Origin of the sequence: Micromonospora sp. CPCC 205546 (genome assembly GCF_036902715.1) — a bacterium.
Taxonomy (GTDB): Bacteria; Actinomycetota; Actinomycetes; order Mycobacteriales; family Micromonosporaceae; genus Micromonospora.
The window spans coordinates 1-50,335 of the sequence record NZ_JBAKHL010000018.1; the positions used below are offsets into that span (position 1 = coordinate 1).

Annotated in this window: 31 protein-coding genes; 15 read left to right on the forward strand and 16 right to left on the reverse strand. The window is 72.5% G+C overall.

Annotated features, from left to right (window positions below; genetic code table 11):
• Window positions 1-87: 87 nt before the first annotated feature.
• Together V6U77_RS11825 and V6U77_RS11830 are read right to left on the reverse strand one after the other, a co-directional pair.
• Window positions 88-2,826 (reverse strand): beta-L-arabinofuranosidase domain-containing protein, encoded by a 2,739-nt coding sequence (locus V6U77_RS11825; protein ID WP_334606316.1) that lies wholly within the window; start codon window positions 2,824-2,826, stop codon window positions 88-90.
• 699 nt (window positions 2,827-3,525) lie between these two features.
• Window positions 3,526-6,177, reverse strand: coding sequence for a LuxR C-terminal-related transcriptional regulator (locus V6U77_RS11830; protein WP_334606317.1), 2,652 nt, complete (start codon window positions 6,175-6,177; stop codon window positions 3,526-3,528).
• Window positions 6,178-6,801: 624 nt separating this feature from the next.
• Between V6U77_RS11830 and V6U77_RS11835 the strand changes: the two genes are divergently transcribed.
• The 3 genes from V6U77_RS11835 (at window position 6,802) to V6U77_RS11845 (ending at window position 12,463) form a co-directional block, all read left to right on the forward strand.
• Window positions 6,802-9,432 carry a lantibiotic dehydratase gene (locus V6U77_RS11835; protein WP_334606318.1) on the forward strand — a complete coding sequence of 877 codons (2,631 nt, stop codon included), beginning with the start codon at window positions 6,802-6,804 and terminating at the stop codon, window positions 9,430-9,432.
• Window positions 9,425-10,579: a hypothetical protein gene (locus V6U77_RS11840; RefSeq protein WP_334606319.1), complete on the forward strand. Its 1,155-nt coding sequence runs from the start codon at window positions 9,425-9,427 to the stop codon at window positions 10,577-10,579. The genes V6U77_RS11835 and V6U77_RS11840 overlap by 8 nt, the downstream gene beginning before the upstream one ends.
• 183 nt (window positions 10,580-10,762) lie before the next feature.
• Window positions 10,763-12,463: a thiopeptide-type bacteriocin biosynthesis protein gene (locus V6U77_RS11845; protein WP_334606320.1), complete on the forward strand. Its 1,701-nt coding sequence runs from the start codon at window positions 10,763-10,765 to the stop codon at window positions 12,461-12,463.
• A gap of 48 nt (window positions 12,464-12,511) precedes the next feature.
• On the opposite strand, the gene V6U77_RS11850 is transcribed toward V6U77_RS11845, so the two are convergent.
• The 6 genes from V6U77_RS11850 to V6U77_RS11875 all read right to left on the reverse strand — a co-directional run bounded on the left by V6U77_RS11850 (window position 12,512) and on the right by V6U77_RS11875 (window position 19,715).
• On the reverse strand, window positions 12,512-14,458 hold the full coding sequence (locus tag V6U77_RS11850; protein ID WP_334606321.1) for a TOMM precursor leader peptide-binding protein: 1,947 nt from the start codon (window positions 14,456-14,458) through the stop codon (window positions 12,512-12,514).
• Window positions 14,448-16,130, reverse strand: coding sequence for a hypothetical protein (locus tag V6U77_RS11855; protein WP_334606322.1), 1,683 nt, complete (start codon window positions 16,128-16,130; stop codon window positions 14,448-14,450). Before V6U77_RS11855 ends, V6U77_RS11850 begins: the two co-directional genes overlap by 11 nt.
• A 129-nt stretch (window positions 16,131-16,259) precedes the next feature.
• Window positions 16,260-16,433 carry a thiazolylpeptide-type bacteriocin gene (locus V6U77_RS11860; RefSeq protein ID WP_334606323.1) on the reverse strand — a complete coding sequence of 58 codons (174 nt, stop codon included), beginning with the start codon at window positions 16,431-16,433 and terminating at the stop codon, window positions 16,260-16,262.
• Window positions 16,434-17,002: 569 nt separating this feature from the next.
• Entirely contained in the window at window positions 17,003-17,317 is a 315-nt protein-coding gene (locus tag V6U77_RS11865; RefSeq protein ID WP_334606324.1) for a hypothetical protein, read from the reverse strand.
• Window positions 17,318-17,668: 351 nt separating this feature from the next.
• Complete coding sequence (locus tag V6U77_RS11870) at window positions 17,669-18,931, reverse strand: DUF6357 family protein (protein ID WP_334606325.1); 1,263 nt, start codon at window positions 18,929-18,931, stop codon at window positions 17,669-17,671.
• A gap of 97 nt (window positions 18,932-19,028) precedes the next feature.
• Window positions 19,029-19,715, reverse strand: a complete 687-nt coding sequence (locus tag V6U77_RS11875; protein WP_334606326.1) for a hypothetical protein — start codon at window positions 19,713-19,715, stop codon at window positions 19,029-19,031.
• 418 nt (window positions 19,716-20,133) lie between these two features.
• Here V6U77_RS11875 and V6U77_RS11880 point away from each other — a divergent pair, with 418 nt between their 5' ends.
• The gene (locus tag V6U77_RS11880) at window positions 20,134-23,334 is read left to right on the forward strand and encodes a penicillin acylase family protein (protein WP_334606327.1); all 3,201 of its coding nucleotides are present in this window, start codon (window positions 20,134-20,136) and stop codon (window positions 23,332-23,334) included.
• A gap of 96 nt (window positions 23,335-23,430) precedes the next feature.
• On the opposite strand, the gene V6U77_RS11885 is transcribed toward V6U77_RS11880, so the two are convergent.
• The 4 genes from V6U77_RS11885 to V6U77_RS11900 form a co-directional block, all read right to left on the reverse strand.
• Window positions 23,431-24,759 carry an SMI1/KNR4 family protein gene (locus tag V6U77_RS11885; RefSeq protein WP_334606328.1) on the reverse strand — a complete coding sequence of 443 codons (1,329 nt, stop codon included), beginning with the start codon at window positions 24,757-24,759 and terminating at the stop codon, window positions 23,431-23,433.
• Between the two features lie 175 nt (window positions 24,760-24,934).
• Complete coding sequence (locus tag V6U77_RS11890; RefSeq protein WP_334606348.1) at window positions 24,935-26,341, reverse strand: cellulase family glycosylhydrolase; 1,407 nt, start codon at window positions 26,339-26,341, stop codon at window positions 24,935-24,937.
• Window positions 26,342-26,610: 269 nt separating this feature from the next.
• A complete protein-coding gene (locus V6U77_RS11895) occupies window positions 26,611-27,753 on the reverse strand; it encodes an RCC1 domain-containing protein (RefSeq protein ID WP_442934419.1) in 1,143 nt (380 codons plus the stop codon).
• 324 nt (window positions 27,754-28,077) lie between these two features.
• Entirely contained in the window at window positions 28,078-28,587 is a 510-nt protein-coding gene (locus V6U77_RS11900) for a DinB family protein (RefSeq protein WP_334606331.1), read from the reverse strand.
• Between the two features lie 212 nt (window positions 28,588-28,799).
• On the opposite strand from V6U77_RS11900, the gene V6U77_RS11905 reads away from it, so the two are divergent.
• Window positions 28,800-29,345 (forward strand): hypothetical protein, encoded by a 546-nt coding sequence (locus tag V6U77_RS11905; protein WP_334606332.1) that lies wholly within the window; start codon window positions 28,800-28,802, stop codon window positions 29,343-29,345.
• Between the two features lie 232 nt (window positions 29,346-29,577).
• On the opposite strand, the gene V6U77_RS11910 is transcribed toward V6U77_RS11905, so the two are convergent.
• Window positions 29,578-30,600: an AraC family transcriptional regulator gene (locus V6U77_RS11910; RefSeq protein WP_334606333.1), complete on the reverse strand. Its 1,023-nt coding sequence runs from the start codon at window positions 30,598-30,600 to the stop codon at window positions 29,578-29,580.
• Window positions 30,601-30,746: 146 nt separating this feature from the next.
• Between V6U77_RS11910 and V6U77_RS11915 the strand changes: the two genes are divergently transcribed.
• From V6U77_RS11915 to V6U77_RS11935, 5 genes are all read left to right on the forward strand, one after another.
• On the forward strand, window positions 30,747-31,619 hold the full coding sequence (locus V6U77_RS11915; protein WP_334606334.1) for an NAD(P)H-binding protein: 873 nt from the start codon (window positions 30,747-30,749) through the stop codon (window positions 31,617-31,619).
• A 195-nt stretch (window positions 31,620-31,814) separates the two neighbouring features.
• Window positions 31,815-32,606, forward strand: a complete 792-nt coding sequence (locus tag V6U77_RS11920; RefSeq protein WP_334606335.1) for a class I SAM-dependent methyltransferase — start codon at window positions 31,815-31,817, stop codon at window positions 32,604-32,606.
• Window positions 32,607-32,660: 54 nt separating this feature from the next.
• The gene (locus V6U77_RS11925) at window positions 32,661-33,662 is read left to right on the forward strand and encodes a hypothetical protein (protein ID WP_334606336.1); all 1,002 of its coding nucleotides are present in this window, start codon (window positions 32,661-32,663) and stop codon (window positions 33,660-33,662) included.
• Complete coding sequence (locus tag V6U77_RS11930) at window positions 33,659-34,312, forward strand: hypothetical protein (protein WP_334606337.1); 654 nt, start codon at window positions 33,659-33,661, stop codon at window positions 34,310-34,312. Before V6U77_RS11925 ends, V6U77_RS11930 begins: the two co-directional genes overlap by 4 nt.
• Window positions 34,313-34,326: 14 nt before the next feature.
• Window positions 34,327-35,229 carry an inositol monophosphatase family protein gene (locus V6U77_RS11935; RefSeq protein ID WP_334606338.1) on the forward strand — a complete coding sequence of 301 codons (903 nt, stop codon included), beginning with the start codon at window positions 34,327-34,329 and terminating at the stop codon, window positions 35,227-35,229.
• A gap of 6 nt (window positions 35,230-35,235) precedes the next feature.
• Here V6U77_RS11935 and V6U77_RS11940 read toward each other — a convergent pair whose 3' ends face one another.
• Window positions 35,236-36,468: an SLC13 family permease gene (locus V6U77_RS11940; protein ID WP_334606340.1), complete on the reverse strand. Its 1,233-nt coding sequence runs from the start codon at window positions 36,466-36,468 to the stop codon at window positions 35,236-35,238.
• Between the two features lie 96 nt (window positions 36,469-36,564).
• Here V6U77_RS11940 and V6U77_RS11945 point away from each other — a divergent pair, with 96 nt between their 5' ends.
• A complete protein-coding gene (locus V6U77_RS11945; RefSeq protein ID WP_334606341.1) occupies window positions 36,565-42,354 on the forward strand; it encodes a TIR domain-containing protein in 5,790 nt (1,929 codons plus the stop codon).
• A gap of 26 nt (window positions 42,355-42,380) precedes the next feature.
• Here V6U77_RS11945 and V6U77_RS11950 read toward each other — a convergent pair whose 3' ends face one another.
• Both V6U77_RS11950 and V6U77_RS11955 read right to left on the reverse strand, forming a co-directional pair.
• Complete coding sequence (locus V6U77_RS11950; RefSeq protein WP_334606342.1) at window positions 42,381-42,512, reverse strand: hypothetical protein; 132 nt, start codon at window positions 42,510-42,512, stop codon at window positions 42,381-42,383.
• 34 nt (window positions 42,513-42,546) lie between these two features.
• Window positions 42,547-44,094 (reverse strand): hypothetical protein, encoded by a 1,548-nt coding sequence (locus V6U77_RS11955; protein ID WP_334606343.1) that lies wholly within the window; start codon window positions 44,092-44,094, stop codon window positions 42,547-42,549.
• A gap of 230 nt (window positions 44,095-44,324) precedes the next feature.
• Between V6U77_RS11955 and V6U77_RS11960 the strand changes: the two genes are divergently transcribed.
• From V6U77_RS11960 to V6U77_RS11975, 4 genes are all read left to right on the forward strand, one after another.
• Window positions 44,325-44,996: a hypothetical protein gene (locus V6U77_RS11960; RefSeq protein WP_334606344.1), complete on the forward strand. Its 672-nt coding sequence runs from the start codon at window positions 44,325-44,327 to the stop codon at window positions 44,994-44,996.
• A 251-nt stretch (window positions 44,997-45,247) separates the two neighbouring features.
• Window positions 45,248-46,819, forward strand: a complete 1,572-nt coding sequence (locus tag V6U77_RS11965; RefSeq protein ID WP_334606345.1) for a class I SAM-dependent methyltransferase — start codon at window positions 45,248-45,250, stop codon at window positions 46,817-46,819.
• Window positions 46,820-46,918: 99 nt separating this feature from the next.
• Window positions 46,919-48,955, forward strand: coding sequence for a hypothetical protein (locus V6U77_RS11970; RefSeq protein ID WP_334606346.1), 2,037 nt, complete (start codon window positions 46,919-46,921; stop codon window positions 48,953-48,955).
• 164 nt (window positions 48,956-49,119) lie between these two features.
• Complete coding sequence (locus V6U77_RS11975) at window positions 49,120-50,157, forward strand: trypsin-like serine peptidase (RefSeq protein WP_334606347.1); 1,038 nt, start codon at window positions 49,120-49,122, stop codon at window positions 50,155-50,157.
• Window positions 50,158-50,335 lie beyond the last annotated feature (178 nt).

Sequence of the window (50,335 nt, forward strand, 5' to 3'; positions counted from 1 at the left end):
CGGTTCGACAAACTCGCTGTGCGCTACGAAGCCACCATCCACCTCGCGTCCATCAACGAGTGGCTGTGACCGACTTCGACACAGGCCCTAGATGAACCGCCAGCGCTGGTCGGCCGACCCGCTGTCGTTGCCGAGCACGACCTGCGCGCCCTGGCTGCCGGAGCCGCCGCTGACACCGAGGACCCGGCCGCCGTTGGCGCACTGGACACGGAAGTAGGCGTTACCGCCGTAGCGCAGCCGCCACCGGTGGTCGGTTGCGCCGTTGTCGGCCCACTGCACGATCCGGGCGCCGGCCGCGGCGGAACCACCCTCCACGGCGAGCACCTTGCCGCTGTGCGAGTTTCGTAGGCGCAGGTACCCGGCGGTGTCGACGATCGCGGTCCACAGGTGGTCGGCGGTGCCGCTGTCGCCCCATTGGATGACGAGGCCGCCGTCGGCGGTGGACATGTTCTGCACGCCGAGGACGAGGCCACTGGCGAGGTTCTGGATCCGGCGGGCGCCGTTGGGCAGGAACCGCCACTGGTTGTCCAGCGTGCCGTTGTCCTGGTCCTGCACCGCCTGGGCACCCTGGCTGACGGAGCCGTCGATGATGGCGAGGAGCTTGCCGGTGTGCGTGTTACGCAGCTTGTGCGTACCGTCGCCCACGTCGACGACCGACCAGGTGTGGTCGGCCGTGCCGTTGTCGGCCCACTGGAGGATGCGCGCGTTGTCGGCGGTGGACATGTTCTCCACCCCGAGAACCTTGCCGCTGTTGACGTTGCGGAGTCGGATCGCCGAGCCGTCGACCAGCAGCTGCCAGTCGTGGTCCGCCGTGCCGCTGTCACCCCACTGGATGGCGAGCCCGCCGTCGGCCGTGGACATGTCGCGGATGCCGAGCACGAGACCGCTGGCCGTGTTGGCCAGCCGGAAGCTCGCGACGGTGCCGTCGACCGCCCCGCCAGCTCGCCAGTACACCGTGTAGTTGTGCCCGTGGGCGTCGTAGAACGGCCCGAGGTTGACGGTGACGCCGTTGGCGACCGCGGTGAAGGCCAGCGCGCTGCTGCTGGTGCGGGCGATCGAGCCGCTGGTCAGCGAGGGCAGGTCGCTCAGGGCGGTGTTGCCGTAGTTTCCGGAGAGCACCACCGGGCCGTAGGTGACCGCCTGGACCGCCGCGTTGTCGTTGGCGCCAACCATCACGACGCGCATCGGCAGTCGAACCGTGACCGTGTCGCCGGAGGCCCAGGATCGGGTGAGGTTGGCGTAGCTGCCCGGCGTCGCGGTGACGTTCTGCGGCGTGCCGTTGACACTGACGGTGGCTCCGCTCGTCCAGCCCGGGATCCGGATCCGCATCGTCCACGAACCGCCGACCGACCCGGTGACGGTCAGGGTGGTGGTGTCGCCGACCGGGTACGACGTGGTCTGGGTGACCGTGATCGCCCGCTGTGTCCAGGTGAGGACCGATGGCATGAACAGGTTCACGGTCAGCGTGGTGTCGTTGTGGAAGTAGATCGAGTCCATCAGCGTCGTGTTGGTCTCCACGCCGGTGCCCTGACAGCACCAGAACGAGTTGTAGTCGGTGCTCCAGGTGCCGCCGCCCCACGCCGGGCCGACGCCGCGACGGCCGCCCGGGTTGAGCGGGGTGAAGTAGGTGACGTGCCCGTGGCTGTCGGCCGGGTTCTGTTGGCCGATCATGTGGTTGAGCAGCGCACGCTCGTAGAAGTCGAAGTAGGCCGCCCGGTCCGGATCGAGCAGCCACAGCTCCCGGGTCAGCTTGAGCATGTTGTACGTGTTGCAGGCCTCGCAGGTGTCCGCGCGCAGGTATCCGGCGATGGCGTTCGGTGCCCGGAAGTGTTCGGCCTGGCTGTTCCCGCCTATCACGTAGGTGTGCGCGTTGACGGTGATGTTCCATGCGTTGCTGGCGATGTCCCGGTACCGGGTGGTGCCGGTGGCCTTGTACTCGCGGGCGGCGCCGATCCACTTGGGTACCTGCGTGTTCGCGTGCAGCCCGTTGAGCTGGTCGGAATTGGCGGCGAGCGGATTGAACACGGCGTTGTGGTCGAAGCGCTGGGCGGCCGTCAGCCAACGGGCGGTGCCGGTCTGCTGGTACAGGTCGGTCAGGACGGCGTTCATGCCGCCGAACTCGGTGCCCAGCATGGCTTGCATCTGGCTGGCGGTGAGCCGGCCGGTGCGCCAGTCGACCCATCCGGCGAGCGCCAGCAACACGTCGCGGGCCTGGGTGTTGCCGATGAGGCGCCAGACGTCGAGCAGCCCGGCGAGCGTCTTGTGGATGCAGTAGTACGGCACGTTGCCGTTGCTCAGCGTCCGTGCCTCGAGCGCGGTGAAGTCCGACTCGGGAAAGCCGGACAGGTAGCCGGTATTGAAGCCGGCGGCGGCGTTGTTGGCCTGGCACTTCGCCAGCTCGGCCACCATCTGGTTGGCCTTGTCCCGGCAGGTGGTGTCCCCGAGGACCGCCCAGGCCTGGGCCCAGGCGGTGAGTAGGTGCCCCTGCATGTGGGTGCGGAAGGGGAACGTCGGCGCGTCCCACCCCCCGTTGGGCGTGGCACCGGCGGTGGAGAGCCGGTGGTTGGCGCGGAAGTTGTAGAGCAACCGGTTGACATCCACGAAGCGCAGATAGTTCAGGGTGCGGTTCTGGTTGTCCTGCCAACGGCTCCCGGTCAGCCTGACCTGGCCCGGCTCGAACGCGTGGGCGGAGACACCTATGTCGGCGCGGGCCGGGGGCAGGGCGGCACTGGCGGCACCGGCGAGGGCGGGGCCGGTGGCGCTCGCGACAGCGGCCCCGCCGGTTGCCTTCAGCAGGGTACGACGGTTGACGAAGGGGGCGGGCATGTCGGCCTCCGTTGGTGGTGGTGGCGGGGTGGTGGGCTCGCGCGGCAGCGGGATCCTCACGAACTGGTCCGGAAGGTGGCGTCCTGCCGCCTGCCCCCCGGCTCCTCGCGGCGGCGTCCGGCAACCCGCTCCTGCCGGTCGGCGACACTGGAGGGTGTGCTCAACGAGTTGGGTGCGCCAGCAGGCATCCGGCGGAGTGGATGGCAGCTGTGGCCGCCCCTGGTACGACGACGAGGCCGGTGGCGGTGGCCGCGCCGGCTGCCCTGGGCGAAGCGCGCGCCAGGCGTCTCGTCTGCCGTGGAAGCGCATCGTGTGCGGTCCCCACGAGCACGGTCGGGCCGGCGGCGCTTCACCGACCCGTCAGCGGCAAAGCAATGCGTAAACTTCGATGTTATCGATAACATAGCGTCCGCCTCGGGCTCGCGCAAGACTTGGTAGTGCGCTGAGGCGCGGCACCGGGCACCGTGGCGACGGTGAAGCGCCTGAGCGCATCGCTGCCGGTGGTCCCTGCGGCGGTGGCGCGGGGGGCGTGTCGGATCGCTCGCTTTCGCTGCCACGCCCGGGTGGCTGAGGCGGTGCCGATGGCGATGTGTTTCCGGATGCTCCAACGACCCGTGACGTTAGCGATAACAGTGGCCTACGCACGACGGGTCGCGGGTCCTCGATCGTCGATGCGGCGGCGACGACGTTCCGCTCACCTCACCGAGGTTCCCCGGACGGCGTCGTCGTGGGCGACCGGAGCACCGCCCGGGCCAGGCTCGCCCGGTTCGACACGCCGAGCTTGCGATAGATCCGGCCCAGGTGGGTGTCGACCGTACGGACGCTCAGGAAGAGCCCGTGTGCGACCTCCACGCTGGTCATACCGCGGCTCACCAGATCGGCGATCTGTCGTTCACGTTCGGTCAGCACGGCCAGCGGGTCGTCACCCCTGGTTGACGCGTCCGGGACCAGACGGCTCTGCTGCCGGCGAACCCGTTCGACCAGCCGGGCCGAACCGCACTGTTCGGCGAGCGCGGCGGCCCGTCCGAGCCAGGCGCGGGCGTCGTCGGTGCGGCCGGCGTCGACCAGTACGGTTCCCGCCGCCGCCATCGTCCGGCACAGGTCCAGGTCCAGTCCCCGACCGGCGAAGCACTCGACTGCCTGCTCTGCGGCGGCCAGCGCCGGGTCGGTTTCCCCGCGTGCGGCGTACAGCCGCATGCGGGCGCGCATCAGGAAGCCCTGACGGCTGACGGAGAGGTTGCGCACCGAGGCCTCGGCCAGGTCGACCCACCGGCTCGCGTCACGCTTGTCACCCATCCGGAGCGCGGCCATGGACAGCGCCTCGTACCACCGCGACCGGTTCGGCGGGGCGATCCGTGGCATCTCCGGGCCGCCGAGAGCGTCGAGCATCAGCCGACGCCCGCGTTCCGGCTCCGCCACCTTGATCAGCAGGTCCGCCAGGAGGCAGCGCACGATCACACCCTCGGCCGGCCCCCGGTCCCGGATCAGGGCGAGGGCCTGATCACCCAGGGCGGTCACCGCGGCGGCCTCTCGGTCGAAGTCCTGCCAGTACCGTACGAGCGCGAGAAGCGCGGCGACCGCGGCCCAGGCTGTGGACGTGCCTTCCGGTTCGAGCAGTTCCGCAGCTTCCTCCAGGGTGCGGCCGGCCCGGTCGAGTAGTCCACGTTGCAACTCCACCGCCCCCAGCGAGGTCAGGATGGCGGGAAGGATGAACCATTGTCCGGTCCGGCGGGCCTCCTCGGCACCCCGGGACAGGTGCCGATGCGCCTCGGTGAACCGGTGCAGGGCGTCCTCGGTCGAGCCCACCAGGTAGAGGGCCGGCAGGTTGGTGACGACGCTGCTGTCCGGCGTGGTGTCCACCAGATCGGCCGCGACGTCGGCGGCCCGGTCCGCGGCGTCGCTGTCCGCGGCGAGCAGGTGCGCCATCGCCGTCTGGGCGACGGCGGCCGCCTCCCCGAGCCGGTCTCCGTGCTGCCGGGCGATGGTGGCGGCCTCGCGGGCGTTCAGGCGGGCGGCTTCCTGATCGAGCCGGTCGAGGGCGAGTGCCGCCAGTTCCGTGTGCATGGCCACGGCCGTGGAGGGGGTGGAGGGATGGGTGCCGTGCAGCGCGGCCAGCCCTTCCCGGATCAGGGCCGACGCCTCGGCGTGCCGGCCCTGGATCCGGCGTACCCGCACGGCGACTGCCATGGTCGAGGAGAGGTCCCGGGCAGGCGTGCGGATCACCCGGGGTAGGAGGGTGTGCACCAGTTGCTGCACGTCGCATCGACCGCCGCGCAGCAACTGGGCCCGCAGTGCCAGCACCTGCGCCTCGTACCAGCGGTCGTCGCCCTCGGGCAGCAGTTGCAGCGCGGCCTCCAACCACTCCAGCGCATCGGCCGGTGCGTCGTGCATGGCGCTCCGCGCCGCGTCGATCAGCACGGGCAACTGCTCAGGACGGCCCGTGTCGAGGGCCCGGGCGACGTGGTGGGCGCGCTGGGTGACCGGAGCGCCGCGAGCCAGCAGTTCGGCCTCCACGCGCCGGTGGGTGGCGAGGCGTTGGCTGGGGCCGATCTGCGCGTAGACGAACCGACGGACGACGTCGTGTCGGAACGCGAAGCGCGGCAGCAGCTGCACCGGGCGCATCAGGTCCAGCTCGGTGAGGGTGTCCAGGGCGGACAGTGTGTCCGTGACGTCCAGTCCGGCCACCGCGGCGAGCAGGTCCGCCGAACCGGGGGTACGCAGCACGGCGGCCGCCTGGGCGACCCGCAGTTCGCGGTCGGCGAGTTCGGCCAGCTCGCCGAGCAGGATCAGGTGGGCGTCGGTCATGGCTTCCGCGTCTGCGGCAGCCAGCAGTTGCAGGTAGAGCGGGTTGCCGTCACCCTCGGCGTGCAGCCGGGTCAGGTCCGGCCGGTCACCGAGCAGCTCGCGGGTCTGGCCGAGGTCCAGTGGACCCAGTCGGTGCTGGGTGAGCTGACCGCGTGCGGCCGCCCGGGACAGCACCGCCGCCGCCCCACGGGACAGTTGCCGGTCCCGGTAGGCGAGGACCAGCAGCACCGGCGCGGTGGTGGTCAGTTCGATCAGCTGCTGCATCTGGTCCCGGTGGGCCGTGTCGAGCAGGTGCACGTCGTCGAGCAGGACGAGGGTGGGTTCCGCTCCCACCACGACGGGCGGACCGGTGCCCGTCCGGCCGGTGGCGGCGACCACCGTGAGGGTGTGCGCCCTGCCCTGCGCCGCGAGGGTGGAGATCAACGTGGTCTTGCCGATTCCCGGTTCTCCGGCGAGGGCTACGGCCGCGCCGGTTCCCGCGTGCAGGTCGTCGAGCTGACGACGGAGTGCGGCGAGTTCCGTCCGGGGCAGCGGGTGACCGGTCATCCGACCGGACCTCGGTCGAGCTGGTACGAGCCGGTTGGCCGGGGCGGGCGTCATCGGACGGTGTCGCGGGACGGCCGCTGGCTATGGGTGCGCAACCGCAACCCCAGGGTGATCAAAGGGGGCCGTTTACCTGGCATTACGGATCCTTAGGGGGAAGATCCTCTTTGGGGATGTCGAGTACACAAGGCGGACGTTGCGTAGTCAACGGCTCACCGCGCTCTTCGATCCGGCCAGATCTCGAGTTGATCGATCCAGGTGTAGTTTCCCCGGCGGAGGAAGGATTGCCGTCGATCTGGCGCTGGGGTAGAAAGACGGCGGGCCGTTGATTCTCAGCCGGGCGACGAGCGTGCCCACCGCCGTCCGGAGTTGGCCGGGCCCGGTGAAGCCGCGGTCCCAGGCCGCAGTGTGAGGCACTTCGCGCTCACCGCCCCGTACACCTTCCTCCCGCCGCCCGGCACCATCCGGAGAAGTACGCAACCGGCTACGCAGCCGGCGCCCGCCACCGAGTACGTAACCGGACCGGTAGTTGTGCGGACGCCTCCCACGGACACGGCTGCGAGTGTCGGCAGTCACGCCGTCACCGTCCTGCACCGGGAAGCGGTCACGGGGGAGAGGAGAGAGAGGATGATCGGGACCACGGTCGGCGGGACGCCGGCGCTGGGCGTACGCCGGGTCGGGCCCGTCACCCGAGCGCCCGAGGTCACCGTGGCGCCGTACGCGATGGTGCGGGTTGCCGGTGTCACCCTCCCGGAACCGTCGGCCGTGACCGAGGAGTTCCGGGGCGTCGCCGCCCGCCTGCTCGAGCTGACCGCACGCGCCGAGCGGATCGCCGGGGCGCTCGCCGACGTGCTGCACGAGCAGGTCGTCCGGGCCGATCCCGACCAGCGTCGGGCGCTGCTGGCCCTGCGCCGCGACGTGCACAACGGGCGCAGCCCGTCGGTGGCGTCGCGCACCCGGCTGGCCGGCTGGACCGACCACCTGCCCGGCCTGGCGTCCTGGCTCGGCCTCCGCGACGACATCGACCGGCACACCGCGGAACTCGACGCCCTTCTCGCGCCGGCGCTCGCCGCCGACCGGGTTGTCCTGGCCGAGTTGTGCCGCGCCGAGGAGCTGTCCCGGGCCGTCGCGCTGACCAGCGTGGACCTGCTGCGGGCGCTGCGCCGGGCGGCCGAGCAGGGCCCGGCACCCGACGACCGGGCCCGCAAGTCGGAGGCCACCGTGCTCCGGTACGCGCTGCGGGCGGCCACCAGGACCGTGCCGCTGTCCTGGTTCACCCGGGTGGGCTGGGGCCGCTGGGACCAGCCGATGCCGGACCCGACCGGCTCCCCGGAGGTGGTGGCGGTCGCCACCGCCGACCGGGCCACTCTGTCCGCCCTCGTCCACGCTGTGCTCCGGCACCCCGACCGTCGCGGCGACCTGCCCCACACGCTGGCGCCCGGCCTGCGGGTGGACGGGGCGGTGATCCGGCTGCGTCGGCAGACACAGGCCCCCGACGCGCCACCCGGGGTGCAACGGGAGGAGGCGCTGACGCTGCCGCTGACCCGGGCGCTGCGGCACCTGCTGAATCTGCTGGAGCCCGGCGGGGTGGCGACGCCGCACCAGCTCGCGACGGAACTGGCCACCCGGCTGCCCCGTCCGGCGTCGCAGGCGTCCGCGGCGGCCCGGGCGTACCTGCACGCGCTCGTCGAACAGGGCGTGCTCCGCCCCGCGTACCCGGTGGACCCGCAGGCCGTCGACGGCCTCGCCGCGGTCGCCGACTGGATGGCCGGGATCGGCCTGGCCGACGTGGCCGTGTTGCTGCGGGAGATCGACGCCAGGACCACTGCGTTCGCCGTTCTCGACGCGACCGAACGGCCGGCGGCCCTGGCCGGGCTACGCTCCCGCTGGGACGCGGCCTTCGCCCTGCTCGGCGCGGACCGCACGGGTCGTCCGCAACCCGTCACCGAGGACGTGACCCTGGTCCGCCCGGTGGGCCTGGGCCGGGCCCACGGCCGGGACCACCGGGGCACCCTCGCCGCGCTGACCCCGCTCTTCGAACTCTTCGACCCGCACGCAGTGGTCCGCCGCCTGGCCCGGGACCGCTTCGTCGCCCGCTACGGCGTGGGCGGCCGCTGCGAGTCGCCGACGGAGTTCGCCGAGGAGTACGGTGCGATCTGGCAGGCGGCGCACCTGGTCGGCGCCGACGGCGCCCTGGACCCGACGCTCGACCTCGCCCCCGGTGACGAACTGCGCGAACTGGCCCGGCTCCGGGTCGAGCTGGTGGCCGCCGTCACGACCGACGACGACGGGAACCTGACCGTCCCCGACGGGCTGCCCGACGCCGTCGCCCCCAGGCTGCCCCGTTGGCTCACCAGCCGATCCGGCTCGTACGCGGTCTTCGGGCAGTCCTGCCGCGACGGCGCGTCGTTCTGTGTCAATCACGTGTACGGCGGCTGGGGCCGGTTCACCAGCCGCTTCCTGCGGCAGCTCCCCCCGGAGGCCGGGACGGCCGTCGCCGCCCAGCTCCGGCGCCACCTCGGCGCCCGGGTGGCCCAGCTCCGCCCAGTCAACGGGTTCAACGGCAACCTGCATCCGCTGCTCGTCGGCGACGAGATCGCCGACGACCGCCGCCACGGAACCCTGGTCCCGGACGACCTGCACCTGGTCCACGACGTCGCCACCGATCAGGTCCGCCTGGTGGTCACCGCCACCGGTGAACCGTTGGACGTGCTCTATCTCGGGTTCCTGGTGCCGCTGATGCTGCCGGAGCGCCTGACCAGCATGCTCACCGACCTGGGCACGGGATCGGTCGGACTGGGCGGGGCCATGGCGGCCCGACAGATCCGCCGCACCCCGGTCGGCCCGGTCTGGTGCCGGCCCCGGCTGCGGTACCGGGAGGTGGTCCTCTCCCGGGCGGACTGGCGGCTCTCCGCGGACATCGTCGCCGCCTGGCGGGCCGAGCTGGACGCCCGGCCCGCGGAGGTGGGACGTACCGCCGTGCGCTGGCGACACCTGCTCGGCCTGCCCGAGCACGTCTTCGTCGGCGCCGCCGCCGTCGAGGGCGCGAAGGGGTTGACGACGTTCATGTCCTACCTGGAGCAGCCCCGTTCCCAGTACGTCGACCTCGCAAGCCCGCTGCACCTGCGTTGCCTGTCCCGGACCCTGGCCCGCTACCCGGACGGTGTCGTCCTGGAGGAGGCACTGCCCGCCCCCCGTCCCGGGCAGCCGGCGACGGAGGTCGTGATCGAGCTGTACCGCGCAGGCACCGATGGGTGACCACCGGTCGACGGCCACCGTCGACGTCGTCTGCTACCACCGCGAGCCGGAGAAGGTCCCGCTGCTGCACCACGCGGTGCTTCCCGCCGTCGCCAGGCTGAGCGATCCGCGGCTGCGGCTGCACGTCGAACGGCACTGGCTGCACGGGCCGCACCTGCGGATCCGGGTGGCCGGACCGGAGCCCGCCGTACGCGTGGCCGCCGACGATGTCGCCGCCGCGCTGCGCGCGTACCTGGCCACCCACCCCTCCCGGGGCGACGTCGACGACGCCGAGCTGCTGCGGCGCTGTGTCGCGGCGGGCCGGGCCGAACTGGTGCCCGGCCCCTACGAGCCCATCATGGCCGACAACACCGTCCTGGTCGGCCCGCCGGCCGACGGGCATGTCCGTGAGCTGCTCGGATCCGACGCCGCCGTGGCCTGCCGCGCGGAACTGCTGCGCGCCGGCCTCGACCCGGTCGCCACCACCGCCGCCGACCTGGTGGCGCACGGCAACACCTCCGCCCGGCGGGTCCGGCTCGCCCTCACCGCCATGGCCGTGCACGCGGCCGCGTACCCGGCCGGCTACGGCGCCGGCTACAACTCCTTCCTGTCCCACCTGGAGGACTTTCTTCGCCTGCGGGATACCGACGGGCGGATCCGGGCCGGCTTCCACGCGACCTGGCAGCGGCAGAGCGACCGGATCGTCGAGGAGGTCGGGCGACTGGTGGCGCCGGACCGGACCGGCCACACCCCGGTTGCCGAAGCCTGGCGAGGCTGGGAGGAGGTCGCGTGGCGGATCACCCGGGCGGCCCATGACCGGGGTGACATACCAGTGGTACCCGGCGACCAGTACGCCCGCCGCGCCCGCGCCCTGGGCGACCCGGCCACCGAGCGGCAGTGGGATGTCACCGCGCGGACCGAGTTCAGCCCCTACCACCGTGGGCTCAACCGGATGGACTTCCTGTCCAGGGCGGCGGTCCGCGACGACTTCGGTCCGTACCGGTTCGGCACCAACGTGCTGTACCTGCTCCTGGCGGTCTGCGACATCACCCCCTCCGAGCGCTACCTCGCCGCCTACCTGTTCAGCGAGGCCGTTCAGCGGCTCACCGGAGTGACCTGGCAGGACGCGATGCGCGGGCACCTGCGCGCGTCGGAGGTGACCCGGTGACGGCCGCGGCGCCGGTGCCCGCCGCCGGTGGCACCTCCTGGCGGCCGGGGACGCGCAGCAGCGGGCTGAGCCCGCGAGGAACGGCTGCGGACCCGCGCTCGCTGCCCGGCGATCCGGTCGACGCGACGGCCGTCCCCGTGTCCTCGACTTCTGCTACGGCGTGACCTGTCCGGAGGAGTTCCCATGCCCGTGACCGCCGCCCCCGTCCACCCCGGGCGGGGCTCCTTCCACAGCCTGCACTGCTATCTGCACTGGAGTGCGGAACACGTCGATGACTTCATCACCGGCACACTCACACCGCTCATGGAGGGACTGCGTCGGGACGGGACGATCGCCGACTGGTTTTTCATCCGCTACTTCGACGACGGTCCACACCTGAGGGTGCGGGCCCGCGGCGCCGAGGCCCACGAGCACCGCCGGTGGCAGGAGCAGTTGATGGCCGCGGCCCGGGCCGCCGACCATCCGCTGCTCGACCTCAGCACCGCCAGCCGTCCGGGGTGGCCGGGGCACGCACAGGCCCGGCAGGTCGACTACGAGCCGGAGATCGAGCGGTATGGCGGCGCGGCCGCGCTGCCGGTGGCGGAGACGGTGTTCGGCACCTCCAGCCGGATCGCCGCCGAGGTGGTCGCGCGTACCCCGGGACCCGGCCAGCGGATGGTGGCGGCCACCGACCTGGTCCTCGCCACCCTGATCGCCCTCGACCTGGACATGCTCGCCGCGGCCCGGTGGCTGCGCCGCAGCGCGACCGCCTGGCGGTGGCACCCGGAGAGCACCACGCTGACGCCGGGCAACGTGCAGGGGCCGGCGCTCGCCGCAGCCACCACGCAGGCCCGCTCGGTGGTACGGCGCTGGCACGAGATCACCGCCTCCGCGGCGGACGGCTCACGGATCCGGGACCGGTGGGCCGCCCAGGTGCGCGCCGCCCGCGTCCAGCTGGAGAGCTCTGCCGGCGGCGGTGACCAGTGGGCCGGGGTGTGGGCGTCCCAACTGCACATGCTGCTCAACCGGTTGGGCATCCTGCCCGACGAGGAGCGCTCCCTTTACCACTTCCTGGCCGCCGCCCTGCTGACGCCGGACGGCCCCACCGACTTCTTCGCCGACGGCGCCGCCAGCCCCGACCGGCGTTACCTGGCGGCCAGCAGCTACGCCCCGGGCCGCATCGAGTGGCAGCGGCCGCGGACGTCGGACCGGACGCGGCACGGCGACCGGCGACGGTCCGGTCCGCCCCTGGCCCTTCCCCCCGCCGCGCCCGTGACGGCCGCGCTCGGCGACGCGCTCACCGCGCGGGCCAGCGGACGCGGTACGCTCGGCGGCCCGGTGGACGCCGCGCACCTGGCCACTCTGCTGTGGACCGCCAGCGGGGCGAGTGATCGGGCCGGCAGGCCCGGCGTTCGACGGCCCTATCCGAGCGCCGGCGCCAAGTACGCGGTCCGGCTACGCGTGCTGGCCCGGGACGTGGCCGGCGTCCCGGCCCACCAGTACGACGTGGACGCCGAGTCCCGGCTCCTGCTGCCCACCGGCCCGATGCCCACCGACGCCGAACTGGCCACCGCGTCGATGTGGTTCAGGGCCGGCCCGGCCACGCCGCCGGCGGACACTCCGGCCAGCCAGGAACGGATCGATCTGTCGGCGCTGCCGGCGCTGCTCGGGGTCTACGTCGACCTGCCCGTGCTGCGGGCCACATACGGCCTCCGGGCGCTGCGCTTCGGCCTGCTCGAGGCCGGTCACCTCGCCCAGAACCTGGCCCTCACGGCGGCGGCGACGGGACTCGGGCTGGGCATGGTCGGTGGGTTCTACGACGACATCGCCCACGAACTGCTCCTCCTCGACGGGGTCGACGAGGTTCTCGCCTACCTGCTTCCGGTCGGCCGGCCCGTCGGGTGACCCCTGGCGGTCGGGCCCGACCCCCTGGCCGGGCCCGGGAGGGGACGGTCACGGGAACGGATGCGGATGCAGCGCCAGGTCCTCGTAGCGGGGCCGCCCGGGCAGGCGGCCCAGCGCCGCCGGCACAGTCAGCAGCCGGGACAGCCCCCGCGTCCGCCGGTTCAGGTGACCGAACGTCATCGGCAGGGTGCCGGGGACGACGACCTTGGCAGCGTGCAACCCGAGGGCCCGCCGCAGCTCGGGGATGCTCTGGTCGACGACGATCGGTTCCACCCCCACCCGGTGATGCAGGTCCGCGCAGAGCGCGCCGAACAGGGCCGCGAGGTCCTCGACGGGACGGGGCAGTCCTGGCCACACCTCCCGCCAGGCCCGGGTCCGCCCGGCCCCGAGCAGGAACTCGTAGCGCGGCCGTGCCTCGGGCAGGCAGTGCAGCATCATGTGGTCGTCCATCCGGCGGACCAACGCGGCATCGTCGAGCATCGGCAGTAGCCGGTCGCGGTCCGTCCGCGCCGAATCCCCCTGCCACGCGTCGCGCACCTGATGGAGGTTGACGACCAGCTCCACCACGGCGGAGTGGATCGCCGAGAGGGGATCCAGGTGGGCGCCCGCCGCGAAGAACGCCGTCGGCGCGCCCACGGCGGGCATCCGGTGCTTCGCCAGCGCGACGACCGCCGGCACGGCCAGGTCGGTGGTCGCGTCGAACAACCGTAGGTCGTAGTCGAGCAGGTCCAGATCGTCGGCGAGGTGCCCGACCAGGTCGAGTTCGTCGGGGAGCGCGACCTCCACCAGCGGGGTACGGGCGTACCAGGCCATCAGGAAGGCGTCCCGTTCGATCACCTCGAACAGGCCGTGCAGGGCCGCCTCCTCCAGACTGTTGCCGAGACCGCAGCCGTTGGAGGACTCCGACAGGAAGGTCGCCGACGGGCGTTGCCCGAGGTCACCCCAGTACGCCACGTGCTCCGGCACCGCCACGGACGTCGCCCGACTGGGCGACCATCCCGGCACCCACCACGTCGGCACGTCGGGGGCGTACGGGATGTGGTGGGCGCTGGGCAGGTCGGGCAGACCGAGGGCCGCGGGATCGACGGCGCGCTCCGGCCCCAGCTCCGCGAAGGACGCCCGGTGCCGGGCGGCGGGCCCGTGGGGGGCGTACCCGGCCAGCCGTTCCACCGCTTCGAAGAGCGCCAACCGGTCAGCCTCCGCGGCGGTCGCCGCCCGGCCGAAGCCCGCCACGCTGACCGCCGGACCGGCGACCACCGCCGTGGTGACCGGCAGCCCGTACCCCTCGTGCCGGTGCAGCTCAACGACGTGGCCCAGGCGTGGCTCCAGCAGCGCCCGGCGAAGTCCCGCCAGGTCGGTCGCCGGGTTGGGCCGGCGCAGCCGCACCGGGTCGGCCGGCGGCTGACCGCTGCCGGCAAGTGGCGTCCCAGGTGGAGCCGGGGGCTGCCGGCTGAGGCATCCTTCGCAGCGAACCCCCACCGGCGCCACCGGATGGGCGGACACGCTCCCGTCGTGCCGGACGACCCAGAGCCGCGCGACGGCGGACTGCGGCCCGGCCAACGCCGACCGGACCACCGCGGCGAGCACGGGCAGCAGGGCCGGCGCCGGCAGACCGCCGAGCCGCAGCTCGGAATCACCGTGCGGTGTCCGGCCGCCCAGTGCCGCCAGCCTGGCGGCCTCCAGGCAGCGCAGGCAGGTGGCACTGTCGGGGCCGACCAGCGGACCCACCAGCGCCGTACCGCCGTCGAACCGGACGGGCAGGACGGTGCCGCCGGCCCCGGTGCCCCGGTCGACCACCCGGCTCAGCAGCGCCGGACTCCACCGGGTCGACACCACCACCGCCGGGCCGGAGCCGACCCACCCGTCGTCCTCGGCCAGCACCGGGTACGGCGACCCCGCTGCCCTCAGCGCCTCGGCGAGCTGGCCGGCCAGGTCGGGGTCCGGCTGCCGGGCGCCGTTCCGATCGTCCCCGGGCGACCGAGGGTCACCGGTCATCGCCGGCCCGCAGGACGACGAGCCCGACCGTACGCAGGGCGGCGGCCAGCGGAGCCGGCGGCGTCACCACGATCGGCTCCGCGGGGGCGCCGACGAGGGACCGCAGTGACCGCCGGAGGGCGGCCTCCCGTTCGGACCCGTCGGGCATGGGCGCGGCCGAGCGGCTCACCCGTGGCGACGCTCCGCAGGGGCCGTGCGAGTACGGCGGACCGGGCCGGTGGGCACGCCAGCGGACCGTGGCGACGGCGGCGAGGGCGGCGAAGGCGACCGCGTCGTGGGCCGTGGCCTCGATCGCCCAGCCGAGTTCCCTCCACCCATCGTGGTCCGTCGTGCCCGGGCCGTGCACGACGGCCAGCTGCGCCCCGGGGGCGAGCCGGCGGACGTGAACGGTCGCCGGGACGCCGAGGCGGCGGGTCAGCGTACGCCACCAGCGGCGGGCCGCCGGCGCGTCGAACGCCGACGGGGGGACAGCCCCGCCTGACGTGCCGCCGGCCGAGGCCACCGACCGGCGGGCGAGGCGGCGCAGCAGCACTCCCTCGGCATGGCTGCGGTCCACCCCGCAGGCCAGCACGGCGGCCCCTGCGGTGGAGACGCTGAGCAGCTCCACCGCCGCCAGCGTGGCGTGCAACCTCGCCGTGGAGGTGTCCGGACCGTGCCCGGTGACGAGCGTCCCACCGGCCGGGCCGGGAACACCGCCGACCCGGCACCGGGCCAGCCCCACCGGCAGTTGTGGCAGGTCGTCGAGCTCCACCGGCGGCAACACACCGAGTTCCGGGTCCGTGAGGGAGGTGGGCAGGCCCGCGTGGACGGCGTCGTCCCGCCGGTCGGACGCGTCGACCGCCGGTGACCGTACGCCGGGTGGCCACGGGTGGGCGGTGGCGCGCAGCGGATCGCTCCGCACGACGAGCGCCGTCGGCGCGGCCGGGTCGGTCAGTTCGGCGAGCGCGCCGAGGAGCCGGTGTGCGGCGCAGGCGCCGGCCACCACGGCAACCGGGTCGCCAGGGGCCGTCGCCGCGCTGCCGAGTCCGAGCCGCTCGGCGATCAGGCCGGACTGGGCCCGCAGATTCGTGCCCGGGCCGACGGGGGTGACGTAGCCGACCGTGGCGCTGGCCCCGGTCACCACGGCACGCCCGTCGCCGACGGCGAGGGTGACGCGTGCGGGGTCGCGCGGTGGGTCGGCGCGGGTCGCGGCCCGCCGGACCCGGGCTCCGGCGGCGGTCAACGCCTCGATCGCGGCGGTGGCAGCGGGGCCCGCTCCGGTGACGGTCACCGATTCCCGGCCGATGCCGGTCCAGGACACGGCGGGGTCGGTGGCGACCGAGGCCAGCCAGGTGGCGACGGCGGGTGGAGGCACCGGGGCCGGCCCGCAGGCGTCGGCGGGGGCATGGCCGGTGCCGGCCCAGTGCTTCGGCACCCGGACCAGCAGGTCGTGTTCCCGGAGCAGGTCGGCCAGCCGGTACAGGGCGAGGGCGACGGGCGGGCGTGGCGACAGGTCGCGCAGGTCGTCTGTGGTCCGGCCGGACGCGAGGCGGCGGGTGAGCAGTTGCCAGAGCCGCCACAGCTGTGGCGCGTCGTCCAGGGTGAGGCTGGTGTCCCAGGACCGTAGGTGCAGCCCGCCGTCGATCCGGGTCGCCTGCACGGTGGGGCGGAGTTGCCAGGAACGGGTCGACATCTGCTCGCCTCACCGGTCGGGGAACGGCTGGGGCCGTCGGAAGGAGTCGGGGGTTGGAGGGCGACTGCCGCCGGGCCCCGGCGACAGTCGCCTCGTCACTCAGGCAGCGCGGTTCGCGCTCCGCGGCGGCTACAGCATCGGCTCTTCTGGAACGATGGAGCAGGAGCAGGACGCCAGGCACGCGCTGATCCGGGACGCCCCGGTCTCGGGGATCGCGACGGTGTCGCGCATGACCGTCACGGTCAGGCCGCTGAGGTCGAGATCGTCGAGCTCGAACTCGTCGTCTTCTCGTTCGATCGGCATGTGGTCACCTCCCTTCGAGGTGGGATGAGGCCCGGGCCACGCCGGGATGGCAGAGATTCTTCCGGCGGCCGGTGCGGGGCGTCGTCAGTAGTTTTGCCGACATCACTACTTACCCACGCTCGGGGGCCACCGCTGCCTGCCCGGCCGGGGTCCCGCCCCTGGGCGGCCCCTCGGTGGGTGACGTGTCATCCGGCGCACGACGCCCCGGACCTCCATCGTGGGGCCTGTCCCGCCAGTCATGCTGGGCCGAAGCAGGCCCACCGCCGTAGGACAGCAGGCGAGCGGTGACCACCGGGGCAGCGGTGGCGGCAGGTCCACGACCTGCTCGACAGAGGCGTCGGTCTGCTCTGCCGACTCCTCGGCGTTGGCCGTAGCGCCTTCTACCAGTGGTTACGACAGGGCCGGCGGCATGCCGGAGATGGCGGTCTTCTGACGTCGAAGGCCTCTACAACTCACGCCGCCGGCACAGCCGTCTGGGTAACGTCCGCCCCGACGCCTGCGAGAGGATCCACCCCTGGCAGACATCGAGGCATCTGCGTGCCTGTGCTGACCGGCCCGCCGGTTCCGCTTCAGGCGCAGCCGCGGTACTGCAACGCGTTGTCCTTCATGTAGGCCCAGAGTGCCAGGCCGTTCCAGTAGTCGTAGGTGAGTGTCCAGCCGTTGGCGGTGTTGCCGGTGGGGCCGGTGACGACCTGTCCGTAGCGACGGGTGCCGTACAGGGTCGACTCGTTGGGGGCGGTGTACATACCCGCGTAGTCCCAGACGACGGTGAAGCTGCTCGTCGTGCAGGCCGCCTGCGCTGTCCCGGCCGGCACGAGGGCCGTCAGTGCGGTCGCCGCGAGGCAGGCTGCCGTCGTGTGTAGTAGCAGTCGTCGAACGATCATTGCGCCATCCTATCGATGATTGTGAACGAATGTACGTCGGCTGTGCCTTCAGCGGAACGCTCTTCCGACGGACAGCTCCGGCGGTCGTATGAACCGGCACCGTCACGGGCATCGGCATCGGTGTATTTCGTCGCTGGTCGGACGGAATCTCCCGCGTGGGTCGGAGCCCGGGGTCGTTCCCGGTGGGGAGGCCGATACGGGTCCGCAGACTGACGTTTCCGGTTGTCGGCCCGGGACACGGTGGGCAGCAGTTACGTCACAGGGGAGGAACATGCACCTGTCACGCCGGGGTCCTGTCCCGAGGATCTCCGGATTTCCGGCAGTTCGGCGCGGTCTTGGTTCCCTCCGGGACTACCGGGCGTCGCGCCGACGACGCGCGCGCTCGAACTCGGCGACATCCGACATCCAGGGACCGTGCCGTTCGAGCGCGGCGCAGCCGCCGCGGACGAAGGCGCTCACCAGGTTCCGGTACCCGCCGACCCCGTCGACCAGGCTGTACTCGACCTGGTACTGCGGATCCGACCCGGGTTCCCCGTGTCGCACCGTCGTGATCCGGGCGATCGAGTCCGCGTAGAAGTGCAGCTGGATCCCCTCGCCCATCTCCTCGTCCTCGATGGTGAACACTTCGTTGTCCGCAGCAGAGCGATCGGCGACGAACTCCCAGAACTCGGCGGAGGCAGTGCGAGGACCGTCCCGTAGCCACTTCTTCTCGCCGCCCTTGTCATCGGTGAACGACAGGGCCGTCTTTCTCGTACTCTCACCGAGGCCGGCGTGGTCGTCGGCAGCCTCCTCGCCGTCGTCCACCGGGGTGCTCCTGGCGCGGTCCGCAGCCTCCGAGCACATCAGAAAGCTCACCGTACGCACCGCGTCGTCGACGAGCCCGGGGTACGCGCGGCGCACGGCCGCGTCGACCGTCGCCGCCATCCGGTTCCAGTCGCGCTTGTCCGTGGTCCGGTTTCCCCGCCGCGGATCGAGGCCGATCCGCATCCCGGCGCATGCCTGCTCCGCGGTGGCGATCACACGCATGACCTGGGGGAGCCGTGCGGGGTCGACGGCATCGGGTATCCGCCTTGGAATCGTCGCGCCATGCAGATACTGGCCCGTGTACCGCAGGATCGCGGCGTCGAGTGGCCCGAGGACTGCTCCGCGCTCGGCGCGACGGCGGTCGGCGTGGTACTCCTGGGCACGTTTCTCGTTCGACCCCTCCGTCGCCGCGCGCATCGCCCCGTAGACCTGACCGCGCTCAAGTAGAGCGATGTCGGCATCATGGGCGACGAGCCGGCTCCTGTCCCACCGGATGCGCCGGAAGAGCGCGTCGACGTCCGCGGGCGAGGAGAGCAGGACCGGGTCCAGGAGCGCGATGGCGGCGTCCTCGTCGAGCCGGCCCCGGGTTCCGGCGGCGTCGCACAGCGGAAGGACCGCACTCCACAGCAGCAGGTGTCTGGCCAGGTCCTCCCGGATCACCGCAAGATGGGCCTCCCCGATCGGGAACGTGAACGTGCGAGGCTCATGGTTGGCGTCGGCCCCGGCGGCGAGCATCAGCATCAGCTCGCCATCCTCGCGGATCACGTTCGGGATCCAGCCGCTGCTACGCGTGAAGACGACGTCTCTCACAGCTCAGGCCTTCCCGCAACGGCACCGGCCGGACATGGTCGCTTCGGGCCCGCGGCGAGTGTCACGGCGACGTCGCGGCCAACCCCGCACCGCCTGTTCACGACCACCGTGCAGCTTCGACCTCGAGGCGTGGGTCGGTGCGTACCCAGACCTCGCCCCCGGAGGCCTCGGCCGGGGCGTCGACTCGTTCGAGACCGAGGAAATCGATCAACTGGAGCAGTTCGGCTCGTTCGGCTCGGTCATCGTCGACACCATGCGAGTCGAAGAAGACGTAGTACTGGTCGCTCGGGTCGACGATGCCCGAATCTGCCCAGATCCGGGCGACTTCTTCGATCGCCGCTGCTTCCGTCGTGATCGTGGCGGCGCGGGCGGCACCCCGGGCCTCCGGTGACGCGTCGAGGTCGGAGAGGTCGGAGAACCACTGACCGAAGCGGTCGAGGCCGGCATATCCGTTCTCGAAGAACAGCATCGCGCCCGGAAGGTAGCGGTTGGCCCTGTCGACCTGGAGGTGTTCGGACCGAGGGTGGTCCGCGTCCCGGGTCCGGGAGATCACCCCCAGCCGGGGCATGAGTGCCAGACTCTGCCCCGCCGGTTCATCCTTGATGGTGTAGGTGTCAGCCTCTCGACCCCGGAAGAACGCAGAGAACGCGACGTAGGCCTCCTGCGGGTCGCCCACCGAGACTTGTTGGTCGTTGCCATCACCGACAGCGAAGACGAACTGCTTCGGTCCGGGTCGGTAGGGGCGGGCCATGTGCGTCCTCCGGGTCACGTGCGGCAGCTCCATCACCGTAGTGGATCAGGGCGGACCTGCCCGCGGTCCAGGTCACAGGCGTGCGGTGCGCGCTGGCCCTGCGCGAGCGACCGGCCGCCCACCGGCAAGGTCGGCGCCACCACCCGGTGCGACCTGGGGGCCAGTCGTTCCATAGGCGCTGACGGCGCGGCGGCGAGGAGGCGCGGCGGGGGTGGCGACGGCGCCGCCCCCGCTGTCACGTCCGGGCAGCGACGCCGGCGGGGCGAAAGGTCGGCATTGGCGGTGGGTGAACGACTGCTATCCCGAGCGGCGGTCGACCGCCGATCATTGCCCGGAGATTGATATGAGTCATTCTCACCTCCGGGTGGAGCGCCCGGGCGCGGAGGGCGAGACGTCGGCACGGTAGCCGGGCGTACCGAAGGCCCGACTCCGCGTCCCCGGAGGAATTCCCATGCCCCGTCCCCCGCTCCGCGCCCGGCTCGCGGCGCTCACCGCCGCCGCCCTGACCGCGAGCGTTTTGACCGTCACCCCGCCGTCACCGGCACTGGCCGCCAGCACGTCCGCTGCCAGCACGTTCGCCGCCAACGACTACTGCCTCGGCCAGTGCGCCGACATCCTGCCGCCCGGGCAGAACGGCAACGCGACGCTGGCCGCCATCCTGGCCCACCAGGCGCTCGGCACCCGCCCCGCGCACTCCAGCGACCAGCTCGACGAGTACGCGAACCTGGTCTACAACTACGCCGGGCTGACCGACGAGCAGATCGCCCACTTCTACAACGACGCCTCCTTCGGCGTCCCCGCCGCCCAGGTCGAGAGCAGCATCTCGCCGCGTGCCGACGTCACCATCGTGCGGGACAAGGCCACCGGCGTCCCGCACGTCACCGGCACGACCCGCGCCGGCACCATGTTCGGCGCCGGCTACGCCGGGGCCCAGGACCGGCTCTGGGTGATGGACCTGCTGCGGCACGTCGGCCGTGGCAAGGTCACCTCGTTCGCCGGCGGCGCCCCCGGCAACCGGGAGCTGGAACAGAGCGTCTGGGCCAACTCGCCGTACACCGAGGCGGACCTCCAGGCCCAGGTGGACGCGCTGCGCACGAAGGGCGCCCGGGGCCAGCAGCTCTACACCGACGTGGTCGACTACATCGCCGGCATCAACGCCTACATCGACAAGTCGATCGCCGACGACAACTACCCCGGCGAGTACGTGCTCGCCGGCGCCGGCAAACCGAAGCACTTCACCATGACCGACCTGATCGCCACCGCCGGCGTGATCGGCGGCCTCTTCGGCGGGGGCGGCGGCAGCGAGATCCAGTCCGCGCTGGTCCGGGTGGCCGCCCGGGCCAAGTACGGCGCCACCGAGGGCGACCGGGTGTGGGCGGCGTTCCGGTCGCAGAACGACCCCGAGACCGTGCTCACCCTGCACGACGGGCAGAGCTTCCCGTACGGCGCGACGCCGCCCGGCGCGACCAGCGCGGTGCTCCCCGACGCCGGCACGGTGGTCGCCGAGCCGCTCGCCTACGACCAGACCGGCGGGGCCGCCGCGCGCACCGGCGCCAGCACCGCCACCCAGGGGCTGATCGGCGGCCTGGCCAACCTGCGCGCACACGGCATGTCCAACGCGGTCGTGGTCTCCGGACGGCACACCACCACCGGCAACCCGGTCGCCGTGTTCGGTCCGCAGACCGGCTACTTCGCCCCGCAACTGCTGATGCTCCAGGAGTTGCAGGGGCCGGGCATCAGCGCGCGCGGCGCCGCGTTCGCCGGGCTGAACCTCTACGTGCTGCTCGGCCGCGGCCAGGACTACGCGTGGAGCGCCACCTCCGCCTCGCAGGACCTCACCGACACCTACGCGGTGCCGCTGTGCACCACCGACGGCAGCGCGCCGACGCTGCGCACCAACCGCTACCTCTACCACGGGCAGTGCCTCGCCATGGAGACGCTGGAGCAGCGCAACTCCTGGTCGCCGACGCTGGCCGACTCCACCCCGGCCGGGTCCTACACGCTGCGCGCGCTGCGCACCAGGTACGGGCTGGTCGCCTACCGGGGGCTGGTGAACGGGCAGCCGACCGCGTTCACCAAGCTGCGCTCCACCTACCGGCACGAGGCCGACTCGGCGATCGGCTTCCAGGCCTTCAACGACCCGTCGGCGATGGGCGGCGCGGCGGCGTTCCAGGCGTCCGCCGCGAGCGTCGGGTACGCGTTCAACTGGTTCTACGTCAACTCCACCGAGGCGGCGTACTTCAACTCCGGCTCGAACCCCGTCCGCCCGGCCACCGCCGACCCGAACCTGCCGACGAAGGCCGAACCGGCGTACGAGTGGGTCGGCTGGAACCCGGACACCAACGACGCCACCTACGCCCCGCTCTCGGCCCACCCGAAGTCGGTCAACCAGGACTACTACGTGAGCTGGAACAACAAGCAGGCGCGGGACTTCGGGGCGGCGGACGGCAACTTCAGCTTCGGCTCCGTACACCGGGCTCAGCTGCTCGACGGCCCGGTGCGCGCCGCGATCGCCCAGCGCAAGCTCGGCCGCGCCGACGTCGTCAAGATCATGGCGGACGCCGCGGTGACCGACCTGCGCGGCCAGCAGGTCCTCGGCGACCTGCTACGGGTGCTCGACAGCGCGCCGGTCACCGACCCGGCGCTGGCCGACGCGATCGGCAAGCTGCGGGCCTGGCAGCAGGCCGGCGCACGGCGGGTGGAGACCACGCCCGGCGCCAAGGTCTACCAGCACGCCGACGCCATCCGGATCTTCGACGCCTGGTGGCCACTGCTCGCCTCGGCGCAGTTCCGCCCCGGCCTCGGGCCGGACCTCTACGCCGCGCTGGTCGACGCCATCGAGGTCAACGAGGCGCCCTCGGGCGGCCAGAACGGCGGGCGCGACGGCGCCGCGAGCTGGGCGTTGCAGGGCCAGGCGCACAAGGGCTCGTCGTTCCAGTACGGCTGGTGGGGCTATGTCGACAAGGACGTGCGGACCGTGCTCGGCGACCCGGTGGCCGGCGGCCCCGGGCGCGCGTACTGCGGCGGCGGCGACCTGGCCGCGTGCCGGACGGCGCTGCTCGGCGCGCTCGGGCAGGCGGCGGCCGTGCCGGCCACCACCGTCTACCCGGGCGACAAGTCCTGCTCCGCCGGCGACCAGTGGTGCGCCGACTCGATTGCCCACTCCGGGCTCGGCGGCATCACCCACCCGCTGATCGCCTGGCAGAACCGTCCCACCTACCAGCAGGTCGTCTCGTTCCCGGCCCGCCGGGGCGACGACGTCACCAACCTGGCCCAGGGCCGCCCGGCCACCGCGTCGAGCACCCAGTTCCTCACCAGCCACACCCCGGACAAGGCGGTCGACGGCAGCCTGGGCAGCCGCTGGGCCAGCAGCTACAACGACAACCAGTGGCTCCGGGTCGACCTCGGGGCGGCCCGCACCGTCAGCCGGGCGGTGCTGCGCTGGGAGTCCGCGTACGGCACGTCGTACCGGATCGAGGTCTCGGGCGACGGCAGCTCCTGGACGCCGGTGTTCGCCACCACCACCGGCAACGGCGGCGTCGACAACGCCACCTTCGCCCCGGTCACCGCCCGCTACGTGCGGGTGTACGGGGTCAAGCGGGCCACCTCGTACGGGTTCTCGCTCCACGAAATCGAGGTCTACGGTCGGTGACGCCGACGGCCGGCCGGCGGGGAGCCCCGCCGGCCGGCCACGTCAGGGCAGGTCAACAGCCACTCGTCGTCACCCTCGCCCGACCCGCACCGGCGATCAGAGCCGCACCGGAACGTCGATCACCTGGAGCGGCTCCTGTTTCCAGGCCGTCAGCAGACCGTTGACCACTTCGACCGTGTCCGTCCAGCCGGCATGGCCACTCAGGCCGGCGGCCAGCAGGGTCGACGGGACCTGCCCGGCGCGCAGCAGCTGCTGCCAGCCCGCGACGTCGAGCCGCAGGTATTCCAGCGCGGGCAGTTCGGTGAGGGCGGAGAGATTGGCGACGACGGCGGATTCCGTGACCAGGGTGCGCAGCCGGTGGCCGGCCAGCGCGGACAGGTCGGAGGGCACGGCTGCGGCTCTGATGTACAGCACCTCGGTCGTCGGCTGGACATCGGCGAGCGTCTTGCCGCTGTGCGATCCGACCCGCACCAGCAGCCCGCCTTCCGGACCCAGCTTGGCCAGGGTGGTGGGCCGCTCGGTGAGCAGCTCGGTCAGCGAGGGCGCCAGCCAACGGGCGCCAGCCGACATCTCGTGGTCCACGAACAGCACCTGGCCGAACGTCCCCTGCGGCCCGGGGGCGAGGTCGACGACGTACAGGTTGCCGCCACCGTCCTCTCCGACCACGAACCACGCCGGCGAGGCCGCCAGCCGCTGCATCCGGCCGTACGGATCGGGCGCGACGACCTCGGTCGCGCCGTACTTCCAGGACAGGTACCGGGCCTGCGGTTCCAGACAGGCGCGGGTGGCGGCGTCGGCCAACGGCACGATGCGCAAGCCGTAGAGACGCTCCCGGTCGGCGGGCTGCAGGAGCAGGGTGCCCTCGGCCGCGGCGAGGAACAGCGCCCGGACGTCGTCGGGCAGCGCGACGCCGAGGTCCGCCTCCGCTGGGGCCAGCTCCGACGGGTCGGCCGGCCGTGCGTCCGGCAGCAGCTGCCGGACCAGCGCGGTGACCGTGGCCGCGTCGGCGCCGGCGGAGGAGGCCACGCCGTAGCGGACCGGCTCGCGACGGTAGGGCTCCGGATGCGCTCCGGCGACCAGGTGCACGTCCTCCAGAAGGTCGCTGCCCATCCCGAACGAAACCCGTGGCGCGCTGGGGACGATGCTCACCGCCGCCGCTCCGGAGCGCGTCGTGACGCCGCGCACCGCGACGGCCTGCCCGCCGGTCAGCTCGGCCAGCGACCTGAGCATGTCCGTCGGCCGCTCACCCCGCTCCAGGCCCAGCCCGACGTGGTGGTCGCCGTCGTAGGTGATCGAGCCGCCGAACGCGCCCGGCGCCATCGTGCCGCGGAACTCGGCCTCCCCTGCCCCGGGGGGCATGCTGTTGCGCAGCGCGGTCACGAACGGACGCCACACATCGGCCTGAAACGACGCAGCGTCGATCATCGCCCGATCGTAGGCGGCGGGTCGGACAACCAGGCAGGTCCAGCTGGTGGGTACGAGGGCCTCCTGTTGCCGGAGCGGTTTCTGGACGGCTCCACTCCACAACCGGAGGCCCTCACCTACCGACGACATCAGACATCGTCGTCAGACGATCTCGACCAACCTCCCGAACGGCGCACTAGAAGCTGTCGGGGGTGCGGACACGGTCGCGGATCCAGGCACCGGCCGGCTTGAGGCGGCTGGTGCCGCCGAACTGGCCGCTGCCGCAGGTGCCGGTGGTGAAGACCGCGCCGGAACGGAAGTCGTCGGAGAAGTTCCAGTTGGTCCAGCTGATCTTCTTGCTGGCCATCAGGTCGAGGTAGCGCTGGGCCATGGCGAAGTCGTTCGGGCCGTCACCGGAGTAGTCCTGGGTGCCGAACTCGGTGACGAACAGCGGCAGCCGGTCGGCGGCCCGGGCGAAGGTGTCGTAGTACGCGTTGCCGTGCGAGGCGGCGTAGAAGTGGAAGACGTACATCAGGTTGCCGCCGGCGACCGGGTTCGCCGCGATCGTGTCCACCCCGCCGCCGCTGCCGGAGACGCCGAGGGAGGACCAGTCGGGGGTGCCGACCAGTACCACGGCCTCCGGGTCACGGCTGCGGATGACCGGGATGACCTGGTCGGCGTAGCTCTTGATGGCGCTCCATGGCACGCCGTTGGGCTCGTTGGCGATCTCGTAGAGCACGTTGACCTTGTCCTTGTGCCGCTCTGCGATCTCGGCGAAGAAGGTGCGCGCCCGGGTCAGGTTGTGGTTCGGGTCGCCGGGGCTGAGCATGTGCCAGTCGACGATGGCGTACATGCCCCGGGCGGTGGCCAGCTCGATGTAGTGGTGCACCATGTCGGTGAAGCGGCGCGGGTCGGTCTCGTACCCGCCCTCCTGGATGTACATCGAGATGCGCAGCACGTCGGCGTTCCACTCCCTGGCGAGCACGTCCAGGGAGGCCGGGGTGGCGCAGTTCGCGTACCACTGGATGCCGTGCGTGCTCATGCCGCGCAACTGGATCGCCCGGCCGTCGCGGTTGCAGAGCTGGCGACCGCAGACCCGGAGCTGGCCGTTGGCCGCGACCGGCGAGACGCCGGTCGGCGGCGGGGTCGTGGGCGGCGCGGTCGTCGGCGGGGGAGTGGTCGGCGGCGCGCTGGTCGGCGGCGGGGTGGTGGGCGGCGTCGTGCCGCCGGTGCAGGGCTGGCCGTTGAGCGTGCACCCGGTAGGGGTGCCGGTGCCGGTGGCGACGAAGCCGAAGGTCACGGAGGCGCCCGGGGCGACCGTGCCGTTCCAGGACCGGTTGGTGAAGGTGTGGCGCTGGCCGCTGCTGGTCAGCAGCGCGTCCCAGTATGTTCCGACGGTGGTGCCGGCGGGCAGGTCGAACTCCAGCCGCCACGAGGTGATCGTGCTGCTTCCGGAGTTCGTGATCCGGTAGCTGCCCTCCCAGCCGGAGCCCCAGTCGTTCACCTTGGTGAAGCTCGCGGTCGGTGCCGCTGCCGCGCCGGCGGTGCCGGTGAGGGTCAGTGGTGCCAGCGCCACCGCCGCCAGCAGGCCGGCGGCCAGGATCGTTCTGCCGCGAAGTCGCACGGGACACCTCCGGTGATCGGGGAGGGAATCTGGTGCCATCGAACTATAAAGATACTTAAGTATTAGTGCAACGAGATCCAACCTCGGTTGGGGCGGCGGTCCCGGCCACGGGGCTCAATAGCAGGCCGATCGAGGGTCTGAAGCACGGGAACGAGGTCGCCGCGACCGACTTCGGGACCGGCCGATGGTGCGGTGCCGTCGGTCCGCGGCGGCGCGGACCGACGGCACCGCTCGTCCGCCAGTGGCGGTCAGCCAGGCAGGGCCACCTGTGCCGGGGTCGACCGGTGGGTGGTGGTGCCGTCGCCGAGCTGCCCGAACGAGTTGTCGCCCCAGCACCACAGGCTGCCGTCGGCGCGCATCGTGCAGGCGTGGTAGGACGCGGCGAGGCTGTCCGTCCAGGTGGTGGCGCTCCCGACCCGGGTCGGGGCCGACCGGTGGGTGGTGGTGCCGTCGCCGAGCTGCCCGGACGCGTTGTTGCCCCAGCACCAGAGGCTGCCGTCGGTGCGCGTCGCGCACGACGAGTCGATGCTCGTCTCGACCCTCGCCCAGGTGGTGCCGGTGCCGACCTGGAGTGGGGTGGTCTGGAAGCCGACGCCCCCGCCCACCTGGCCGTACCCGTTCTCGCCCCAGCACCACAGCGTCCCGTCGGCGCGGACCGCGCAGGTGTGCACGTACCCGGCCGTCACGCCGGTCCACGTGGTGGCGGTGCCCACCTGCGTCGGCGTCGCCCGGTAGTCCCGGATGCCGAGACCGAGCTGCCCGTCCGAACTGCTGCCCCAGCACCACAGGGTCCCGTCGGTGCGGGTGGCGCAGGTGTGCGCGTACCCGGTCGTGACGCTCGCCCAGGTGGTCGCCGTTCCGACCTGCACCGGGGCGGTCGCCTGATAGGGGGTCGCGCCGGTGCCGAGCTGTCCGTGGCGGTTCTGGCCCCAGCACCACAGGGTGCCGGTGGTCTGGACGGCGCAGGTGTGATTGGTGGCGGTGCTGACGCTGGCCCAGGTGGTGCCGTCGCCGATCCGTACGGGGCTGCTCCGCCTCGTGGTCGTCCCGTCGCCGAGCTGCCCGTTGTTGTTGCTGCCCCAGCACCACAGCGTTCCCTCCGTGCGTACCGCACAGGTGGTGCTGATGCTGGCGTCGATACGCGCCCAGGTGGTGGCGTCGCCGATCCGGACCGGAGTGGTCCGGTCCGTGGTGCTCCCGTCGCCGAGTTGGCCGTAGAAGTTGTTGCCCCAGCACCAGAGTGCGCCGTCGGTGCGGATCACGCAGGTGTGCAGATTGCCCGCGGCGACCCGGGACACCGGCCCGGCGGCGACCGAGGTGTCCGGCGTGCCCCGGTCGGCAGAACTGACGCCCGCCGTGGCCGTACCCGCCGTGATTCCTATGGCCAGCACGGTGATCCCGACAGAGGCCGCTGCCGTGACGGCGGCTCGGGCTGCCCGATGCCATCGCGTCCGTAGCCGCCCCACCCGATTCTCGTTCATGAGCTGTTCTCCCTGGACGTCGTCGGTTCCGTACGGTGGAGGCGGCGTTGCCCCGACAGGTCGCCAGCGACCCATCACTTCACATCGATGAGATCATACATTGACATACGTCAGTTTTGCCTGCTCGGGCCTCTGTCGACCGGCCGCTTCCGGGAGGCCCGGCGCCCTGGTGGGGTGGCGGCCGAGGACAGGGCTGTGCTGAACTTGCTGCGTCGACGACGCAGTCCCGACGACCTAGCGGGGTGCCTCCGATCGCGCGGCGCGGCGGATGTCGAGCAGGTGGTGTTCGCCCTCGTGGATGGTGTGTCGGCCGAGCCACAGCAGCGTGCGGGCCTGCGGTCGCGGCCACGGGTAGACCCCGGTGCGGGCGAGTTCCGCGGGGCCGAGCACGCCGAACCGGGCGGCCAGGTCGTCGGCGGCCGCGCCCAGCGCCGTCAGCACGGTCGCGGGATCCTGCTCGTTGTACGCCGCCGCCACGGCGCGCTCGTCGCGTCCCATCGGGGCGAACTCCGGCTCCTCGACGCGCAGCGCCAGCGCGAGGCGTTCGGCCTGCACGCCGAGCACGTCGCGGACGTGGCAGGCGTACTCCAGCGGCGACCACACCCCCTCGGACGGTCGCCGGCGCACCTGCCGCACCTCGGCGAGGGCGGCTGCGTACCGCCCGCCGAGCGTGCGCAGGAACGGCGGCAGTTCGTCGGCGGAGACGCCGGCATAGTCGAAGCCGCACTCGTCGCACCGGTCCACAGGCCGAGGCTAGCGGCGTTGCCGTCCGCCGTCACGCCCCCACGGGCGCCACTGACACGGCTTCGACCTACGCGGACGTCGACGTGTCCGACTGCACCCGTTCGAGCGACAGTCGGATGAACTCGTGCCCGGCCTGTTGCAACCGGAACATGAGCAACAACCTGCAGTCGTGATGCATCAGCTCGTATCACAGCGTAAGGGGGGTGCTGAGCATGAACCGCGGCCTTGTCCGACCGCTGGTCGCAGGTGCCGTCGCCGTCGCGGTGGCCGCTGGCGGGTGGTTGGCCTACGACTCGCTGCGCGCGGGTGACACGCACTCGGTGCACTCGTCCTATGCGTTCGATGTGAAGGATGAGACGAAGGTGGCCGGGTTCGCCGACTACGTCGTCGTGGCGACGGTGGACCGTGTCGCCGAGGTGCAGGAGCGCGACGGCACGCCCTACACCGTCTTCGACGTGACTGTGGACAAGACCCTCAAGGGCGAGCCGGTCAAGGCGCTGCGGGTGGTCCAGTTGGGTGGCACCCTCGGCAGGGACACCTGGCGGGTGGAGGGCGAGCCCCTGCTGCGGCCCGGCACGACCTACGTGCTTGCGGTTAAGACGGAGCAGGGGCGTGGGACGCACCAACTGGTGGGCGGGGCGGACTTCCCGGTCGTCGACCGGACAGCGGCCCGTGCCGGGCGATCGGACCCGGTGGCCGACTGGCAGGACAGCGTCGACCGCCAACGGTGGCCCGACGAACTCCCCAAGAGTCCCTGACCGTCGTCCTCCGGCCGGACACCTGTGGCCTGGCGGGGAGTTTCCCGGCAAGCGGTGCACCGGGTGTTCGCTTCGCGGAGCCAGGAGGCGTTCATGGCGGGCCAGGTCGAGGCGTTCCGGGTGCTGGGCGGTACGCCCCGGTTCATTCAGGTCTCGTTTCCCTGCTCGGCGGCGTCGGTCCCGGGACGGCGGAAATTCCTCGGGGGACTGGGCAGAAGTCGAAACCGCTGGGTCAACCAGTCGCCGCGCTCGTCGGCGAGTAGGCGGTGGAGATACTTCCCGTCTGCTGGCTGGGGGCGGGAAGTGTCCGGCGGGCGGCTCCGGGTGGAGAGCCCACCACGCGCTTGAACGCTCGGGCGAACGCGGCCTCGGAGCGGTAGCCGAAGCGGTTGGCGAGTTCCGCCACGGTGGCGCCCTCGTCGCGTAGCGCCGTCGCGGCCAGGTGCATCCGCCAGCGGGTCACGTAGCTCATCGCGGGTTCGCCGACCAGTTCGGTGAAGCGTGCGGCGAAGGCTGAGCGCGACATCGGGATCTGGTCGGCGAGCGAGGCGACGGTCCAGTGCCGGCCGGGTTCGCGGTGGACGAGGGAGATCGCGCGGCCGATCAGTGGGTCTCGGAGGGCCCCCAGCCAGCCGGAACGGGCGGCTGGGTCGTTCTCCAACCACGCGCGTAGCGCCTGCACGACGAGCACGTCGGAGAGGCGGGTGATCACCGTCTCGCCGCCGGGGCGCAGGCTGTCGGCCTCGACCGCCATCAGTCGCAGGGTGGAGCGGAGCCAGTCGAGTCGGGCAGGGTCCGTCGCCGGGTCGATGACGAGGATCTGTGGCAGAAGGGCCAGCAGTCTTCCTGCCGCCGGGTGGTCGGAGCGTACGGCTCCGCAGACCATGTCGATGCGCTCGCCGCCGCCGCCGTGGCGGAGGATCTCGTAGCGCTCGCCGAGCCGCTCGCGCTCCAGCTCGAAGATGCTCGGCGTCGGTGTGTCGGGTTCGCTGCGCAGCCGGTGGCCCTGGCCGTGCGGGACGAGGGCCAGTTCGCTCCCGGTGAGGCGTCGCGGCTGCGCCCCTGGCGCGTCGAGCCAGCAGCTCCCACGCGTGATGACGTGGAACCAGAGGTGGTCCCTGAGTGGCGGAAGCTCGAGCCCGAACGGGGCGGTGAACTCCGAACGGCAGTAGAACGCACCCCGCAGCTCGAGGAAGTGCAGCGTCTCGCCGAGCGGATCGGCGGCCGAGGGCCAGGGGGCACGTTCGTCAGGCATGCCGCAAGTGTGCCAGGAGCAACGCACTGACGATCCGGGCCCGCTGGACGAACGAGCATGTGTCGCGGATAGAAAGTCATAGCCAGTCCCTGAAGCCCAGCGGATGCTGGACGTGTAGCAAGACACACCGACTGCGAGGGACTGACATGATCGCCGTGATGGGGGCGACCGGGAACACCGGTCGCAAGGTCACCGAACTGCTGCTCGAAGCCGGCGAGGAGGTCCGGGCGCTCGGCCGCTCGCCGGAGAAGCTCGCCGAGTTGGCCGCGCTGGGGGCCGCGACGGCCGTCGGCGACGCCCGCGATGCCGACCACCTGGCGAGCGCCTTCGCCGGCGCCGACGCGGTCTACACGCTCACCGCGTTCGACCCGACCCTGCCCGACTACCACGCCGACCAGGACCGACGCGGGGAGGCCATCGTCTCGGCGATCCAGAGGAGCGGGGTACGCCACGTGGTCGCGCTCAGCTCGATCGGTGCGGAGCTGGCAGGCGGTAACGGATTCATCGCCAGTCTGCACCGGCAGGAGCAGCGACTGCGGACGCTCCACGGTGTCCACGTCCTGCTCCTGCGTCCCGGTGCCTTCTTCGAGGGCTTCCACTCGGCGTTGGAGACGATCCGCCTTCAGGGAGTCGTCGCCGACTCCGTCGCACCCGACGCGAAGGTGCCGATGGTCGCCACGGCCGACGTCGCGGTGGCCGCCGCCGGGGCGCTGCGCGAACGGAACTGGAGCGGTGTGGTGGTCCGCGAGATGGTCGGCCCCCGCGACCTGACGTACGCAGAGGTGGCGACCGCCATCGGTACGGCGATCGGCCGCCCGGACCTCCGGTACGTCCAGCTGCCCGACGAGGAGATGGCGGGGATCCTCACCGGGACCGCCGGGTTCTCGCCCGACTTCGCCGCCCTGCTCGTCGAGTTCAACCAGGCGCTCAGCGCCGGTCGACTGCGCCCGATCGAAGGCCGCAACGAGGGCAACACGACTGCGACCCGGTTCGAGGAGTTCGCCGCCACGCTGCGGTAGCGGTGACGTCTGAGCGGCGTGCCGCTGCCGCTGCCGCTGCCGCTGCCGCTGCCGGTGCCTCGGCCGCCCTGTGCTCCCTGCTGCCGTGCCGGCGGGGTGCGGACGCCGTCGCGGCGGTCACGCCAAGCGACGCCGGGTGGTGCGAGGCTGGAGGTGGTCGCCGTCGCCGAAGGTGGCGCCGCAGCGGAGGGTGCGATGGCCGAGCCACCGACCGGGGGTCCGTCGGGCAGCGCGCAGGCGCACGGGCGGCGCGCCAACCGGCGAAGCTACCACGACGGTGTGCAGGTCAACGGGTACGTCGACGACCCGTACCACCGGGTTCGCCGGGCGGTCGCGGCCCGGTTGATGGTCGACGAGATCCGTGGGGGAGAGCCGGTTCTCGAGTTGGGCTGTGGCCCGTGCAGCACGGTCGACCCGGCGGAGCTGCCCGTGCCGCTCGTGGTGGCGGACCTGGCCGAGGCCGCGCTGGGCGCGGCCCGCCGGGCCACCGCCGGTCGGGCGCTGCCGGTCTGTCTGGACGCGACCTGCGGTCTGCCGTTCCGCACCGGCAGCTTCTCCGGGCTGCTGACCGGTGAGTTGATCGAGCACGTCTACGACCCGGTCGCGCTGCTGCGGGAGTGTCACCGGGTCCTCGCCCCGGGTGGGCTGCTGGTGCTCACCACGCCGAACCTGGCGACCGTCCAGGACCGGCTGGCGTTCCTCGCCGGCCGCGCACCCCGCCAGGTGGATCCGCTGCACCCCTATCTCTGGTTGCACATTCGTCCGTTCACCGCGTCGCTGCTGCGGCGGGTGCTGCGGCGGGCCGGGTTCGCACCGCTGGTGCTGCGGTCCAACCACGTCGGGTGGCGGCTGCCCGGCGGACGCTGGGTCACCTCCCGGCTGCTCGCCCGGATCGCGCCGGGGCTCGGTGGCTCGCTGATCTGCGCCGCCCGGCGGGTGGACGATCCACCTTCGCCGCAGGACACGGGGCTCGGAAGCAGTACGTGATCGGGCATTGACATAGGGCTATCATGAGGGCTCCGTCATCGACCGGGAGATGTCATGGCCGGCCTCCTCACCTGGGTCGTCAGGAATCTCGACGCGTTCATCGGGCTGCTCCTGGCACTGACCGTCGCGTTCCTCGGGCTCAACAACGGCGTCAGCCAGGAGGTGGTGAACAGCGCCATCCTGCTGGTGCTCGGCCTGCTCGCCCAGGCGCTGCTGCGCGAGCGGCTGCGCCGGGAGACCACCGAGCGCGAGGTGCGGCAGGTCATCCGGGACACCCGGGACCGGCTCGCCGAGTTGGTGCCGCAGATGCGCGAGATCACCGGCCCGGAGGGGGCGCTGAACCGGGCCCGGGAGGCGATCGACAGCATCTCCATGGTCCGCGTCCTGCACGGCAGCGAGGTCGGGCAGGCCCTGGCGGACGCCCGTCGGCACACCGATCGGTGGAACTTCAAGGGCGGTACCGGCACCTACACCCGGGCGGTCACCCTGCCCGAGTGCCTGGAGCACGCTCGTCAGCGCAACGCCACCCTGCACTTCGCCATCGAGATCATCGACCCGACCGACGAGGAGGTCTGCGAGCGGTACGCACGGTTCCGGCGCAGCCTCGCCCCCGACGCGCCAGGCGAGCGGTGGACCGTCGACCGCACGCGCAAGGAGTCCTACGCGACCGTGCTGGCCGCCTGCTGGCACCGGCAGCGCTCCGGGCTGCTCACCATCGACGTCCGGGTCTCCGCACAGATGACCACGTTCCGCTACGACCTCTCCTCGAGCTGCGTCATCGTGACCCAGGAGAATCCGCAGACCCCGGCACTGAGGATCGACCGCAGGGAGCTCTACTACAACCGCTACAACATCGAGTTGCAGTACAGCCGTGAACAGAGCCGGCGGGTGCCCATCGAGGCTGCCGGGCAGGTCAGGCTCGACGACGAGCCCTCCGTGGAGCAGGTTCGCCGCCTGTTCACCGCACTCGGGCTGCCACTACCCCGGTCCTTCGGCGACCGCGAGGTCGCCGACATCGTGAGCCGGGCCATCCAGGCGAGGAACCCGTACGCATGATGAGCTACGCCGACCTCGAACGTGAGATCGACCGGGGCACCCGGCCGGAGCTGCTCCGCGACTGGATGTTGGGCGTCCTCGACGACGTCGCCGAGGGGCAGCGGCCGTTGCTGGCCGTACGGCACCCACTCGGCTTCATCTGCCTGCCGGTGAGCCGCACCGGCGCCGACGGGATCTGCGTGCACGCCTGGCCGGCCGAGCCACCGACCGTGCAGCCGACCACGTCCACCATGCACTCGCACAGCTGGGACCTGCTCAGCCACGTGCTGCACGGCCGGGTCCGCAACGAGCTCATCGAGGTGACCGAGGCGTCCGCCGAACCCGCCTGGCGGGTGTACGAGGTGCACAGCCGGGGCGACGTCGACGAGATGGCGGGCACCGATCGGCTGGTGACGGCGACGACCGTCACCGTGGAGACGTACTGCGCGGGCAGCTCGTACGCGCTGCGCGCCGGCGGCTTCCACACCTCGGAGGTGGACCCGGGGCAGCCCGCGGTGACCGTGGTGCTCGGCCGGGCCGCGCCCGGCTTCTGCGACCTGAGCCTTGGCGCCGTGGGCGGACACCGTCACCGGATACGCCGCGACCGCTGCGACGTGGCGGAGACCGCTCGGATGGCGCGGCAGATCGCTCGACTGGTGGCACGGGGCTGAGGGTTGGAGGAACCATGGACGCTGAGCCGGGCAGACCCGGGCCGGACCTGCGTGCCGCGCATCGGTTCGCGGTGGAGGCCGCTCAGGCCGCCGGGCGGCTGGTGCGCCGGGGCACCCGGGGCGAGTTGCACGCTCGGGCCAAGAACGCCTCCGGTGACCTGGTCACCGACCTGGACCTGGCCGCCGAACGGCTGATCGTCGGCCGGATCCGGGCCCGCTGGCCGGAGCACGGCGTGATCGCCGAGGAGGGCGGGGAGTACGCCGCCAACGACTCCTGGGCGTGGCTGGTGGACCCGCTCGACGGCACCAACAACGTGGCGATCGGGCTCCCCACGTACGTGGTGGGGATCGCCCTCTGCGACCGGGGCTCGCCGGTGCTCGGGGTGGTGCACGACCCGGTCGCCGGCCGCACCTGGTCGGCCGTTCGTGGTCAGGGCGCCTTCGTGCACATCGACGGCCCGGCCGGCCAGCCGCTGCGCACGCGGCACCGGCCGGTGCCGCCGGCGCCGGTGCTGGCCTGGACCCAGGGATACGAGGTACGCCGGGACGACAGCACCGCCCGGGCCCTGAAGGTGGTGCTCGACTCCACCGCCCGGCGGGTGCTGCAACTGTGGGCGCCGCTGCTGTCCTGGGTGATGCTGGCCCGGGGCGACATCGACGGCATCGTGGGCTACCGTCCGGAGGCGGTCGACCTGCCGGCCGGGATGCTGCTGGCCGCCGAGGCCGGCATGGTGGTCCGGGCCCTCGACGGTGGCTGCTTCGACGACCGGTACGGGTGCCCCGCCGACCGGCGCAGCTTTGTCGCCGGCCCGCCGGAGACGATCGACCGGCTGGTCAAGCTGGTGACCGCGGCACAGTGGATCGAGCCGAAGGTCCGCCATCTCACCCCGATCGGCCTGACCACTGTCGGTTGGTGAGGCTGGTCAGCCCGACGGGGTGACCAGCAGGGCGGCGACGCTGGCGGTGGTGGCCAGCGCGGCGAGGACGGCGCTGGTGGCCACGAACCGCCCCAGCGGGACCGCGACCCCGGCGGCCCGGCAACGCTCATACCAGATCAGCGTGGCCAGCGACGCCCACGGGGTGGCGAGCGGGCCGACGTTGGTGCCCACCAGCAGGGCCAGCAGTTGGGTGTGGTGGTTCACGGCGATGACCGCCTCCCCGGCCACGTACGCGGGCAGGTTGTTGACCACGTTGGCGAAGAGGGCGCCGACGGCGCCGGCCCGCAGCGCGCCCTCGGCACCGGGGTCGTTGCCGATCAACGCACCCATGACGGTGTCCAGTCCGTGCCGACCGATGGTCTGCACCACCAGGAACAGCCCGGTGACGAAGACCAGCAGCCGCCAGGGGACCAGTTGGAGTCTCAGGCTGCCCCGGGCGCGGACCGCGAATCCGGCGACCAGGATCGCGGCGGCGACCCCGGCGGCGATTCCGATCTCGACCTCGGCGAGGATCCCGGTGACGAACAGCAGGCAGGCCACGAGCGCGGTGCGGTGGAGCACGGGGTCGGACGGCACGTGCGGCGGCGGTGGCACGAACGGGTCGGCCGCGGCCCGCGCCGGCCGCCAGTACCACCACCAGAGCAGCAGCATGGTGATCGCGATGGCGACCAGCTGCGGCCACCACATCCGGGCCGCCCACGGCAGCGGGGCCAGCCCGATCCGATCGCTGGCCAGGATGTTGGTCAGGTTCGACACGGGTAGCAGCAGGCTCGCCGTGTTGGCCAGCCAGACCGTGGTCATCGCCAGCGGGACCGGCGGCACACCGAGCCTGCGGGCCAGAGCGATCATCACCGGGGTGAGCAGGACAGCGGTGGTGTCCAGGTTGAGCGCGATCGTGGTCACCGAGGCGAAGCCGACGCAGAGCCAGAACAGCGCGCCGAAGTCGCCTCGCGCGGTGATCGCCATCCGGGCGGCGAGCGCGTCGAAGACCCCGGCCACCGCGGTCAGCTCGGCCAGCACCACCACGGCGCCGAGGAAGATCAGGATCGGCAGGATCCGGCGTACGGTGGCCTCGGCGTCCGCGCGGGGGAGGAGGCCGGTGAGGACGCAGGCGACGCCGCCCGCGAACAGGCCGATCGCGATCCAGTCCAGTACGTGCAGCCGACCCCAGGAAGATCGGTCCGGGGCGGCCGACGGTGACTCGCCGGTGGTCTCCACAAGGCACGATCCTCGCACACCGTCGTCCGCCGGCATGCGACCGATTCGACCGCGCATGGTGGCGACGGGTTGACCGTGGGTGGTCATAATGGCGAGGTGGCTGTAGGCGCGCAACCGACCCGGTCCGACCGCCCCATCGACTTCTTCGTCAGCTACTCGCCCGCCGACGAGCGCTGGGCGACGTGGTTGGCGTGGGAGTTCGAGGCCGCCGGCTACCGCACGATGCTGCAGGCGTGGGACTTCGTGGCCGGCACCAACTTCATCGACTTCATGGACCGGGGGGTCCGGGAGGCCGCGGTCGTGGTGGCCGTCCTGTCCGAGCGCTACCTGCACTCCACCTACGGCAAGCTCGAGTGGCAGGCGGCGCTGCGTGCCGATCCGGACGGTACCGGCAACAAGCTGGTCACCGTCCGGGTGGAGGACTGCCCGATCGACGGCCTGCTCGCCACCATCACGTACGTCGACCTGGTCGGGGTCACCGACCCCGGGCAGGCGCGTTCCCGGGTGCTGGACCGGATCCGGGAGGCGCTCGACGGCCGCGCGAAGCCCGTGCGGCAACCTGCCTTCCCGCACCATCCGACCGACCCGGCCGGGGTGCTCTCCGCGCCCGTCGCGGGCCCGCCCGCGCCGCGCCGGGCCCGCCGTACGCCGATCAACCCGCCACCGTTCCCCACCGCCCCGGCGGCGGTGCCGACCTCGCGGACGGCGCTGACCGTGCTGCAGGTGACCGGGCCGCGGTTCGGTCGGGGCATGATCGAGCCGGGCGCCCCGGTCACCCCCGGGGAGCTCCAGGAACACCTGATGGGTGATCTCACCCTGCTGATGAACGACGAGGTCCCCCGACCCGACCTGTTGGTGGTGGCGGGCAACCTGACCGAGTCCGGCAGCCCCCGTGAGTTCTCCGACGCGCTGAGTTTCCTCACCGGGCTGCGGGTGCTGCTCGGGTTGGAGCCGCACCGCCTGGTCGTCGTGCCCGGCCCGCGCGACGTGACCATGGCCGCGAGCCGCGCGTACTTCGCCACCTGCGAGGCGGACGACGTCGACCCGCAGCCGCCGTACTGGCCGAAGTGGCGGCACTACGCGCGGCTCTTCGACGACCTCTACCAGGGTCTCGAGGACCGGCTCTTCGACAGCGAGCAGCCCTGGACGCTGTTCCCGGTGCCGGACCTGCGGGTGGTGGTGGCCGGGTTGAACTCCACCATCGCCGTCACCCACCGCGAGGAGGACCGCTACGGCTTCCTCGGCGAGGCCCAGTCCACCTGGTTCGCCCAGCGGCTGCGTCACTACCAGCAGTCCGGATGGCTGCGGCTGGGCGCGATGGCGCACGTCCCCGGCTCGCGCACCCCGTACGCCGACGAGATCGCGGTCCCGGACGGGGTGACGCTGCGCGACCGGGGATCGTTCAACCGCCTGCTTGGGCCGATGCTCAACCTCCTGCTCTCCGACGCCGTGCCGACCGGTGCCCAGGTCGATCCGGTGGTGCCGCTGGCCACCGCGTCCCGCGACGGCCGGGCGCAGGTGCTCCGGCTCGCCGCTGACGGGATGACCCGCTGGGTGCTCGGCCGCGACGACCGGCGCGAGGTGGGCGAGCCGACGGTCGTGAGCTGGCCGCGGGCGGAGGCGACGTTCGGTGCTGTCGGGCCGGCCCAGATTCCCGACCCGCGGCTGCCCGCCTCCGGCGAGAGAACCATCGGGGACGTGCCGGCCACCACGCCGACCGCGGTCCCGGTGGCGCCGCTGGACCGACTGCTCGACCGGCTGGCCGAGGTCTGCGAGGCGCGCCACGACCGGGTGCTGGTCCGCCGGGTGACGGTCGAGCCGCCGCACCTGTTCGTCACCTACCGCGCCGACGGGGTGGTCCGGCAGCAGCGGGTCGGGGCGTACGTCGGCACCCCGAGCGCCGCGGACCTCGACCACTTCGCCCGGCGGGTGCACGCCACCGACCCGGACATCACGTCCGAGCTGGTCTACGACGGCGACCGGGTCCCGCGCGGACTGGCCGAGGAGGCACAGCGGCGCGGCGTACGGGTGCTGCACCTGACCGAGTTCCAGGGGCTGCTCGACCTGCGTGAGTACGTTGCCGCGCAGACCGCCCGGTTGCAGGCCGACCGGCTATACCCGCCCGGCCAGTACGTGCCGCAGCGCTATCGCCACCTGGTCGGCGCCGACCAGCAGGTCCGCGAGGACGTGGTGGACCACCTGCTCGAGGCCGCCGCCGCGCCGGACGGCCGGTTCGTGCTGGTGCTCGGCGACTTTGGCCGGGGCAAGACGTTCGCGTTGCGCGAGGTGGCCCGCCGGTTGCCGACGGCCGCCCCCGACCTGATCCCGATCCTGGTGGAGCTGCGTGCGCTGGACAAGGCGCACTCGGTCGACGGGCTGGTCGCCGCGCACCTGGCCAACCACGGCGAGCAGGTGATCGACCTGAAGGCGTTCCGCTACATGCTCCGGCAGGGGCGGATCGTCCTGCTCTTCGACGGCTTCGACGAGTTGGTGGCCCGGGTCACCTACGACCGGGCGGCGGACCACCTGGAGACGTTGCTCCAGGCGGCCGAGGGGAATGCCAAGATCATCGTAAGCAGTCGCACCCAGCACTTCAAGACCAACTCGCAGGTGCTCACCGCTCTCGGTGAGCGGGTGGGCATGCTGCCGCACCGGCGGGTACTGGCCGTCGAGGACTTCACCCCCGGGCAGATCGAGACCTTCCTGCGGCACCGCTACGGCGGGGACGAGCGGGCGGCCCGGGAGCGGATGAACCTGCTCGGCGGGGTGAAGGACCTGCTCGGTCTCTCTCGCAACCCGCGCATGCTCGGCTTCATCGCCAACCTCGACGAGGGACGGCTGACGGCGGTGGCCGGTGCGGGCGGCACGTTCAGCGCGGCCGCGCTCTACCGGGAGATCCTGGAAGCCTGGCTGGACTTCGAGGAGCGGCGCACCCAGGGCGTGCCGGGTGTGCCGGTGAGCCTGCGCCGTCCCGAGCTGTGGCGCGCGGTGAGCCGGTTGGCCTTCCAGCTCTGGGAGAGCGGGGAGTCCTACCTGCGCCTGGCCGAGCTGGCCGAGGCCGCCGGACAGTTGGCCGGGCTGGCGGAGTCCCAGCTCTCCGGATCGCAGGCGACGCACGCGGTGGGTGCGGGCAGTCTGCTGGTCCGCACCGACGACGGCCTGTTCGGCTTCATCCACACCTCCGTGATGGAGTGGCTGGTCGCCGCCGGGGTCGCCGCCCAGCTCAACCAGGGGGAGGATCCGCCGGCTCTGGCGGCGCGCCCGCTGTCGGCGCTGGCCGTGGAGTTCCTCGGCGACCTCGCCGACTCGGCCCGCTGCACCGCTTGGACGTCCCGGGTGCTCGGCGACGAGGCAGCCGGCGAGACGGTTCGGGCCAACGCGTTGCGGCTCAGCGCCCGGCTGCGGCTGCCGGACCGGGCCGACCTGCGTGGCGCGGTGCTGCGCGGTGAGGACCTGTCCCACCGGGAGCTGGCCGAGGCGGATCTGACCGGCGCGGACCTGACCGACACCCGCCTGGTCGCCACCAACCTGACCGGGGCCCGGCTGACACACGCCCGGTTGCGCGGCGCCCGCCTGGACCAGGCGCGCCTCACCGGGGCCGATCTGCGCGCGGCCGATCTGGTCGGAGCCCGGTTGTTCCGGGCCGACCTGCGCGACGCCCGGGTGGCCGGCAGCAGTTGGCGCCGGGCCGCGCTGATCGACGTGCGTGCCCACGCGGCGCTGCTGCGCGCGCCGGAGCTGCGCGGCGCCGTGGTCGCCCCGGGCCGTCCGGTGACACCGGGCCTGGCCCCGTCCGCCGTGGGCGTCTCGTACGGCTTCGAGGTGGGCCGGCTGCCGTTGCCGGCGGCCTACAGCCCGGACGGCACGGTGCTCGCCGTGGGCAGCGACGACGGCGGGGTGCTGATCTGCGACACGGCCACCGGCCTTCCGGTGCGGACCCTGCAGGGCCACCGGGACCGGGTGTACGCGGTCCGATTCGACGCCGCCTCGCATCACCTGGTCACCGGCTCGGCCGACCTCAGCGTACGGCTGTGGGACGCGGACCACGGCGACGTGCGGCACGTGATCGAGGATGTCTTCGCCGGCTGGGTGTGGCCGCTGCTCACCGACGGAGCGCGGGGCCGGCTGGTGGTGGGCGACGCGGCCGGTGTGGTCCGGCTCTACGACACCCGCACCGCCCGGCTGCGCCAGGAATGGCCCGGGCACGCCGCGCCCATCTGGGGCACCTCGTTCAGCCCGGACGGGCGGCGGGTCGTGGTCGTGGACAGTGCCGGCGCGGTCCGTGGGTGGGACATCGCCTCGGGCGACCTCGCCTTCGAGGTGCGGGAGCCGGAGGTGGTCTACCGGGTGGTGCACACCCCGGACGGGCGGTCGTTGGTCGCCGTCGGACAGCACGGCCGGGTGTGGATCCGCCGGGCCGCCGACGGGGAGCTGCTGCGCCAGCCGCGCGGCCACGAGGCCGACGTCTACGCCCTCGACGTGCACCCCGACGGCGGGCTGATGGCGACCGGCGACACGCATGGCGCGCTGCGGCTGTGGGAGGTGGAGACCGGCCGCTCGGTCCGGGTGCTCGACCGGCAGCGCGGCGCGATCTACAGCGTCCGGTTCAACGCCGACGGCACCGTGCTCGCCACGGCCGCCAGTGACGGCGCGATCCAGCTCTGGACCACCGCCGACGGCCAGCTCCGGCACGAGCTGAGCCGGCACCGCGGCTCGGTCTGGCCGGTGGTGTGGCGGCCGGACCAGGCCCAGGTGGCGACCAGCAGCAACGACGGCACCACCCGCCTCTGGGACGCGCGGACCGGGCAGCTCCAGCACACCCTGCGTGGGCACGGGCGGCGGGTCACCTCGCTGTCCTTCCGAGACGACGGCGAGGTGCTGGCCGCCTGCGGCAACGACGGTGTGGTGCGGCTGTGGGAGCCGCGCACCGGGCGGCTGGTCCGGCGGTTCACCAGCCCGACCGACCGACTGCTCTCCGCCGTGTTCTGTCCGGGTGAGCCGCTGGTCGCCGCACCGAGCGGGGACGGCGGCGTGCACCTGTGGAACACCGACACCGGGGTCGACGAACGCGAGCTCAACGTGGACACCGACCATGTCTGGGCGGCCGCGTTCAGCCCGGACGGCGATGCGCTGGCCACCGCCAACGACGATGACACGGTCCGACTGTGGTACCGGCGTACCGGCCGGCACTTCGCCACCCTCACCCCGCACCGCGGCCGGGTCCGGGCGGTGGCGTTCAGCCCGGACGGCGAGGCCATCGCCACCGGCTGCGACGACCAGCTCGTCCGGCTCTGGGACGCGGCCACCGCGACCTGTCGCCACACCTTGGAGCACCACACCGACCGGGTGTACGCGGTGTCCTTCAACGGCGAGGGGACGCTGCTCGCCAGCGCGAGCAACGACGGCACCGCCGTGGTGTGGGACGCGCTCACCGGCGAACGGCGCGCGGTGCTCACCGAGCACACCGGCCGGCTCTGGTCCTGCGCGTTCAGCCCGAACGGCACGCTGCTCGCCACCGCCGGGGACGACCTGATCATCCGGCTGTGGGATCCGGGCACCGGTCGGCTGCACGGCACCCTGGCCGCGCACACCCGGCGGGTCTGGTCGGTGGCGTTCAGCCCGGACAGCAGCATGCTCGCCAGCGCCGGCGACGACGGCACCGTCCGGCTCTGGGATGTCGTGGACCCGGAGCACGCTCAGCTGCGCGCCACCCTCATCGGCCTGCCGGACGGCTGGGCGGCGGTCAGCCCGGACGGGCGGTACAAGCTGGATGGTGATCCGGGCGGCCAGTTCTGGCACGTCATCGGCACCTGCCGGTTCGAGGTGGGAGAGCTGGACCCCTACCTGACGCAGGTGCGTCGACTCCCGGTGGACGCCCCGTTCTGACTGGTCCGATGCGTCGATGTGCCCGCTCAGGTCGTCGGCAGCCCGACGTAGTTCTCCCCGAGGCTGGTCGCGTACGCCGGTGAGGTGGCGACGCGGCACGGCGTGCAGAGCCGCGGTTGCTCCTCGTACGGGTCGTCGTCGGCCCGCGCCAGGTTCACCCCTCCGCCGCGGTGGGCGGCACGGTGCACCGCGTCAGTCCAGCACGGCGTGGGTGTCGGTGAGGAAGCGGTCGCGGTCGTCGCCATGGGCGATCGCCGCGTTGTAGACGGCGTCGATCGCAGCAGCCAGCGGATCGTCGTCCGCCAGGGCGATCAGGGCGGGGAACGCGGCGGCCTGCTGGAGCGCCCCTGCGACGGTGCGGGTGCCGCTCCCCGGCGTGCCCAGGCGGAGGGTGACGGTGGTGTTCGGAACCTCGGGATCGGACATGAGCCGGTTGAACGCGGCACTGCCGTGCTGCTCGGTGAAGGACCGGGGCAGTGGACGGTCGGCCTCGGCCGCGGCGAGCGCGTCGGCGATCCACCCGATCTGCTCCAGCCCGGCCACCCGCATCGCATGGCGGGCCGCCCAGCATGCGGCCGCCCGCTGGCGGGCGGGGGGCAGCGCGTCGATGCGGTCGAGCAACCGGCGGTCGATCCGGGCCAGCGACTGCGCCTGACCGGAGAGTCCGCGGACACGATCCGACGGCGGGGTACCTCCCCATCGCTCGGCGTCGCGTTCGGCCTGCAGACGCCGGTACTTCTCGGCCAGCACGGTCGCCTCGGCGGCCTGCCCACGCAACGTCTCGATCCACGGATACGACCCGGCGGCGTCGAGCAGATGCTCCCAGATCAGGCCGAGGGCGAAGGCGTGCCGGCCCCACACCCCCTCGTGTCGAAGCGTGAAGCCGTCAGCACCAGACGTCACCCGTACGGCACTCGGCTCGTCGTCCGGCAGCGTCGTCAGCGGATGAGGGAAGATCGGTCCAACGGCTCTGGCCCACGACCAGGTGAAGGTCTCGTCGTCGACCCTCTCCAGCCGGACCTCCAGATCGCCGACGGGCAGCACCCCGGTCGGGACCTCGACCGGCGCGGGCCGACGACGCACCACCGCCACCCGGGACAGGCTGGCACCGTCCCCGTCGGGGTCGCCTGCTGGCAACGGCGGCAGGAGCGCCGGACGGGTGGACGGGCGGGGCACCAGTGACAGCATCGCCCACTCCGCGGCCTTCGCCGGCTTCTGCTCCCAGCCGCGACCTACGGGGTCGGCCAGCACGGTGCGCCACGGCGTCTCCTCGGACACTGCCCAGATGTGCAACTCGTGCCGCTCGGGCGGATCACCGTCGGTGCGTACCGTCTCGTGCAGTCGGTCGCGTGCGTGCACCCGCACCCTGATGAGCCCGCGCGGGACGGCGATGTCGGTAAGAGCGTCCGCGGTGCCACCCATCAAGCCGATGACCGACAACCGACCGCTGGGACTCCACAGGGTAGCCTCACTGATCGCGTCCCAGCCGACGTCGGCCTCCGCCGCGGGCCCGGACAACACCCGAACGCGTGCCTCGATCCATCCGGTGTGAATACCGCAGAAGCCGGTGAACTGATTCGGTCCGCCGACGTGCAGCAGGTCGTCGCCGAGGATGTAGATCCCCATGCCGGACGCACCCGGCGCCGTCGACACGTCGTACTGGCAGTGGCTGACCGGCAGCCGCGTCCAGTCGGTCGTGACCGCCGAAGGTCGATGATCCGTGCCGGGGGCGTCATTCACTCCCGGATCCTACGGTCGCCGTCATCGGACCCGATGACCCGAGGGATCGACGGGACCTTCCTGCCGACGCTGCCCGACCACGCCGGCCGGCCGCCCGGAGCGGACGGATCGCCGCCGTCACGCGACGGGGCGGACGTTCTGCGGCATGAGAGCGTGCTGCGCGCTGATCTGCTGCGGTACGGTGCCAGGTGAGCTGCCGGGTCTGCGTACCGTTCGTTCCGTCGGGAGAGATGACCGTGCAGTTGCGTCGGAACACCACGAAGCTGCGCAAGACCTGCCTCGCCTGGGGGATCCTGGGGGCGCTCGGCTGGTTGGGGGCACGGTGGGCCGGGGCCAACCCTGGTCACCTCCATCACGGCAAGGCGCCCTTCTACGAAGTCGTCAGCGTGGCCATGGTCGTCGCCTCTCTCCTCGCGTGGCTGCTTCTGCTCTGGCCGTTTCTCATGGAAGTCGATGTCGATGGCCTGACACTCCGCCTGCGGGGGATCACGACCCGGTTGCCCTGGGAGTCGGTGGAGTCGCTGACCGTGACGAAGGTGGGGGATTCCTGGGAGTCGCCGTACATGGAGCTTCGCCTGGCTCCGGGGGCGAGACTCGGGGGACGGCTCGGCGGCAGGCGAGACGGACTGCGGGTCTACTCGCTGCTGGCCCTGGACAGCTTCACCGTCGCGCCGGAAGAAGTGATCGCGGTTCTGCAGCGGTATGGCGGGGGCAGGGTCGAGGCGCAGGAGTACCTTCAGCACCGGGCAGCGAAGCGGGCCGTCGCGCGATACCTGCGCGGCGAGGTGGTCCAGGCCGACCAGCATCTGACCGAATACATGGCCACGCGGCGCAGCATGGAGGCGGAGCAACGCGAGATCCGGTCAGCCGGCCGCCCCGACAGCGCGACAGGTGACCGTTGACCGGAGCGAAGCGGCCGGGTCGGCGGCCCTGAGCGGTGTGCGGGGACCGGTCGGGTGTGGCGAGCTGGTGCCGTGTCGGAGAAGCCGCGCCCCCCGGCACGGTGCGGACGCCGGCAGACGCGAGCGGGGTGGAGGTCCGCGCCCTCCGACGAGGTGCCGCGACGACCCGTCGAACCCGCCTCGTCTCAGCCGGCCGGTGCGCACCCACCCCTGCCGCGCACCGGCCACCAGGCATCGGCTAGGAACGTGACATGCCCCGCTACCTGCTCTTTCCCGGCCGCCACCACCTGCTGACCCGGTTCCAGGCCGACTACCTCCGCCAGCTCGCGGCGCAGCGCGACGCTGACCGCGCCGACGGTGACGCTGGCGGCGCGACCGGGAGCGAGGACGCCGGCGGGGCGACGGTGGTGTGGGCGGTCACCTCGGCCAACCACGAGAACACCCGGCGCAACCCGGTCCCGTACCACCGGCGGGAGGCGGCGATCGAACGGTTCAGCGTGCTCGCCGGGCTCCGGTCGGTGGTGGTGCCGATCTTCGACACCACACCGACCGACAGGTTCGCCGAGGTGACCCTCAAGACCATCGCGGCGTCCACCGGGCTGGAGCTGACCCCGACGGACACGGTGGTGGCCTGCTCCACGCCGGAAGTCGCCGCGATGTACGAACGGCTCGGTTTCCGCATCGCCGGGGTGGAGGCCGACGTCGAGCCGGCGCCGGTCCGGCCGTGGGACGTCCTGCTGCGGCTGGCCGACGACGACCCGTCGTGGCGTGGGCTCACCCACCCGGCGACCGTCGACGTGTACCGCCGCTACCGGCTCGACGACCTGGTCCGTTCCGTGGTGAACGACCCGGTGGTCGGCGACGAGGGAGGGCTGACCGCCACCCGCGACTACCGGACGTACGCCGAGGCGTTCAGCGACGCCGCGCGGCGCAAGTGGGACGCGGTGCGCGAGCACGTGCGGCCGGGGCGGATCGTCGACGTCGGCTGCGGCGCGGGCGCCGTGCTGGAGCTGGCCGACCGGGAGCCGGCCCTGCGCGAGAGCGACCTGATCGGCGTCGAGGTGGCCCGGCACCTGTTCGAGGAGTGCGTCCACAAGAAGGCGCAGGGCGTGTTCACCAACCCGAACGTCTTCTTCTACCGGCGCAACGTGCTCGGCGGGGCGGTGTTCGCGCCGCGCTCGGTGGACACCACGATGACCTTCGCGCTGACCCACGAGATCTGGTCGTACGGTGAGCGGATGGCCTCGCTGCGCCGGTTCGTGCGGGCGCTCTACGAGCACACCGTGCCGGGCGGGGTGTGGATCAACAGCGACGTGTGCGGGCCGGACGGCCAGGACCGGACGGTGCACCTGCGGCTGGCCACGACGGACGGCGTCAACCCGCCCTCGCCGCGTACCGACCTGGCGGACGTGCCGCCCGGTGAGGTGGCGGCGTACGTGCGCGCGCTGTCGACCCGGGCCCGGTTGGACCAGTTCGCCGTCGACTACCGGTTCCCGTTCGCGTACCGCCCGGTGCCCGGGGCGGACGGCGTGGTCGAGCTGACCCTCGGCGCGGCGATGGACTTCCTCACCCGCAAGGACTACACGGACAACTGGCTGTCGGAGACCCAGGAACAGTTCTGCGGCCTGGAGTACGCCGACTGGAAGTCGCTGCTCAGCGACGTCGGCTTCGAGATCGACGCCGCGAGCGGGACGTCCCGCAACGACTGGATCGTCACCAACCGTCTCGCTCCGGTGGCCGCCCTGAGCACCCCGGCCGGCGAGCCGTTGGACTGGCCCGTCACCCACGTGCGCCTGGTCGCCCGTCGTCCGGTCAACACCTGACGCCCTCTTGCCGAGACCCATCGACGAGCGTAGGAAGAACACCACGCTCCACCACCACCGTCGGCCCCTGCATCCGGGCACCGTCCCGTGTCGAAGGAGATGCGCGTGACCACACCCAGACGGCTCCGTCTCGCCGTGTCCGCGCTGGTGACCGCAGGCGCCGTCCTGCTCGGTGCGGCCGCCGCCGCGGCACCCGCGGCTCCCGCACCGGTCGGGCACCGGGCCTGCGACCCGATCGACCCGACGGCCTGCCTGCTGCCGTTCCCGAACGACTACTTCACCGTGCCGGACCGCACCAGCCCCACCGGCAAGCGGGTGCGGTTCACGGCCTCCGCGATGCCCGCCAACGCGCAGGGAACCCCGATCGACCCGACGGAGTGGAACCGGCAGGACGGGTTCAGCCCCGGCTCCCCGATCCTGGTGCGCGTGCCGGGCCTCGACGCCGCGGCGACCGGGATCGCGCCGGTGACCGACATCGGCCGCTCGCTGGCGCCGGACGCGCCCATCGTGCTGCTCGACGCCCGCACCGGCAGGCGCACGCCGTACTGGGCCGAGCTGGACGCGCACGCGGTCGGGCAGCCGGACCGGCAGCTGCTGATCATCCGGCCGGCGGTGGCGCTGACCGAGGGCACCCGGTACGTCGTGGGTCTGCGCGGCATGCGCGACGGCGACAAGGCGCTGATCCCGGCGCCGAAGGGCTTCACGTCGTACGTGACGGGCGCGGGCCTCGAGCGCCGGGACCGTCGCGTCCCGCAGATGAAGCGGATCCTCGCCGACCTGACCAGGGCCGGCGTCAAGCGGCACAGCCTCTACCTGGCCTGGGACTTCACGGTGGCCAGCCGGCACGGTCTGACCGGGCGGATGCTGGCGATCCGGGACGGCGCGTTCGCGACCCTCGGCCGGGCCGCACCGACGTTCACCGTCACCCAGGTGACCGACTACCCGCCGGAGCAGGAGCCGCTGATCGCCCGGCAGGTCACGGGCACCATCGGCGTACCGTCCTATCTGACCGGCGACGGCGGGCCCGGCTCCCGGCTGCACTACGGGCCGGCCGGCGGCGGCGGGGCGCCACCGACGCCGAACGCGCTGCCCACGCCGTCCGGGGCGACGGTGGCGGCGGACTTCGTCTGCAACATCCCGCGCAGTGCCTCCGCCGCGAAGCCGGCACACCTCTCGCTCTACGGCCACGGGCTGCTCGGCAAGCCGACCGAGATCAACGCCGGCAACGTCAGGACGATGTCGCACACGTACGACTTCACCTTCTGCGCGACCAGCTGGATCGGCATGGCCGCCGCCGACGTCCCCTACGTGGCCGGCGCCTTCACCGACCTGAGTGCCTTCCCCGCGGTGGTGGACCGGTTGCAGCAGAGCTTCCTGAACTTCCTCTTCCTGGGCCGGGCGATGATCCACCCGGGCGGGTTCGCCGCCCATCCGGCGTTTCGCGACGCCGCCGCGCGGCCGCTGATCGACGTGGCCGGCGGGCTGCACTACGACGGCAACAGCCAGGGCGGCATCAACGGCGGCGCGCTCACCGCCATCGCCCAGGACTGGACCCGGTCGGTGCTCGGCGTGCCCGGGATGAACTACTCCACGCTGCTGCAACGCAGCGTCGCCTTCACCCCGTTCCAGACGATCATGGACGGCCACTACCCGGACAAGGCCGACCAGCAGCTGGTTCTCGCGCTGCTGCAGATGTTGTGGGACCGGTCCGAGGCCAACGGGTACGCCCGGCACATGACCGACCGGCCGTTGCCGCGCACGCCGGCGCACCAGGTGCTGATGCACGTGGCCTTCGGCGACCAGCAGGTTTCCCCCGCCGCGGCGGAGGTCCAGGCGCGCACCATCGGCGCCCGCCTGCACACCCCCGCGCTCGACGACGGCTGGTCACCCGACGTGCGACCGTACTGGGGCATCGCGCCGATCCGCAGGTACCCGTACACCGGCTCGGCGATGGTGGTCTGGAACAGCGGCGCCGCGTACGCGCCACCGCCGACCAACCTCGCCCCGGCCGGGCCGGAGTACGGCGAGGACTCGCACGAGTTCCCGCGCGCCCAGGCCGCAGCCCAGAAACAGAAGGCGGTGTTCCTGCTCACCGGCAAGGTCGTCGACGTCTGCGCGCGCACGCCCTGCCCGTGACACGGTGGCCGGTCACGCCGGAAGGGCACCGGTCCGCAAGCCGATAAGCGCAGGTGCATCAATGCCGACAAATGGCTCCTCGGCGGCGTGCCCGCCCTCTAGCGTCACCGGGTGTCGGACCCCCGTGGCGGATGGCCACCCGGGCCGGCTTGTGAGGAGGATCGGTGCGAAGGCGTTACGGCATCATCTCGGCGGCCACCGCCGTGTTCTGTGGGCTCGCTCTGCTCGGCACGCCGGCACAGGCGAGCGTGACCACGCCGAACGGAACCGCGCTCGGGGCGGAGGCGACGTTCCACGGCCGGCTGATCCCGGACGCGGCGACCGCGCAGACTCTGGCCGACGCGTACTGGACGCCGGAGCGGATGCGATCCGCGACGCCGCTGGAACCGCCGGTGGGCCAGGAGGAGTTGGCCGGGGAGGCCGAGGACCGGCCGGGTCGGGTCGGTGAACCACGCTCGGGCGCGGAGCCGATCGGTCCGCGCGGCACACGTACGGCGATCCCCGGTTCGTCGGTCTCGGCCCGGGGCGCCTCCGCGGGGGCGGGAACCCAGTCCGTCAATCCCTCGCCCGCCGTCGGGCGGGTCTTCTTCACCGCCAACGGTGTCGACCACTTCTGCTCCGCCAGCGCGGTCAACACGGCCAAGGCGAACCTGCTCTCCACCGCCGGGCACTGCCTGCACCCCGGCGACGGCTCCGACAACTGGCACACCAACTGGGTCTTCGCCCCGAACTACGCCGACGGACCGTCCGCCTGGGGGCTGTGGAGCGCCCGGAGCATGACCTCCACCAAGGGCTGGGTGAACCACGACATCCTGTGGTGGGACTACGGTTTCGTCACCGTGTGGCCGCGCAACGGCAAGCGGCTGGTGGACGTCACCGGCGGGGAGGGCATCAGCTTCAACTACCCGCGCAGCGTCGCCACCACCCTGCTCGGCTATCCCGGCGCCGCGCCCTTCGACGGCAAGTGGCAGCACTACTGCCAGAGCACCACGAAGGCCGCCGGAAGCCAGCGGGTCAAGCTCATGGACTGCCCGCTGAACGAGGGCACCAGTGGCGGACCCTTCCTGCGTGCCTGGAACAACTCGCAGGGCTTCGGTTTCGTGAACTCGGTGGCCTCGTACAAGTTCTCCGGCAACATGTACGGCCCGTACTTCGACGAGGACGTCGCCGACCTCTTCGACCTGGCGAAGGTCAAGAACTGACCGGCGCCGGTCGGCCGGTCGGCGTGGGCTGGGCCAGCCGCGCCAGGAGCTGAGGCGTCCGCCGTGGCGTCGGTTGCCACGGCGCCGGCGTCGAGACCCTCGGCCGCCCAGGTGGTGGCGGAAGTCACCCCCTCGGCGGCCGGGCGGGGGGGCCGGCGCGGCCCCCGTCGGGTGGGCC

What these genes read in the sequence shown, in the direction of transcription:
- V6U77_RS11840 (WP_334606319.1), top strand. Translation starts at nt 9,425, where the DNA reads ATGGGTGACCACCGGTCGACGGCCACCGTCGACGTCGTCTGCTACCAC.
- V6U77_RS11960 (WP_334606344.1), top strand. Translation starts at nt 44,325, where the DNA reads ATGACCGTGCAGTTGCGTCGGAACACCACGAAGCTGCGCAAGACCTGC.
- V6U77_RS11835 (WP_334606318.1), top strand. Translation starts at nt 6,802, where the DNA reads ATGATCGGGACCACGGTCGGCGGGACGCCGGCGCTGGGCGTACGCCGG.
- V6U77_RS11850 (WP_334606321.1), bottom strand. Translation starts at nt 14,458, where the DNA reads ATGACCGGTGACCCTCGGTCGCCCGGGGACGATCGGAACGGCGCCCGG.
- V6U77_RS11860 (WP_334606323.1), bottom strand. Translation starts at nt 16,433, where the DNA reads ATGCCGATCGAACGAGAAGACGACGAGTTCGAGCTCGACGATCTCGAC.
- V6U77_RS11910 (WP_334606333.1), bottom strand. Translation starts at nt 30,600, where the DNA reads ATGCCTGACGAACGTGCCCCCTGGCCCTCGGCCGCCGATCCGCTCGGC.
- V6U77_RS11925 (WP_334606336.1), top strand. Translation starts at nt 32,661, where the DNA reads ATGGCCGGCCTCCTCACCTGGGTCGTCAGGAATCTCGACGCGTTCATC.
- V6U77_RS11935 (WP_334606338.1), top strand. Translation starts at nt 34,327, where the DNA reads ATGGACGCTGAGCCGGGCAGACCCGGGCCGGACCTGCGTGCCGCGCAT.
- V6U77_RS11875 (WP_334606326.1), bottom strand. Translation starts at nt 19,715, where the DNA reads ATGGAGCTGCCGCACGTGACCCGGAGGACGCACATGGCCCGCCCCTAC.
- V6U77_RS11970 (WP_334606346.1), top strand. Translation starts at nt 46,919, where the DNA reads ATGCGCGTGACCACACCCAGACGGCTCCGTCTCGCCGTGTCCGCGCTG.
- V6U77_RS11915 (WP_334606334.1), top strand. Translation starts at nt 30,747, where the DNA reads ATGATCGCCGTGATGGGGGCGACCGGGAACACCGGTCGCAAGGTCACC.
- V6U77_RS11855 (WP_334606322.1), bottom strand. Translation starts at nt 16,130, where the DNA reads ATGTCGACCCGTTCCTGGCAACTCCGCCCCACCGTGCAGGCGACCCGG.
- V6U77_RS11920 (WP_334606335.1), top strand. Translation starts at nt 31,815, where the DNA reads ATGGCCGAGCCACCGACCGGGGGTCCGTCGGGCAGCGCGCAGGCGCAC.
- V6U77_RS11825 (WP_334606316.1), bottom strand. Translation starts at nt 2,826, where the DNA reads ATGCCCGCCCCCTTCGTCAACCGTCGTACCCTGCTGAAGGCAACCGGC.
- V6U77_RS11880 (WP_334606327.1), top strand. Translation starts at nt 20,134, where the DNA reads ATGCCCCGTCCCCCGCTCCGCGCCCGGCTCGCGGCGCTCACCGCCGCC.
- V6U77_RS11905 (WP_334606332.1), top strand. Translation starts at nt 28,800, where the DNA reads ATGAACCGCGGCCTTGTCCGACCGCTGGTCGCAGGTGCCGTCGCCGTC.
- V6U77_RS11865 (WP_334606324.1), bottom strand. Translation starts at nt 17,317, where the DNA reads ATGATCGTTCGACGACTGCTACTACACACGACGGCAGCCTGCCTCGCG.
- V6U77_RS11830 (WP_334606317.1), bottom strand. Translation starts at nt 6,177, where the DNA reads ATGACCGGTCACCCGCTGCCCCGGACGGAACTCGCCGCACTCCGTCGT.
- V6U77_RS11965 (WP_334606345.1), top strand. Translation starts at nt 45,248, where the DNA reads ATGCCCCGCTACCTGCTCTTTCCCGGCCGCCACCACCTGCTGACCCGG.
- V6U77_RS11885 (WP_334606328.1), bottom strand. Translation starts at nt 24,759, where the DNA reads ATGATCGACGCTGCGTCGTTTCAGGCCGATGTGTGGCGTCCGTTCGTG.
- V6U77_RS11845 (WP_334606320.1), top strand. Translation starts at nt 10,763, where the DNA reads ATGCCCGTGACCGCCGCCCCCGTCCACCCCGGGCGGGGCTCCTTCCAC.
- V6U77_RS11930 (WP_334606337.1), top strand. Translation starts at nt 33,659, where the DNA reads ATGATGAGCTACGCCGACCTCGAACGTGAGATCGACCGGGGCACCCGG.